This is a genomic window from Shewanella benthica KT99, assembly GCF_000172075.1.
GTDB classification, from domain to species: Bacteria; Pseudomonadota; Gammaproteobacteria; order Enterobacterales; family Shewanellaceae; genus Shewanella; species Shewanella benthica_A.
This window is the reverse complement of sequence record NZ_ABIC01000021.1, coordinates 1-57,671: the sequence shown is the minus strand read 5'-3', so window position 1 is coordinate 57,671 and position 57,671 is coordinate 1. Positions and strand designations below refer to the sequence as shown.

General features: G+C 45.9%; 40 protein-coding genes and 6 pseudogenes (1 of these 46 running past the window's edge). 25 read left to right on the top strand and 21 right to left on the bottom strand.

Going from position 1 to position 57,671, the window contains the following annotated elements:
- From recC to KT99_RS11260, 6 genes are all read left to right on the top strand, one after another.
- Positions 1-1,587: the final stretch of an exodeoxyribonuclease V subunit gamma gene (recC, locus tag KT99_RS11285; protein WP_040571891.1), read on the top strand. It extends 2,034 nt beyond the left edge of the window; only the last 1,587 of its 3,621 coding nucleotides appear in the window; the start codon falls outside the window, past its left edge; it ends in the stop codon at positions 1,585-1,587.
- A complete protein-coding gene (gene recB, locus KT99_RS11280) occupies positions 1,587-5,336 on the top strand; it encodes an exodeoxyribonuclease V subunit beta (protein WP_005500096.1) in 3,750 nt (1,249 codons plus the stop codon). Before recC ends, recB begins: the two co-directional genes overlap by 1 nt.
- Complete coding sequence (recD, locus tag KT99_RS11275; RefSeq protein WP_005500089.1) at positions 5,336-7,357, top strand: exodeoxyribonuclease V subunit alpha; 2,022 nt, start codon at positions 5,336-5,338, stop codon at positions 7,355-7,357. The genes recB and recD overlap by 1 nt, the downstream gene beginning before the upstream one ends.
- Positions 7,348-8,010: a DsbA family protein gene (locus tag KT99_RS11270; protein WP_005500088.1), complete on the top strand. Its 663-nt coding sequence runs from the start codon at positions 7,348-7,350 to the stop codon at positions 8,008-8,010. Before recD ends, KT99_RS11270 begins: the two co-directional genes overlap by 10 nt.
- A 668-nt stretch (positions 8,011-8,678) precedes the next feature.
- Entirely contained in the window at positions 8,679-9,689 is a 1,011-nt protein-coding gene (locus KT99_RS11265) for a D-alanine--D-alanine ligase (RefSeq protein ID WP_005500086.1), read from the top strand.
- 86 nt (positions 9,690-9,775) lie between these two features.
- Entirely contained in the window at positions 9,776-10,708 is a 933-nt protein-coding gene (locus KT99_RS11260) for a LysR family transcriptional regulator (protein ID WP_005500085.1), read from the top strand.
- A 209-nt stretch (positions 10,709-10,917) separates the two neighbouring features.
- Here the strand turns inward: KT99_RS11260 and KT99_RS20835 are convergent, their stop codons facing one another.
- The 6 genes from KT99_RS20835 to hrpA all read right to left on the bottom strand — a co-directional run bounded on the left by KT99_RS20835 (position 10,918) and on the right by hrpA (position 19,307).
- Entirely contained in the window at positions 10,918-11,046 is a 129-nt protein-coding gene (locus KT99_RS20835; RefSeq protein WP_005500083.1) for a TIGR02808 family protein, read from the bottom strand.
- 9 nt (positions 11,047-11,055) lie between these two features.
- Positions 11,056-11,646, bottom strand: coding sequence for a NapC/NirT family cytochrome c (locus tag KT99_RS11255; RefSeq protein WP_005500081.1), 591 nt, complete (start codon positions 11,644-11,646; stop codon positions 11,056-11,058).
- Positions 11,647-11,666: 20 nt separating this feature from the next.
- A complete protein-coding gene (locus tag KT99_RS11250) occupies positions 11,667-12,122 on the bottom strand; it encodes a nitrate reductase cytochrome c-type subunit (protein ID WP_005500079.1) in 456 nt (151 codons plus the stop codon).
- Positions 12,123-12,130: 8 nt separating this feature from the next.
- Positions 12,131-14,620: a nitrate reductase catalytic subunit NapA gene (gene napA, locus KT99_RS11245; protein WP_005500077.1), complete on the bottom strand. Its 2,490-nt coding sequence runs from the start codon at positions 14,618-14,620 to the stop codon at positions 12,131-12,133.
- On the bottom strand, positions 14,617-14,934 hold the full coding sequence (locus tag KT99_RS11240) for a chaperone NapD (RefSeq protein ID WP_005500075.1): 318 nt from the start codon (positions 14,932-14,934) through the stop codon (positions 14,617-14,619). The genes napA and KT99_RS11240 overlap by 4 nt, the downstream gene beginning before the upstream one ends.
- 485 nt (positions 14,935-15,419) lie before the next feature.
- Positions 15,420-19,307, bottom strand: coding sequence for an ATP-dependent RNA helicase HrpA (gene hrpA, locus KT99_RS11235; protein ID WP_005500073.1), 3,888 nt, complete (start codon positions 19,305-19,307; stop codon positions 15,420-15,422).
- 587 nt (positions 19,308-19,894) lie between these two features.
- On the opposite strand from hrpA, the gene codA reads away from it, so the two are divergent.
- A complete protein-coding gene (codA, locus tag KT99_RS11230; protein WP_005500072.1) occupies positions 19,895-20,902 on the top strand; it encodes a cytosine deaminase in 1,008 nt (335 codons plus the stop codon).
- A 312-nt stretch (positions 20,903-21,214) separates the two neighbouring features.
- On the opposite strand, the gene KT99_RS11225 is transcribed toward codA, so the two are convergent.
- The 7 genes and pseudogenes from KT99_RS11225 to KT99_RS11200 all read right to left on the bottom strand — a co-directional run bounded on the left by KT99_RS11225 (position 21,215) and on the right by KT99_RS11200 (position 27,728).
- On the bottom strand, positions 21,215-22,195 hold the full coding sequence (locus KT99_RS11225) for a hypothetical protein (protein ID WP_040571890.1): 981 nt from the start codon (positions 22,193-22,195) through the stop codon (positions 21,215-21,217).
- Between the two features lie 257 nt (positions 22,196-22,452).
- Complete coding sequence (locus KT99_RS11220; protein ID WP_269764048.1) at positions 22,453-23,271, bottom strand: diguanylate cyclase domain-containing protein; 819 nt, start codon at positions 23,269-23,271, stop codon at positions 22,453-22,455.
- Positions 23,251-23,598 (bottom strand): annotated as a pseudogene (locus KT99_RS23290) (PAS domain-containing protein); the annotation flags it as partial. The pseudogene KT99_RS23290 and the gene KT99_RS11220, both read right to left, overlap by 21 nt.
- 54 nt (positions 23,599-23,652) lie before the next feature.
- On the bottom strand, positions 23,653-24,021 hold the full coding sequence (locus tag KT99_RS22855; protein WP_005500061.1) for a DUF4118 domain-containing protein: 369 nt from the start codon (positions 24,019-24,021) through the stop codon (positions 23,653-23,655).
- A 473-nt stretch (positions 24,022-24,494) separates the two neighbouring features.
- Positions 24,495-24,761, bottom strand: a pseudogene (locus KT99_RS23705) (transposase); the annotation flags it as partial.
- A gap of 716 nt (positions 24,762-25,477) precedes the next feature.
- Complete coding sequence (locus KT99_RS11205; RefSeq protein ID WP_040571897.1) at positions 25,478-26,671, bottom strand: class I SAM-dependent rRNA methyltransferase; 1,194 nt, start codon at positions 26,669-26,671, stop codon at positions 25,478-25,480.
- A 640-nt stretch (positions 26,672-27,311) separates the two neighbouring features.
- Entirely contained in the window at positions 27,312-27,728 is a 417-nt protein-coding gene (locus KT99_RS11200) for a CBS domain-containing protein (RefSeq protein ID WP_005500057.1), read from the bottom strand.
- Between the two features lie 425 nt (positions 27,729-28,153).
- Between KT99_RS11200 and hyaA the strand changes: the two genes are divergently transcribed.
- The 12 genes and pseudogenes from hyaA to KT99_RS22310 all read left to right on the top strand — a co-directional run bounded on the left by hyaA (position 28,154) and on the right by KT99_RS22310 (position 40,298).
- The gene (gene hyaA / locus KT99_RS11195) at positions 28,154-29,290 is read left to right on the top strand and encodes a nickel-dependent hydrogenase small subunit (protein ID WP_005500056.1); all 1,137 of its coding nucleotides are present in this window, start codon (positions 28,154-28,156) and stop codon (positions 29,288-29,290) included.
- 3 nt (positions 29,291-29,293) lie between these two features.
- Positions 29,294-30,993, top strand: a pseudogene (gene hyaB / locus KT99_RS11190) (nickel-dependent hydrogenase large subunit).
- A gap of 22 nt (positions 30,994-31,015) precedes the next feature.
- A complete protein-coding gene (gene cybH, locus KT99_RS11185; protein WP_005500052.1) occupies positions 31,016-31,681 on the top strand; it encodes a Ni/Fe-hydrogenase, b-type cytochrome subunit in 666 nt (221 codons plus the stop codon).
- 38 nt (positions 31,682-31,719) lie between these two features.
- The gene (locus KT99_RS11180) at positions 31,720-32,277 is read left to right on the top strand and encodes a HyaD/HybD family hydrogenase maturation endopeptidase (protein ID WP_005500046.1); all 558 of its coding nucleotides are present in this window, start codon (positions 31,720-31,722) and stop codon (positions 32,275-32,277) included.
- Positions 32,264-33,991 (top strand): Kae1-like domain-containing protein, encoded by a 1,728-nt coding sequence (locus KT99_RS11175; protein WP_005500045.1) that lies wholly within the window; start codon positions 32,264-32,266, stop codon positions 33,989-33,991. The genes KT99_RS11180 and KT99_RS11175 overlap by 14 nt, the downstream gene beginning before the upstream one ends.
- Before the next feature lie 3 nt (positions 33,992-33,994).
- Positions 33,995-36,346, top strand: a complete 2,352-nt coding sequence (gene hypF / locus KT99_RS11170) for a carbamoyltransferase HypF (protein WP_050774348.1) — start codon at positions 33,995-33,997, stop codon at positions 36,344-36,346.
- A 101-nt stretch (positions 36,347-36,447) separates the two neighbouring features.
- On the top strand, positions 36,448-37,206 hold the full coding sequence (gene hypB, locus KT99_RS11165; protein WP_005500042.1) for a hydrogenase nickel incorporation protein HypB: 759 nt from the start codon (positions 36,448-36,450) through the stop codon (positions 37,204-37,206).
- A 2-nt stretch (positions 37,207-37,208) separates the two neighbouring features.
- Positions 37,209-37,448, top strand: a complete 240-nt coding sequence (locus KT99_RS11160) for a HypC/HybG/HupF family hydrogenase formation chaperone (protein ID WP_005500041.1) — start codon at positions 37,209-37,211, stop codon at positions 37,446-37,448.
- A gap of 4 nt (positions 37,449-37,452) precedes the next feature.
- Complete coding sequence (hypD, locus tag KT99_RS11155; RefSeq protein WP_005500040.1) at positions 37,453-38,568, top strand: hydrogenase formation protein HypD; 1,116 nt, start codon at positions 37,453-37,455, stop codon at positions 38,566-38,568.
- Between the two features lie 2 nt (positions 38,569-38,570).
- Positions 38,571-39,587, top strand: a complete 1,017-nt coding sequence (hypE, locus tag KT99_RS11150) for a hydrogenase expression/formation protein HypE (RefSeq protein WP_005500039.1) — start codon at positions 38,571-38,573, stop codon at positions 39,585-39,587.
- 129 nt (positions 39,588-39,716) lie between these two features.
- The gene (gene hypA, locus KT99_RS11145; protein ID WP_040571895.1) at positions 39,717-40,064 is read left to right on the top strand and encodes a hydrogenase/urease nickel incorporation protein HypA; all 348 of its coding nucleotides are present in this window, start codon (positions 39,717-39,719) and stop codon (positions 40,062-40,064) included.
- A gap of 66 nt (positions 40,065-40,130) precedes the next feature.
- Positions 40,131-40,298: a hypothetical protein gene (locus KT99_RS22310; RefSeq protein ID WP_198402018.1), complete on the top strand. Its 168-nt coding sequence runs from the start codon at positions 40,131-40,133 to the stop codon at positions 40,296-40,298.
- 76 nt (positions 40,299-40,374) lie between these two features.
- On the opposite strand, the gene KT99_RS11140 is transcribed toward KT99_RS22310, so the two are convergent.
- Positions 40,375-41,382: an isoaspartyl peptidase/L-asparaginase family protein gene (locus KT99_RS11140; protein ID WP_040571894.1), complete on the bottom strand. Its 1,008-nt coding sequence runs from the start codon at positions 41,380-41,382 to the stop codon at positions 40,375-40,377.
- A 151-nt stretch (positions 41,383-41,533) separates the two neighbouring features.
- Here KT99_RS11140 and KT99_RS11135 point away from each other — a divergent pair, with 151 nt between their 5' ends.
- Together KT99_RS11135 and tamB are read left to right on the top strand one after the other, a co-directional pair.
- Positions 41,534-43,396, top strand: coding sequence for an autotransporter assembly complex protein TamA (locus KT99_RS11135; RefSeq protein ID WP_040571889.1), 1,863 nt, complete (start codon positions 41,534-41,536; stop codon positions 43,394-43,396).
- Positions 43,393-47,235, top strand: coding sequence for an autotransporter assembly complex protein TamB (gene tamB / locus KT99_RS11130; protein WP_005500032.1), 3,843 nt, complete (start codon positions 43,393-43,395; stop codon positions 47,233-47,235). Before KT99_RS11135 ends, tamB begins: the two co-directional genes overlap by 4 nt.
- A 246-nt stretch (positions 47,236-47,481) precedes the next feature.
- On the opposite strand, the gene KT99_RS11125 is transcribed toward tamB, so the two are convergent.
- The 4 genes from KT99_RS11125 to KT99_RS11110 all read right to left on the bottom strand — a co-directional run bounded on the left by KT99_RS11125 (position 47,482) and on the right by KT99_RS11110 (position 51,072).
- Complete coding sequence (locus KT99_RS11125) at positions 47,482-48,234, bottom strand: phosphocholine cytidylyltransferase family protein (RefSeq protein WP_005500031.1); 753 nt, start codon at positions 48,232-48,234, stop codon at positions 47,482-47,484.
- 100 nt (positions 48,235-48,334) lie between these two features.
- On the bottom strand, positions 48,335-48,997 hold the full coding sequence (locus KT99_RS11120) for a CDP-alcohol phosphatidyltransferase family protein (RefSeq protein WP_040571887.1): 663 nt from the start codon (positions 48,995-48,997) through the stop codon (positions 48,335-48,337).
- Between the two features lie 129 nt (positions 48,998-49,126).
- Positions 49,127-49,888: a CDP-alcohol phosphatidyltransferase family protein gene (locus KT99_RS11115; protein ID WP_005500028.1), complete on the bottom strand. Its 762-nt coding sequence runs from the start codon at positions 49,886-49,888 to the stop codon at positions 49,127-49,129.
- A gap of 5 nt (positions 49,889-49,893) precedes the next feature.
- The gene (locus KT99_RS11110; protein ID WP_005500021.1) at positions 49,894-51,072 is read right to left on the bottom strand and encodes a pyridoxal-phosphate-dependent aminotransferase family protein; all 1,179 of its coding nucleotides are present in this window, start codon (positions 51,070-51,072) and stop codon (positions 49,894-49,896) included.
- Positions 51,073-51,449: 377 nt separating this feature from the next.
- On the opposite strand from KT99_RS11110, the pseudogene KT99_RS20820 reads away from it, so the two are divergent.
- A pseudogene (locus KT99_RS20820) lies at positions 51,450-52,476 on the top strand (ISAs1 family transposase).
- A 186-nt stretch (positions 52,477-52,662) separates the two neighbouring features.
- On the opposite strand, the gene fadR reads toward KT99_RS20820, so the two are convergent.
- Positions 52,663-53,418, bottom strand: a complete 756-nt coding sequence (fadR, locus tag KT99_RS11100; protein ID WP_005500018.1) for a fatty acid metabolism transcriptional regulator FadR — start codon at positions 53,416-53,418, stop codon at positions 52,663-52,665.
- A 309-nt stretch (positions 53,419-53,727) separates the two neighbouring features.
- Between fadR and nhaB the strand changes: the two genes are divergently transcribed.
- Positions 53,728-55,311, top strand: coding sequence for a sodium/proton antiporter NhaB (gene nhaB / locus KT99_RS11095; RefSeq protein ID WP_005500017.1), 1,584 nt, complete (start codon positions 53,728-53,730; stop codon positions 55,309-55,311).
- 149 nt (positions 55,312-55,460) lie between these two features.
- Complete coding sequence (dsbB, locus tag KT99_RS11090; RefSeq protein WP_100067653.1) at positions 55,461-56,000, top strand: disulfide bond formation protein DsbB; 540 nt, start codon at positions 55,461-55,463, stop codon at positions 55,998-56,000.
- A 64-nt stretch (positions 56,001-56,064) separates the two neighbouring features.
- Here the strand turns inward: dsbB and KT99_RS11085 are convergent, their stop codons facing one another.
- Together KT99_RS11085 and KT99_RS20815 are read right to left on the bottom strand one after the other, a co-directional pair.
- The gene (locus KT99_RS11085; RefSeq protein WP_005500013.1) at positions 56,065-56,505 is read right to left on the bottom strand and encodes a YcgN family cysteine cluster protein; all 441 of its coding nucleotides are present in this window, start codon (positions 56,503-56,505) and stop codon (positions 56,065-56,067) included.
- A gap of 118 nt (positions 56,506-56,623) precedes the next feature.
- A pseudogene (locus tag KT99_RS20815) lies at positions 56,624-57,157 on the bottom strand (lytic murein transglycosylase).
- A gap of 68 nt (positions 57,158-57,225) precedes the next feature.
- On the opposite strand from KT99_RS20815, the pseudogene KT99_RS11075 reads away from it, so the two are divergent.
- Positions 57,226-57,671 (top strand): annotated as a pseudogene (locus tag KT99_RS11075) (IS1595-like element ISSbe2 family transposase); the annotation flags it as partial.

The following is a 57,671-nucleotide window of genomic DNA, read 5'->3' as shown; positions in this document are numbered from 1 at the left end:
ATGCGCTCCATTCCTTTTAAGGTGGTGTGTCTGGTCGGCATGAATGATGGCGTCTACCCTAGGGTTCAACACCCGGTAGGCTTCGATCTTGTGGCTCAATTTGGACCGCGAAAAGGCGACCGCTCTCGCCGCTTGGATGACAGATACCTGTTTTTAGAGGCGATCCTCTCGGCCAGAGAGCAGCTCTACATCAGTTATATCGGCCACAGCGAACGGGATAATTCTGAACGCATTCCCTCTATGCTAGTGTCTGAGTTAGTAGAATATTGTCAGCTGTGTTATCTGCCAGAAAGCTTTAAATCAGAGCACTTTAAACCAAAAGATCTTGAGCCAGATGCGCTCACCCAAGAAAGTGCTGATGAGCCTGATATCCCCGCCATAGAGAAGGCCATCCACCAGCAATTGTTAATCGAGCAACCCTTGCAACCTTTCGATGAACGCCTCTATCTAAGCCAAGCGCCAGAAGACGCTGCAGATCATCGACTAAAGCAGAGTTACTCGGCGCAGTGGTGTCCGAGTCAAACAGGCGAAGATGATGGGGTTAAGCAGGCAAAGCGCTTTATCGATGCTGGGCTCAAGATAACCCAAGCCATAGATGTCAGCCAGCTAACCGATGTCTTAGATGATAATGAGCTTGAAGTCTCGGCCCTTATCCGTTTCTTCAGAAACCCGGCCCAGTACTTCTTCAATCGAACCCTCAAGGTGGATTTAAGCCTGAATATTCAGGCCGACGATAACGATGAGCCATTTAGCCTCAGTCCACTGGAGCGCTACAAACTCCAGGCAAGTCTACTGGATAACGCCATATCTCAGAAACTAGAGGCCCCGGATGAGGTGCTACTACAGCGATTAAAAGCCAGCGGTGAGCTGCCGCTTCAGCCCTTCGATGATCTCTTGCTCAATAAATACCTGCATGACATTCGACCCTTGATCGGTCGCGCCGTCTATCTTCAGGGCGATAACCAGCGTTCCATGGATATAGCACTTAACTTCACCCAAGCCGATGGCTTAAATGAACCGATGAACTTAGTCGGACGCATCGATGACCTCTGCGCCAAGGGCCTGGTGAACTACCGCCCCGGCACTGCCAATGGACGAGACCTGATCCGCCTCTACATCAGGCATCTGTGTATTTGCGCCATGGGCTCCAATAAAGTGACTAACACGCTGCCACACATCAGCTACCTGTTAGATATCGGTCATTTCCATGCTTTTCATCCCGTGGCACCTGAGCAAGCTAAGGCTCAACTGAGTCTGTGGTTAGCTTACTTCCAGTCGGGACAAGCCCACCCCTTGATGTTTATGCCTAGAACCGCCCTCGCCTATGTTGAAGCCGAGGGCGATCATAGTGACAAATTACTCGAAGCCCAGAGTCAGTGGCTCGATGAGCAGAGTCAGTTAGGTGAAGCCATGGAGCCTCACTATCAACGCTTGTTTAGTTTCCCTGATGATTTTTCAGAAGAAGAATTCGGACACATTGCCATGACGCTACTTAGCCCCATGCTTAGCTTGTATCACAAGGATAAACTCGGTGAGCTTGCCAGTTTCGTCGAAGGCGGAACCATGACAAGCCAAGGAGATAAATAATGTCCTCAACTCCTTCAGCAAGCAGTCCGACAATCCCGGTTATAGAGCCTAAGCAGTCTCAGCCCTTAGATACCCTCACCTTGCCTTTCGGGGGCAGTCGCCTTATCGAAGCCAGTGCGGGCACAGGCAAAACCTATACCATCGCCGGCCTGTATGTGCGCCTGTTACTCGGTCACGGCATCGTCAAGCCCCTCACCTGTCAGCAAATATTGGTGGTGACCTTCACCAATGCGGCCACCGGCGAGCTTAGGGATCGTATTCGCAACAAGATCCAACTGGCTTATCGCCACTTTATCGGCATAGATACGGGTGATGAACTGCTGGCGTCTCTGCACAGTGCCACGCCAGAGTCTGAGCGCCCCTTGGCCCTTAAACGTCTGGATCTGGCACTCAAGTCCCTGGATGAAGCCTCTATCTTTACCATTCATGGATTTTGTCAGCGAATTTTGGCCGACATGGCTTTCGAGTCATCTCTGCTATTCGAATCAGAATTCACGCTGGATGATAGCGAGTTTCTGCACCATGCGGTGCGCGATTTTTGGCGGGAACACTGTTATCCGTTACCCGGATGCCTGGCGGAAATTATTCAGAAAAAGTTTGCCGACCCCGATGCCCTGTCTAAACAACTCAAACCACTGCTCGGTGCGAGTCAGGCCAATGCCCATCCACAGCCCGAAGACTTTAACAAGCTCCAGGGCACGCTCACACAGAGCATGAGCCGACTCAAACTCATCTGGCCCAGAGAACGTGAAGCGATAGAGACCTTACTGCATTCACTGCCCCTCAATGGCGTGCGTTTCGGTAAGAAGCCTGACGCTTACCCCAAGTTGGCCATCATGCTCGATGCCATGGACAACTGGTGTAAGTACAGCATGAGTCTGCCACCGATGAAGGTGATGGAGAGTCTTTCTCTGGGCGGACTTAAGCTCAATAAAGGCGGCGAAGTCCCGACGCCGGAGCAAGCCCCGGTGCTGGATCATATCGAGCGACTCTGTCTACTCATCAAAGATTTCATTCCAAGCTTTCTCTATTGCGCCAGAGACGGCATATCCAAGCGTTTTGCCCAGCAAAAGTCTGAGCGTAACTTGATGACGCCGGACGATTTATTACTCACTCTGGAGCAAGCCCTGCGGCCGGATAGCACAGATGTGCATGAGGATAAGCTCAGCCTGGCTAACCTGATAGCCAAACGCTTTCCCGTGGCCCTTATCGATGAGTTTCAAGATACCGATCCCCTGCAGTTCGCTATTTTCAATCGTATCTATCAAGCAGAATTGACCTCAACGGCAGACCAAAACACCGATAACAGCGATAACAGCGATAACACCGATAATAACCAAAGCAAGCCAACATCCAAAGAGGTGAGCCTCTTGATGATTGGCGATCCCAAACAGGCCATTTATGCCTTCAGGGGTGCCGATATTCACACCTATATTCAGGCGCGCGAACAAACCAAACAGCACTATAGCCTAGGCACCAACTACCGCTCCAGCCGCAACATGGTCTTGTCGGTCAACGCCCTGTTTGAGAATCGAGACGATCCATTTATCAATAAGGCCATTGTGTTCGAGTCGGTGCAGCCGTCCCCCTTCGCCGATAAGAAAATATTCATAGAACAAAATGGAGACACCTCGGCGCTGAAGATAAAGCTGCTGAGTGAAGACCCGGATAAGGGACTCAACAAGGCCAGCGCCAGAAAACGTTTGGCCGAAGACGCCGCCGCAGAAATAACCCGCTTGCTGACGGAATCTCAACAGGGCCAATGTAGCATCAGTGGTAAGGCGCTCAAAGCCCAAGATATCGCCGTGCTGGTGCGCGACCGAAACGAAGCTGGGGTAATGCGTGAGTCATTATCTCAGCGTCAAATCGGCTCGGTATTCTTAAGCCGCGACAGCGTATTTAATACCTTAGAGGCCCGGGAATTGGCTTTGGTGTTGCACGCCTTAGCCACGCCTAAAGATGAGCGAGCACTGCGCTCTGCCCTGGCCACCTCTTTACTGGGTTATAACGCCGCATCAATTCATGGATTCAACCAAGATGAGATGGTGAGGCAAGACTTGCTGGAGCAATTTGATAGTCTGCATCACAACTGGCTAAGGCGCGGGATCATGCCCGCCCTGCTCAGTCTGGCCAATGAGACTCAGCTTATCTCGCGTCTGCTCCAAGGTGAAGATGGCGAGCGACGTCTGACCGATTTCAGGCACTTAGCCGAGCTTCTACAGCAAAAAGCCACCGAACTGGACGGCATTAGCGCCCTGGTCAACTGGTACGAGCAAGCCCTTATCGCCAACAATGGCAACGAAGAGGCCCAGCTCAGGCTCGCGAGTGAACAGAACCTAGTGCAAATCGTCACCATACATAAGAGTAAGGGACTCGAATATCCCGTGTGCTTTATCCCCTTTGTCAGTCTGGCCCGGGATAATCGCCGTAAGCCGGCCCCCATGCTTTACCATGATAATAACCGGCTCATATGGGACATAGAGCAGACAGATGAAGGCTGGGAGCGTCATAAACGGGAAAACTTAGCCGAAGATCTGCGCTTGTTATATGTCGCCATCACGCGCCCGGTTTATCAATGCTACCTCTATATCGCCAACCATAGCCGCTTCACTAAAAAAGCCGGGATCACCAGTCAACTCCATGAGACCGGCATTGGCTACCTGCTGGGAATAGAAGATAAGGCCTGTGATTTTGCTCGCATTCAAACCCAGGCTCAAGCGTTGATCTGTGATGCCATCAGTGTCAGCGAAGTGCAAGCTGATGTGTCGACACTAGCCTTAGAAAAAGTCACCGATGAAAAACGCACCTTAGCGCCGAAAACGCTTAAACGTAAACTTTATACCCCATGGCGTGTGGGCAGTTACTCGGGGTTAGTCAAAGACTTGCCCCATGAGCGTGTTGCCCCCGGTGCCGATGATGAAAGTTTCCCCGAGCTTGAGATAATCCAGGATGTGGTGGACCCAAGCCCTTCTCGATTTACCTTCGAGCGTGGTGCCAATGCCGGTAGCTTTATGCACTTAGTGCTGGAGCTGATTGATTTCACCTTGGCCGAGGCGCAGCTGCCAGAGCACTTGCCCGCCGCCATGGAGAAATACGGCATAGATGAGTCTTGGTTTAGCATACTCAATGCCTGGTATCTGGATATTCTCGCTGCGCCCCTGACTCAAGATGGCTCGCTGACATTAGCTCAGCTAACCCCGAGTCAAAAGTTAGTGGAGATGGAGTTTTATCTGCCCATTAACCAGCTTAAGGCAGATGAACTCAATGAGCTGCTCGAACGTTATGGTTACAGCGCCGGGCTCAATTTTGAATCCCTCAAGGGGATGCTTAAAGGATTTATCGATCTGACCTTCGAGCATAAAGGGCAATTTTATATCGCCGATTACAAATCGAACCATCTGGGTGATGATTTTGCTCATTATGGTGTCGACGCTATGGCTGGCGCCATTCGTAGCCACAGATACGACTTGCAGTACATCATCTATACCTTAGCCCTGCACAGATACCTAGGCTTGAGAATGCCAAATTACGATTACGACCAGCATATTGGTGGCAGTTATTACCTCTTCCTGCGGGGCATGTCGGTGGATTCTCCCATGTCAGGGATCTTCTATGATAAGCCGCCTAAAGCGCTTATCCAGGCACTAGACGCACTATTTGATAGTGAACAAACACCATCGGTGGATGATATGGCGCACAAATCCCCGGGGCAGCCGGCAATGGATAATAATCAGATGGAAGTTAAATAATGATCCAGTCAAAGCAACCGATAAAGACCCTGCTTAAATCATGGGAAAACGAGCGGCTCATCACACCACTGGATCGTCATTTTGCACTCGAGCTAGCCGAGTTTCATCGACAACAGCTTGACCAGCACAGTGAGTCTCACAATGAATTATTTCTACTCATATGTGCCCTACTCAGTCATCAGCTTTCCCAGCAACACACCTGTTTGCCCATAGCGCAGATCTTGCTGGATAACCCCATGAATGAGCAGACTGCCCAGTGTAAAATCACCTGCAGTCACGATGAGCTTATGGCCTTATTGAGTCAGTTCGGCGCGATTGGGGTGCCTCAAGATAGCGTGCCCCAAGACAGCTTACCGGAGAACAGTTCGACGCCTCTGGTATTAGATCAGGGCTCCCTCTATCTGCAGCGCTATTATCAATTTGAGACTCAGGTAGCAGACAAGCTTAGACACCTTGCCGAAGATGAGATCCAAGAACTACCCACTGCGACGCAGGAGACCTTGAACAAGCTGTTTCCCCACAATCCCCAAAAAAATGCGGCCACAGACTCACCTGTGTATGATTGGCAGAAGATAGCCACGGCGACCGCCTTCACCAAACGCCTGGCGGTGATCACCGGCGGGCCGGGCACGGGAAAAACCACCACAGTCACCAAACTCCTGTTTCTAATGACCCAAGAAGCCGACTTGACCATCAAACTGGTTGCGCCAACAGGTAAGGCGGCCGCCAGACTCAGTGAGTCAATCAAGGCCTCTAAGGTACGATTAAAGGCTGAACTGGCCCCCTTCGCCGACACAATCGATATGAATAGCTTAAGTCGGGTCCCCGAGGAAGCATCGACCCTGCACAGGTTACTCGGCGTGATCCCCAACTCGCCTCAATTTCGCCACCACAAGGATAATCCTCTCAGGCTGGATCTATTAGTGGTCGATGAAGCTTCTATGGTCGACCTGCCCATGATGCACAAGTTGCTGTCGGCCCTGCCTAGCCACGCCAGGCTTATCTTGCTGGGCGATCAGGATCAACTGGCCTCAGTCGAGGCCGGCGCCGTGCTCGCCGACATTTGCGCCGGACTCAAGGCAGACAAAAACCAATCGGCAAAATGGCAGATGCGTTACTCGGCTGCCTATGCCACACGTTTATCTCAGTTAACAGGCAATGATTTAAGTGGCTTTATCAGCGCATCCCCAGGCATAGGTGACAGTTTATGCATGTTGATGCACAGCCATAGATTTAAGGGGGATGCGGGGATCGGCCAGCTGGCGACTGCGGTGAATAACTCTGACAAGTCACGCATCATGGAGGTGTGGCAATCAGGATACGATGAGCTGCATTGGATTGAGCATCAGAAAACACCCACAGGAAATGCCGGACTCGAGCAGTTATTGACTCAGTCGGTGAGCCACTACAGGGCTTATCTGGAGATGGCTAAAGACCCGCAAAGCGATCCTCTGGATATCATAGAGTGTTACAACGAGTTCCGGATATTGTGCGCCATGCGCGCAGGCGAGTACGGCGTCGATGGCATCAATCAGGGAGTGAGAGATGCCTTGAAACAGGCCAAGTTAATCTCACCGGAACACGAGTTCTACCCGGGACGCCCCGTCATCATACAGAGTAATGATTATAACTTAGGCCTGTTTAACGGTGATATCGGCCTCATCTTACCCGATAGCGCCCACCAACAAGCGACGGGCGCAGCCCCTCGCTTGATGGCCCATTTTATCCAGGCCGATGGCAGCATCTTGAAGGTACTCCCGGCTCGATTGCCGAGCCACGATACTTGTTTTGCTATGACGGTGCATAAGAGTCAAGGCAGTGAGTTTAGCAAGGTGGCCATGGTGCTCCCCCTCTGGCCAAGCCAGGCGCAGAAACAACTACTCACCAAGGAGCTGGTGTATACGGCCATCACCCGAGCCAAGCATCAGTTTACCTGTCTGGGGAGTCAAACCGTCTTCGAGCAGGCTAGCCTACAGGCAACCAAGCGCTCATCTGGACTGGCGAGGCGACTATGGCAGTAGACAATATGCAAATAAACAATAACCGCAAACCAACACTCTATTACGTTTACGATCCTATGTGCAGTTGGTGCTGGGGCTATGCCCCAACCTGGAATAAGCTCAGGGCAGCACTAAAAGAGTCAGAAATAAGCGTCGAATATCGTCTCGGCGGTCTGGCCCCTGATTCAGATCTGCCTATGCCAGATGAGATGAAAGCCTTTCTCGAGCAGACCTGGCATAAGATAGCCCTTGAGCTTGGCACCGAGTTTAATTTCGACTTTTGGCGCCAATGCCAGCCCAGGCGCTCGACCTATCCGGCGTGCCGTGCCACCTTGATCGCACGGGAGCAAGGTCTGGAACAAGCCATGCTTGATGGCATTCAGCAGGCCTACTACCTGAAAGCCATGAACCCATCGGATCTCACCACCCTAATATCAATTGCCGCATCCATAAACTTAGACATAGACCCCAAAGAGTTTGCCCTGCAACTGAGTAGCGAGACGATAAACCATCACTTGATGACAGAAATCCACCAGGTTCGGGCACTGCCCATTCAAGGCTTTCCCTCTTTGGTGCTGGAACACAATGGCAGCCTTAGCCCTATCCCACTTGATTACCTGGATTATCAAACCAGCTATCGACACTTAATCAACGGCTTAAACAAAATGAAATAAGTTATCTCAGCGAGATTTAAGGTCTGACTGCTGTTTCTTTATCACCGTTTTAAGCTTGTGATAAAGAAACAGGGTCTCTGGCTTCAACTGAGCCAGCAGGTTACCTGTGATCACTAAGCTCAAACCTAAGGTCGAATACACTAATAACTAAGACACTAATAACTAAGACACCCATTGTTAAATCTTGAACAAAGGGGTCGAAGCAATAAGGTCAAATATTCTTGTAAACCACCAAGTGTAGATGCGACTGTGAGCTGCGATTTCAGGGTGAGGTTTCATGAAATGAAACTCTTTGAACGAGAGAAAGAATGTCGAACAGACATTTAACCATGGAGAAACGAGCTTCAAACCCACTCCCCAATATCAACTCAGCCAAACGCTAAATCAGAAAATATCATCAAGCTTCATTCGAAGAATCACCAAAGGGGCTGGATTCCCGCCCACAAGCATTGCGGGAAAGACGAGTATTAAGATGCTGGAATAGTGAGTATTGAATTGCCGCAATGACGAGTATAAAGTTGCGGGGGCTGATATTCGAGTGTAGATACATCGACTCAGCATAGAAAATCACCACTCAATGCCGAAGTTTGGTGTCAGTGGTTGCAATAAATAACCATAGCGTCATAGTGAGCCTGCAATCGATAAAACTGTTAGGATATGGAGAGACAATGAGCCAAACAAATCTACTGTTAATATGTGGTGGCGGTGGGGATGAACACGCGATCTCACTGATGTCAGCCAAGTTTTTTGAAACATCACTGGCCAAACTAGCCCATATAAACGTATTAAAAGTCGAGCTCGACGCTCAGGGCCATTATCGAACCAGTGACGGTGAACTCTGTGAGCTAACCAATCGTAAACAGATACGTTTCGATGATGACAATAAGGCGTGCTGGCCGGTGGATTACGTCATTCCCTGCATCCACGGTTATCCGGGAGAAACCGGTGACATTCAATCCTATTTCGAGCTGATCAACTTGCCCTATTTCGGTTGCGATTCAGAAGCGAGCCGTAATTGCTTCAACAAGATCACCGCCAAGATGTGGTTCTCGGCGCTTGGGATCCCCAATACCCCCTATATTTTCCTCAATGACTTTAACGATGACGCCATCAATCAAGCTCAGCAGGCTTTAGCCTCTTGGGGCTCGATATTCATCAAGGCCGCGTCACAAGGATCATCTGTTGGTTGTTACCGTGTAGACAGCCAAGAGGAATTAACCGAGTATTTGCAACAAGCTTTCACCTATTCGCCCTATGTCATTGTCGAGAAGACCATTGAGGCCAGGGAGCTGGAAGTGGCCGTATATGAGAAAGATGGCGAGATTATCGCGACTCAACCAGGTGAGATCATCTGTGCGACAAATACCTTTTATAGTTTCGATGAAAAGTACGCCGAGAACAGTCAAGCCGAAACCAAGGTGGTTGCCGATATCAGTGAGAGTGTCAGCCTGAGAATCCGTGAATATGCTGTCAAGGTATTCAAGGGAATGAAACTCAGTCACCTGTCTCGTATCGACTTCTTCCTTACCGAGAACAATGAAATTCTCCTCAATGAAATTAATACCTTCCCAGGGCTCACTCCCATCTCCATGTTCCCCAAGATGTTACAACACCATGGTGATGATTTCAGTGATTACCTCAGCCACAACATAACGCAGCAACTCAATAAAAAAACTTAATTATTCGCTCCGGCCACATCATACTAAGCCAAGCACAAGCATTTCGATGACTCGGAAACATTTATCCTCTTAATGGCGGTAGCCGATTGAAAAATTTTGATTTTAACTTACTCACGGTACTTGAAGTATTACTCGAAGAGCAAAGCGTCACCGCTGCGGCGACGCGTCTACACCTGAGTCAATCGGCGGTGAGCAAACAGCTTGCAAAGCTCAGAGAAACCTTCGACGATAGACTGTTTGAGCGCACCGCCTATGGCCTGAGGCCGACGCCTAAGGCCAAGCAACTGGCACCGGAATTGAGGCGAGTCCTCAATCAAGTCGAACAGCTAACCAGACCCAGCGAATTTGATCCCTCTATGAGCCGAAGAAAATTTCGTATCGAATTGGTTGAGACGGCTTACTCACTCACCTACCCCTACTTTATGCCGAAACTGCTCAAACAGGCACCGAAAGTCAGTATCGACAGTAAAACCTGGCACAGTCAGAGCATGGATAAACTTTTGCGCTGTGAAACCGACATGGGGATAACATGCCGAGAATGGGATGAACGCTCTCTTTTACACATAAAAAACCTGCCCGAAGAGCTTAACTATACCGAGCTGACTCGAGATCACTCGGTGTGTCTGGTAAGAAAAGACCACCCCTTACTAAAAGAAGAGTGGAATTTAGACACGTTTCTTAAGTATCGTCACCTGCAAGTGACCTTTGGCGGCATCGCCCAATGGCTATTAGACGATGTGCTGCAGATACAGCATCGGAAACGAGATATCGCCATTAATCTCACCGACTTTAATAGTGCCATGCAGCTCTGTGAAAAGAGCGATCTCATTCTTTGCTCCCCCGCCAAATATGCCAAAGAGATGTTGGGACATTATCAGTTAATCACACTGCCGGTGCCCACCAAGCTCGTGCCAGGGACCTACGTTTTGCTATGGCACAGGCATTTTGACTTAGATCCCAGTCATCGCTGGCTCAGAGAGATGATCATAGAGTCGGTGCAGAAAATTCATCCGATCTAGGCTCTGGGACTCTAGGAAACTAGGGCTCTAGAAACTAGGCATATTTTATGATCTGGCGGTAAGTCCATTTTTGTTCAAAGTAGAAGCACAACGCATAAAAAAGCCTGACTTTAATATTAAAGTCAGGCTTTTAGGTTTTATTGCATCATTATTGTTAAATGCCAATCGGTTTAAGTCGCCTTACTCTTGGCCGACTAGAACAAGCCTCTTTACTTATCTGCTGTTTTGGAGAGGATCCAAATAGAGGCAACAGCAACGACCGAAAAACCACCTAGTATAATAACAGGTATGGCGCTGTAGCCAAGGACATGCCATATAACATTCTCTAATGTACTCATAATGGCTCCTTAATTCCAACCTTCAACTTTGTGCATATCTGGCAATCTATGGGCGATACCTTTATGGCAGTCCACACAGGTCTTTTCACCACTCGCAAGCGCAGTAGAGTGCTGCCTGACACTCCGTGGGCTCTGCTCGGAGAAGTCCATAAATTCAAAGTTATGACAGTTACGACACTCTAAAGAGTCGTTCTTTTTCATCCTTGCCCACTCCCTTTCGGCTAAATGAGCTCGTCGTTCTTTGAACCTCTCTGGTGTATTAATGGTTTTAGTAATAAAAAACGCAAACAGCTCTTTAGAAGCCTGAACTTTACGTATGATTTTATCCGTCCAAGCATGAGGTACGTGACAATCTGAACAGATAGCACGAACACCAGAGCGGTTAGCGTAGTGAATAGTATCTCGAATTTCCGCCACAATCGGGGCGTGACATCCAGAGCAAAACTCTTCAGTGTTTGTCGCTTCCATACCTGTGTTAAATGCACCCCAGAACATGAGTCCACCGGCAAAGCCCATAAATAGAACGATACCTACGGCGGCTTTACTGGGCCGCCTCAATATGGTCCAGAAGCCTTTTAAGGCGTTAATAATCCATTTCATATTATTACCTGCCTATTTTGTTATTGCAGTGATTTAACACGTTCGAAGGAGTTACCCACTAACGGTTTAGCATCTGCTTGTGTCACGTGGCACTGCAGGCAAAAGTATCGTCTAGGAGAAACATCAGCCAACACTTCATCGTTTCGATTAGTAAAGTGAGTCACACTGATTTTAGTGGCGCCCATCTGCTTGGCTTTTGTCCAGCTATGGCATGATAAGCATTTGTTAGCATTGAGTGATATTTCATAGCTCCTAATGTGATGCGGGATCAGTGGTGGCTGAAAGACATAACTGCTTTCAATATCCAGCTGATCTCGCGGCACTTTCTTCAAAGGATCTGCCGCTCTGGTGACTTCTAACTCAACATTGCCGCGCAAAGATTCGACACCACCGATACCACGATCCTGACTGACGGCAAAACCACTGATCAGAGTAAAAGTCATGCTCAACGTTATTAAAATTAATTTTTTCATCATAACCTTGCCTATCCTATTTTAGTGATTTTAATAGGACACTTTTTATAGTCTGTCTGCTTAGATAGCGGATCGGTTGCATCTAAAATGAGTTTATTAATCAAAATACGTGCATCGAAGAAAGGCACAAACACCAAGCCTTTTGGTGGACGGTTACGCCCTCGAGTCTCGACACGCACACGAATTTCACCCCGTTTGTTACTCATTAACACTTCATCACCACGACGCACACCATGAGACTTAGCATCATCTGGATGCATGTAACAAAGCGCATCAGGAACGGCCTTATAAAGCTCAGGTACGCGACGTGTCATGGTTCCCGTATGCCAATGTTCAAGTACACGACCAGTACATAACCATAGAGGAAACTCTTCATCTGGAGACTCTGGTGGTGCCTCATAAGGGGCCGAGATTATCCATGCTTTGCCATCTGGCTTGCCATAGAATTCAAATCCTTTACCTTTGCCAACATAGGGATCTGAACCCTCTTTAAAGCGCCATTTTGTCTCTTTGCCATCGACGACAGGCCAGCGTAAACCGCGCTCTTTATGGTAGCGTTCGTATGGTGCTAAATCATGGCCATGTCCACGTCCAAAGCTTGCGTACTCTTCAAATAGACCTTTTTGGACATAGTAACCTTGGTCTTGGGCATCATCATTGAGCGCTTGCGCTTCTGATAATGGGAACTTGTTCACTTGGCCGTTTTCAAATAGCACTTCATACATATTCTTACCACGTACTTCTGGCATCTTAGCGATCAGCTCTTCGGTCCACACCTCTTCAATTTTGAAGCGTTTGGCAAATTCCATAATCTGCCATAGATCGGATTTCGATTCACCCGGCGCTTTAACCTGCTGATACCAAACCTGAGTACGACGCTCAGCATTACCGTAAGCACCCTCTTTTTCTACCCACATGGAAGTCGGTAAGATCAAGTCGGCAGCTTGTGCAGTTACCGTTGGATATGGGTCTGAACAGACAATAAAGTTTTTCGGATTACGGTAGCCTGGTAAGCGCTCTCCATTGATGTTAGGACCGGCCTGCATGTTGTTGTTACACATTGTCCAGTAAGCATTAAGCACACCATCATTTAATTTACGGTCTTGCTCTACTGCATGGAATCCCGGCTTAGGTGGAATAGTGCCTTCTGGAATTTTCCATAGCTGCTCAGCACGCTTTCGATGCTCGGGGTTGGTTACCACCATATCTGCGGGTAAACGATGAGAGAAAGTTCCCACCTCACGTGCTGTACCACACGCCGATGGTTGGCCTGTTAATGAAAATGGACCATTACCTGGTGTGGATATTTTTCCGACTAAGAGATGAATGTTATAAACCAAAGAGTTCATCCAAACACCACGGGTATGTTGGTTCATCCCCATAGTCCAAAGTGACATCACCTTAATCTTAGGATCGGCAAACTGCTTAGCGAGTGTGATCAGTTCATCTTCACTTAGACCAGTCATTTCAGCGGTTTTTTCAAGCGTATAGGGTGCTACTGATTTTTTATACTGTTCAAAATCAATCGAATGTATTTTACCTACATTGGGGTTAGCTGCCTTTTTCTGCAGGGGATGCTCATCCCTTAAACCATAACCAATATCGGTAGTGGCTTGCTTGAAATGGGTATGTTTATTAACAAAGTCCCAATTCACGGCATCGTTTTCAATGATGTAGTTAGCAATAAAGTTGGCTATTACCAGATCTGTTTGCGGCTTAAAGATATAGCCTTTATCAGCAAGTTCAAATGAACGATGGTAATAGGTTGATAATACGTGCACTTTCACATGAGGATAACTTAAGCGTCTATCAGTGATGCGAGACCATAAAACAGGATGCATCTCAGCCATGTTCGAGCCCCACAGAACAAAGGCATCGGCATGTTCAAAATCATCGTAACAACCCATTGGCTCATCGATACCAAAGCTACGCATAAAGCCACCAACGGCTGAAGCCATACAGTGACGCGCATTAGGATCTATGTTGTTAGAGCGGAAACCCGCTTTCATCATCTTAGAAGCGGCGTAACCTTCCATTATGGTCCACTGGCCAGAACCAAACATACCCACACTGGTAGGCCCTTTCTCTTTTAAAGCCGCTTTCCACTTTTCAGCCATGATATCGAAGGCTTGATCCCAACTTACCGGCGCAAAATCACCATTTTTATCAAATTTTCCATTAGTTTGACGTAACAGCGGCTGAGTTAGTCTGTCTGAGCCGTACATGATTTTAGAAAGGAAATAGCCTTTAATACAGTTAAGCCCTTTGTTTACAGGAGATTCTGGATCGCCTTGAGTCGCAACGACTTTACCATCTTGAGTCCCAACAAGTACCGAGCAACCTGTACCACAGAAACGACAAGGTGCTTTATCCCAATGAATTTTTGACTCTTCACTCGATGCAATTAAATTCGTTGCAGTGGCTGGAAGAGTGATCCCTGCAAGCGCTGCAGCTGATGCCGCAGCATTGGCTTTGATAAAATCACGTCTAGACATTTTCATACTTGTTCCTCGCTAACACTATAGCTATTATCAGGGGCTAGGTTATTATTATTGGTATCGCTATCGGTTCCACTATCAATTTGGTGATAAACCATACTGGCACCAAGCACGCCTGGCATATTATTTATTTTTTCAATAACATCGGTAATAAAGCCTTCTTTTTGAGTCTCTAGGACTACAACAATTTTTCCGACTTCACTAACGCCATAAATTTCGGCTTCATCAAACGCTTCAATTCTTTTTTTAGTTTCATCTAAATGTTCAGGGCTAACCTGGACAATTAGGCTTGAGATATGCACCTCAGGTAACAACATGTGGGCGTTCCTTATTTATATCTGGGGGAAAAACACTGAAATGGAACTCATAAGCACTCCAACTTAGGGTTGTGACCCTTCGCAAGGCGAGTCAATAACAATGACTCAAGATTTGGTGGTAATTAACGTTATGTTTTATCAAGTTCTTTCTTACTGTCGATCATAATCCCAATGTATGCCTAAACTGTATACCCACAATTTGGTAAAGACTAAATAGCTTGATCTAGATCATCATTTTTAACAAAATAAATGATGGATCAACTAAGTTAATTACCTTTACAGATTGGCAAACAGCAAGATCATCAGCTATGACTATTCAGCATAGTCTAAACAATGAGTTACAAGCGTATAAAGATCAGGCCGAGATGTTAATGAAATACGACAAGTATAACTTAAGGGGTAGATGGGCGACACAAAAAAAGCACCGACCATCTGGCCAGTGCTTGCAATAATTAATTTTTTGAAATACCGATTGGTATGAGAAGTTAACTTTGCTTTATTTGATTCAAGATACGTTTCTCAGAGATAGGATAAGCCGTACCCAATACCTGAGCAAAACAGGAGACACGATACTCCTCTATCATCCACCTTGCCTCAAGTAGCCTCTCTGGGATAGCCACAGATCTGGGCACTTTAACTAACTGACACTCCAGCTCCTGCTGCACATTAGCAATACTATGCATATGCAAGCGGTCACGATTGGGATCGACAGGCAACTTGTCTAAGCGATTATCGACGGCTTTAAGATACCTCACCATGTCGGGTAAACGTTTCCAACCACAAGCCTCGACAAAGCCTTTGAACACGAGTTTATCCAGCTGATTCTTGATATCACTCATGGCGAAGGCTATATCCAGGCTTATCTTGCCCTTCAATCGCTTCTTCACCTTTTGATAAAGCGTCAATATCTCTTCGACTCTGAGAGCTATCTTAACCGCCGTGGGATTAAGTTCTTGTCTCACCCAATCTTTAGCCTGTTCAAAATCGGACTCACAGCGTACATCCAGTTCCTTCTCATCGAGTAACTGCTGCACAGACGCCGATAAGATATCATCCAACAAGATATGTATTTGACCGAAGGGGTTAAAATACATGGCCAGCTTAGCCTTGTTAGGTAAGGTCTTCTGCAGATGCTTTACCGGTGAAGGAATGCTGATTAACAACAAGCGCTGCAGACCCAGTTGATGGGAACGAACGGCCTCATTTTCATCATCAAATAATTTGATAGATACGCTAGATTTATCGTCCACCAATGCGGGGAACGCCTTGACCTCGAAGTTGCCTTTCTTCTGTTTAAATGCTTTTGGCAGGTCGCCGAAGGACCACTGGGTCAACTCGGTTTTTTCGATACCAGAATCGGCTACCTGGCGAATGGCTTGAGTCACCTGGCCTTGAAGGCTGGCTTTGAGCTGCTCAATATCTCGAGCTTGAGCCACTAACTTGCCATTGTCATCCTCCACCTTGAAATTCATCAACAGATGCTTAGGCAGTTGGCTAAGATCGAAGTCATCGATGCTGACACGAACGCCACTCATGCGCAGCAACTGCTTACACATTGCATCGATGAAACTCATCTCGAAGGGCTTCATCGCCTGCATACAGGCATTAGCATAATCGGGCGCCGGGACGAAATTACGCCTGAGACTCTTAGGCAGAGCGCGGATCAGGGCGATGCACTTTTCCTCTCTCAGTCCGGGGACCTGCCAGTCGAAATCGACATCTTCTATCTGATTGAGCAGGGCCACAGGAATATGTACGGCCACGCCATCATCCTCGGCGGACGGCTCGAAATGATAGCTCAAGCAGAGTTTAAGATTAGCTTGATGCCAAAAATCGGGGAAATCCAACGCCGAGATGTGATCATCTCCTCGCTGCATCAATTGCTCACGTTCGAAATCTAATAGATCTGGGGTTTTACTACGCTCAACATTCCACCAGCTAAAGAACTTAGGCGCGTTATAGATCCCCTCGGGAATTCTGGGCTCATAGAAATCCACCAACACCTGCTCATCCACTAATATGTCGCGGCGGCGTGATTTATGTTCTAAGTTCTCGACCTCTTTGAGCAAGTTACGGTTCTTGATGAAGAAGGCTTCATTAGTTCTCAGCTCACCATCGGCCAAGGCGCTGCGAATAAAAATCTCACGCGCCTCCAGTGGATTAACCGGGCCGTATTGCGTCTTGCGGCGGTTAACTATCATCAGTCCATAGAGTATTTGATTTTCAAGGGCCACCACACTGCCCTGCTTCGCCTCAAAATGTGGCTCAAGATAGTTTTTCTTGATCAAGTGTCCGGCCAAAGGCTCTATCCACTCAGGTTGAATTTTGGCGCAGCAGCGGGCAAACAGACGTGAAGTCTCGGTGAGCTCAGCCGCCATGATCCACTTCGGCCCCTTACGCGCCAGAGGCGATCCTGGAAACACGAAGAATTTACGGTTACGGGCGCCTAAATATTCATTATCTTTGTCTTTAAAACCAACATGACTCAATAGACCCGTGAGCAGAGACTTGTGCAGTAACTCATAATCGGCAGGCTCGCTGTTGAGACGCCACTTTAAATCATGCACGGCTTGTCTCATCTGGGCATAGAGATCTTGCCACTCACGCACCCTCAGGTAGGCAAGGAACTCTTTCTTACACTGCTTTCTAAACTGACTACTGGAAAGGGATTTTTGTTGCTGCTTGAGGTGATCCCACAGATTCACGAAGGAGACAAAATCTGAGTCCTTATCGCTGTGCTTCTTATGTGCCTCATCGGCCGCCTGCTTCTTATCCATGGGACGTTCCCTTGGATCTTGAATCGACAATGCAGAGGTGATCACTAAGGCTTCGTGCAGGCAACCATTAGTGTTCGCCGCGATAACCATACGGGCCAGACGCGGATCCACGGGAATATGCGCAAGTTGCTTGCCCAGTGTCGTCAGGGTTAAGCGCCCTTGTGAATTTTTTACCGCTTCTAACTCTTCCAGTAACAGGAATCCATCTCGGATATATCGAGAGTCCGGCGGCTGCAGGAAAGGAAACGCTTCTATGTCGCCAAGCCCTACTGAGAGCATCTTGAGAATAACCGAGGCTAGGTTAGTCCTTAAAATCTCAGGATCGGTAAACTCGGGTCTGTTATTGAAATCATCCTCGTCGAATAAACGGATACAAATACCCGCGGCGACACGACCACAACGTCCCTGACGCTGATTAGCGCTGGCTTGTGAGATGGGCTCGATGGGCAGACGTTGCACCTTAGTGCGGTAACTATAACGACTGATCCTGGCAGTACCAGGATCGATGACGTAACGAATGCCGGGGACCGTCAGCGATGTCTCGGCAACGTTAGTCGCCAGCACTATTCTACGGCCAATATGGCTCTTAAACACCTTAGACTGCTCGCCGTATGACAGGCGCGCATAGAGGGGCAAGATCTCGGTATCTCGGTACTGACGGCGATTGAGTTGATCCGCCACATCACGGATCTCACGCTCACCGTTCATAAAGATCAGAATGTCACCGGGCCCTTCGGCAACCAGTTCATCCACGGCTTCGAATATACCTTCGGTGAGATCCAGATCCTCTCCCGCATCACGCACTAGGGGTCGATAGCGAGTCTCAACCTCATAGGTCCGCCCCGAGACTTGAATAACGGGGGCATCGTCGAAATGTTTGGAAAATTTATCCAGATCTATGGTCGCCGAGGTGATGATCACCTTCAAATCTGGGCGTTTTTTTAATACATTCTTGAGATAGCCTAAGATAAAATCGATATTCAGGCTTCGCTCATGGGCCTCATCTATGATGATGGTGTCATATTGATCGAGAAACTTATCATGAGTCAGCTCAGCCAACAAAATACCGTCGGTCATCAACTTGATGTAAGAATCTTGATTGATGGCATCGGCAAAGCGAACTTTAAAGCCGACAACCTCACCGAGTGGACTATTGAGTTCATCGGCGATACGACTGGCAACGCTCCGCGCCGCTAGACGCCTAGGCTGGGTATGGGCTATGAGGCCACGGCAACCTAAGCCTAACTCCAGACAGATTTTTGGCAGCTGAGTCGTCTTACCCGAGCCAGTTTCACCCGCGATGATGACCACTTGATTGCCGGCAATCGCCCTGGCTATCTCATCTCGCTTCTGAGAAATAGGCAGGTTTTCGGGATAGGTGATCTCGGGACGGGCCTGACGGCGTCGCTCAACCTTGTCGAATGCTGCAACGGCCTGAGCTTCGAGCTTGTCCAGATTTACCCGCTTCTGATCCGAATCAACTTCTTTATTGAGCCTGAAGAGACGACGCCTGATCCTCGAGGCATCGGCCTGATAACACAGTTTTAGATAATTGTTAGATAGCGGATGTAGTTGCGAACTCAAGTCAGATCCCATTACTCGAAGCAAAAAAACGATCCTAGCAAGTAACGATTCTTATTGGTACGGAAAATTAACCAAAAACGTCTATTAAACCAGCAAGAGTAAGGTTTAAATGCAGGTAAAATTATTGGAATGGAAATTTGCGGCTATATTAGCTGTTGCTATAGGCCTCGCGCCGTTCACTTTCTCTTAGGTACTGTCCCGATAAATGCCATATTTATCGGGACGATATGCTAGCTTGTTTTAGATTCGCCGCTAAAACGCTTAATGTAAAATTCTGATCCAACATGAGAGATCACCAATGAAAAACACCAATAACCTGCTGATTAACAATGTCACCCTCTAGGGGAGACAGAGTCTGCATCAGACGTCATTGAAAATGGTGAGTTTACCTGCTTCACTGCCATGTCAGAGGCCATCACGGCAAATGATCAGTTCGTTAAGGTGATTGATGGTGAAGGCGGAATGGCCATCGCCCTGCGAACCTCATGTTCATCTCGATACCACTCAAACTGCGGGAGAGCCGAGTTGGAATTCCTTGTTCAAAGTAAAAGGGCACCCTGTTTGAAGGCATCGAACGTTGGTCAGAACGCAAAAAAAACTTGTCTATCCAAGATGTAAAAACACGGGCTAAGCAGACATTAAAATGGCAGATAGCCAACGGTATACAGCATGTCCGCACCCATGTGGATGTATCGGATCCGACGCTTATTGCACTCAGGGCCATGCTCGAAGTGAAAGAGGAGATGAAAGCTTGGGTCGATATTCAAATTGTCGCCTTTCCTCAGGAAGGCATACTCTCCTACCCCAACGGTAAGGCGCTTATGGAAGAAGCCGTCAAACTTGGCGCCGATGTCATTGGCGCCATCCCCCATTTCGAGTTTACCCGGGACCGGGAATATGGCGTCGAGTCTCTGCACTTCGTGTTCGAGCTAGCACACAAATATGATCGCCTCATCGATGTGCATTGTGACGAGATAGACGATGAACAATCTCGTTTCGTGGAAACCCTTGCAGCCTTAGCCCACAAGTTTGATATGGGCCACAGAGTCACCGCCAGCCATACCACAGCCATGCACTCTTATAATGGTGCCTATGCATCGCGGCTTTTCAGGCTGCTGAAGATGTCTGGTATTAATTTCATCGCCAACCCTTTGGTGAATATTCATCTTCAGGGGCGCTTCGATGACTATCCGAAACGCCGTGGGATCACTCGGGTCAAGGAGATGTTGGCTGCCGACATCAATGTCTGCTTCGGTCACGACGATATCTTCGACCCTTGGTATCCGCTGGGTACGGCCAACATGTTGCAGGTGCTGCATATGGGATTGCATGTGTGTCAAATCATGGGCTATGAGCAGATAAACCAGTCTCTGGCTTTAATCAGTCATAATTCGGCCCGCACCATGAATATCATATCTCATTACGGGCTAGAGGAAGGTAAGCCAGGAAGTTTACTTATCTTACCCGCCGACAATGGATTCGATGCGGTTAGGCGTCAGGTGCCAGTGCAATATTCAATTCGTCACGGAAGATTATTGTCACAGACTCAATTAGCGACGACAGAGATCCATTTAGCGGAAACAGAGGCCGTGACCTTTAAGCGATAAGATCTTAGCCAAAAATAGAAAGTAGAAAATTCGCCTTGGTTGAATTTTATCAAAACAAAGCCCAAAACAAAGCCAGCCATTAACTAATCAAAACAAAGCCAGCCATTAACTAATTAGCAACTTAACGATACAGAATCAAGCTTTCAACTCGCGCTAGATATAAAAGTTAAATATTCCCGATAACATCAACATAAAACCTGTGTAACTCAACAAAATAGATGGATTTTAAACAAAGTAGCGATTTGTAGGCAGAGCTTGTCACCTCAAATTATTGAGGAGGAAAAACGGGGGGAGTAGGTTAATTGAGCTGAGTTATCGGCTAGTTTCTAGATACTGACAACACTTAGAAAAGTGCCGTCGCCGCTTCTCAAGGTGTTCACAATAACTCGTCAGCTCTTGCAAGGTACCTACTGGACCATGGAATAGCTTACCGAAATCAGAGGTGATTTTTATCCAGTTATCTGCTGACATATTGAGTCTAGTTAATATCTTAGATGCACTTGAAGAAATAGCCCCACGCTTGTCATCACGGATTATCCTGCCTGTTTCATCAACAAGTTCGAGATAGTCTTTCAGAGCAAAGTTGATACCTTTCGGTTGATTGAGCCGCTCATCCCCAATAAAGGGCAGTAGCTTTGCCGGCTGTTGGCCTTTTAAAGCAGCCTTTACTCTCATTTGAAGGCTGGTGTAATCTGAGGTTTCTGGTGTTTTAGCCATTTTTGCGCGTATGGGATTGAGTTCTACATAAGCCATACAGGCCAGTACAGCCGCTTCATCGAGTAAAGCTTGGCTTTTAAATCGCCCTTCCCAGAAATGTCCTGTGCAGTTATCCTCTTTATTCGCCATCCTCGCGATTGGCTCATTGAGACAGCGCATAAACCAACTTATGTCACTTAATCGGCTACGATATAAGGCTATTGAATGTTTGAGGGCGTTGATTTCATGGCTTTCAATTATCTCACATTTTACAAATTTCCGAGTTATATCAGTCCCTTTAAACAGTTGATGCCAATGCTCTACCACCTCTATATCGGTCCAACTATTTGCTTGAAAAATGTCAATGTTAAGCACCACATGCAGATGATTCGACATCACTGCATAGGCTGCGACATCTATTGAAAATATCCCACCCAGCTTAAGCAACTGATTTTCTACCCAGTTTCGTCTATGATTATAATTTTTCCCTGTGAGCTTATCATCTCCAAAGAGGAGGGCTCTCCGAGTTACCCGACTACAGCAATGGTACCAAGACGTGTCTTCGATACTAATTTGAGTTCTTCTTGGGCGTGGCATAGTTAACCCCTACTTTTAACCAATATCTAAAGCTTAGTAGGTGGTTAAACATTATGCCATTTACTATGGCTGTCTCTATTTTTGGTCTAGTAGGTGGTTAAACATTATGCCATTTACTATGGCTGTCTCTATTTTTGGTCTCTATTTTTGTTCTCACGTCTTTGTGAAATCATTTTCAGGCGAGAAAAAACTAATATTATTCCTACCCTAGCCTTTGGCGACATACATTGCCATGTCAGCATTCTTGATTAAATCAACTAATGTACGTCCGTCAGCGGGGAACATGGCATGCCAACGGATGTTCCTATCTGGAGCACTTCACCGAGAATATCCATAGGCTCATTAATCGAACTGACAACACGGTTAGCGACATACGTAATTTCGTCTTTTCCTTTCGGATTGTTGAGGATAAATATGAACTCGTCGCCGCCCACGCGGGCCACAGTATCTGACTTGCGCACCAGTGCCAGGAGCCTTTTCGCTACCTCCTTTAACAGCTCGTCCCCGACGTTGTGGCCAAACTGGTCGTTGACGAGCTTGAATCCGTCAAGGTCGAGAAACATCAGCGCCAGATTGCACTGTTCACGATTGGAATTGATAAGTTTTTGGTTTATCCGCTCCATCAGCAAGGTACGATTTGGCAAGTCGGTCAAGGCATCGTGAAAAGCCAAGTGCTTTATGTGTTCATCTTTACGCCAAAGAGCAGTAATGTCGCTGAATACTGATACATAGCGAACAGGTTCGCCGTCCGTGGCGCGAACCATGCTAATGGTCATGCGTTCCAGGTAAAGGTCCCCGTCTTTACGACGGTTCCATATCTCGCCATTCCACCGACCCTTAGTTTTTATTTCATTCCACATGGAGGCATAAAATGCCTGGTCGTGCCGGTTAGATTGAAGAATGCGAGGGGTTTGTCCGACGGCCTCCTCAGCCACATAGCCGGTTATCTCGGTGAAGGCCGGGTTAACCGATAAGATATTCCCATTGGCATCGGTGATCAGGACACCATCGAGCGTGTTCTCAAAGACGCATGCGGCCAGTTTGAGTTTCGCCTCCGTTTCCTTGAGAACCGTCACCTCGCTGGCCTGAATCGCAAATCCTTTGACAGTACCATCGGCATCGAAATCGGGGATATAGTGCCCGATGATATGACCTACGTTTCCATTGGCTTTGTTCAGAGTCTGCTCAAAGCGTTGCGGTTCACCGGCCAGGACTCGGCGAATATAGGGCTCATTCAAGGTAAACAGGTGCTCGCCCGCCAGATCCCGGAACGTGATACCGATAATGTCCTCAGGCGACTTCCCGAACCACTCACTGTAGGCATTGTTAGCATAGCGGCAGAGTAGGTCACTATCCCAATAGCCGATCATATTGGGCATGTCATCAATGATGGATCTGATGAATTGCTCACTTTTGGTGCTGGCCTTCGATACTGATTCGGCCTGTTTGAGTGCCTTTTAAAGACGATGTACGGCTTCGACAAGGTACGAGATAAAACTGCAGGTGACGGCGAAAATGGCCATATCCAGAAGGTCAAAGCGATTCTCAATAAAAGGGTGAGTAACAAATAGCGGCCACAGAAATGTGACCGCGAGACAGGCAAGCACGGTTGCCAGCAACCCGGCGTAAAGTCCCGCATAGAGCGCAACGGCAATCACCGCAGGATAGAATATCAGCCAGACGAGTTCTGACTCAAACGTTTGTAGCAGCCATACCCACAGGCCAGCGGCCAAGCTTACAAGTACGAATGCAGCGAGAAAATGTTTGAGGTGTTGTGAGGCAATTGCTTTATTTACCCCTGGGCCTTTTTCCGTTGTGACATTCATGTTTTATCTTTGGGCATAGGCTTTCAAGCTCCGATACTTGTCTATGGCTGCCATTTGGCTAGACATAACGACTCCCACGAGGTATTAGCCTCCAAGTCCGTGGGTTAGTCCAAAATAGTTAAATTGTGCACCAGAGCCATACTGTATTGCTAAGCATACAATATTGTAACCGGAGGCTAGCATGAGAAAACATAGCATAATTTTCATAGGTATTAGATACTCATAAAGAATTTATTATAACCGAGACATCCAAGATTATTTTCTGTTCGATGGCCTATACCTACTAGAGTCAGATTGCCTGATAAATTCATTGCTGTATCAATCCACCCACTTGCTACTCCAAACAATACTCAAATATTCTGTTATGAGTAAAATTTCGACTATTTCCTTGAAAATAAGACATCAGAAGAACCAAACAGCGGTTTGGTTATGCTTGGATATAATAATTTAAAATGGCTATCTCTGGGTCTTGATTAAGCGCTATCTAGCCATCGATGACAGTTGGCTGCACCTTGCCGGCGCTTGCGGTCAAGGTGTTCACAATAGGCCGTTAACTCTTGGGTGTTACCCACGGGCACTTTAAAAATCTTGGTAAACTCTGTGGTCATTTTTATCCTGTTTTCTTGCGGGATATTAAGTCTATTTAACATCTTAGCCGACTCTTGACCCATAGAGCCTAGCTTGTCGGCTCTGACTATTCGTCCAGTATCATCAACAAGTTGCAGATAATCTTTAACACTAGATGTAAATGATTACTCCCATCTTTGCGAATCAAGAGGACGTAAGCACAAATATCAATGGCAAACACGGGTGCCAGCTCCAGTAGTCGACTTTCAACCCAATCACATCTATGCTCATAAGATTGGCCAGTGTGATGATCGACTCCGCACAAAAATACCTTTCTAACACAACGAGATACGCAGTGATAATATAGGCTTCTTGTTAAATAAAAAGTACTAAACTGACTAACGTTTTTCTTGGTGTTGGCATAACAAACCCTCCTCAACAACTCTGACTTAAGCTTAGTCAAGGGATTTTCATCTGACAATCCTGGGTGTCTTGGTTATAGGTTATCGAATTGTTTGTGACACACTACCAATGTGTAGCCGTTGGCTGTACTACTTAGAGCATTAATACCGTCGGCAGATGAAAAGGTTATGAGTCAACAAGATTAGATCACCTATCAATTCAGTAAAGCAATTGTGGATCATTGGTTCAGAGTAAATTTAAGCTTTAGGTTGAAAAACTAACCGGCGTAAAGAAATGGAGGCAGAGTAAATTTAAGCTTGAGATTGAAAAACTAACCGGCGGTTCCATGGGACCTAAGCAACGTGGAAGGCCATGGGAACCTCAATACTATGACGTCCCCTTAAGCCCTCCACCAAGCAAGCACCAGAATGCTGGGTAGCCATGTTATTTCATTTCTGGCCACCAAATACTGATGCTCAAACTCTAACTACCAAACTCTGGCAACGAGTCCTTTAAGATAATAACCTTCGGGGAATGCACTACTGATGGGATGGTCGCTGGCTTGGTGCATACGTTCAATGAACTGCACTTCACGCTTGGCATCTAGCGCCGCATCGGCAACAACCTTCTGAAACAGATCCGATTGCATTAAGCCAGAACAGGAGAACGTCAGCAGTATCCCACCGGGATTAAGCAACTGCATAGCAATCATATTAATGTCTTTATAACCGCGACATGCGCCATTAAGCTGCGATTTATTGTCGGCAAACTTAGGCGGATCTAATATGATAACATCGAAGGTCTTGCCCTCTTCTCGATACAGGCGCAATAGCTTAAATACGTCAGCTTCGAGATAATTAACATGGTCATCGTTAAAGCCGTTAATGGACATATTATCACGGGCTGTTTGCAGCGCTCGTGCCGATACATCGACATTTTCAATGCTAGCAGCCCCAGCCTTAGCGGCATACAAGCCAAAGGTTCCGGTGTAACAGAAGCAGTTAAGTACGGATTTATCTTTGACGAAACGAGCCGCCATGGTGCGGTTATCGCGCTGATCCAGGTAGAACCCCGTCTTGTGTCCATTGACAACATCGACTGCGATCTTAATGCCGTTTTCTTCGATAATCACCGGCATAGGCGGTAACTCGCCATGTAGCAGTCCCACAACCGGAACTAAGCCCTCTTTCTTTCTCGAATTGACATCGGAACGCTCATAGATAGCGCAGTCAGGGTACTGAATGACGAGTTGCTCGACGAGAGTATCACGCCACTTTTCAGCCCCAGTACTCAATAGCTGACATACGAGTACATTGGCATAGCGGTCAACCGTTATCCCAGGCAAGCCGTCAGATTCGGCGGCGATCAAACGATAACCGGTAAGGCCTTGCTCGCGGATCAACGCATCACGACCCGCTTGCGCTCTTCGTATGCGTCTAGCAAAGAAATCGGCATCGATGGCTTCTTCTTTATCGAAGGTCCATATCCTCACCTGGATCTGAGATTCTGGCGACCAGGCACCGCGTCCGAGCCAATGCCCATCGTGTGCCACCACATCAACGGTATCACCCGGTGCAGGTTTCCCGCCATTGACGTTGTGAATACCGTTGGAAAATATCCAAGGATGGCGTCGCTCTAATGAACGTTCGCGGCCAGGTTTAAGTTTAATTCTGATAGCCATGGTACTGCCTAATTTAAATTGTAAAATGATTAATAACGAGCCGCGTCGCACCAGACAAAGACTGTGCATAAGGCGCAACGAAGCTAGATCATAGCCTGTTTTGAGTCTGCAAGAAATCAAGAAATGGGGTCAGAGTAAATTTAAGCTTGAGATTGAAAAAATAACCGGCGAATCCATAAGATAAAGGAGTCGTAGCGAATTAGGTAGGTCTCATGATTTCAAATTGTTTACAGGTAAGGTTAAATAAATAAATAGCCTTCTTTTGAATAACTCAGTGTAGATGCGGCGGCGAGCTTCGATTTCAGGGTAAGGTATCATGAAGTGATACGCTTCGAACGAGAGGCTGGGTGAATATGGCAAGCCATGAGCTCATGAACGAGAAGCATGGAAGCTGAACTGGCATTTGTATATGGACATATTTTGCCGAACTGGCGGTTAAACATGGAAGTTATGATCTTCAATGACCTATTACAACAGCAAAGATCACTGGATTCCAGCTAAAAAGATCTGCCGGAATGACAAAAAGTAACGACCAAAACCAAATGAACCAAAGCAAAATTTAACCTAGCTTCATTCGAAGCTAGGCAAATAAAACCATTGCTAACGAGTCAACTCATTAATGACATCTATTAATCAAAGCTTAGACCGGTGCCAGATAACACTGCTGCATATAGATGTTGATCGCATTGAGCACATTGGTTCGATTGATGGTGCCGATGACCTTGCCATTATCGACCACTGGGTAGACCTTAGGTTTAGAGCCCAGCATCTGCTCTGCAAGCTGCAACACGCTGTGTTCAGGTGTAACACTGAGCACCTCTGCACTCATGCAATCTTTTACCCTTGCGACTAAATCACAATGATAGCTGCTCTTGAGCATCACAGACATACAATCTTGTTGAGATAAAAATCCCACTAATTTGCCTTGCTCATCAACAACGGGGGCACCTAACTTCTTCCTCTCTAACAGTGCATCAACTGCTGTCACCAATGGCATATCTGGTGTCAGTAACACAGGTTGACGATCCATATGTTCACTCACTTTAATAGAATCCATATTGTTCCCCTATTTTTGTACCCATTGGCTTTATATGCACTTTTATCAATATACCTATAGATTAGTAAGTTGAGCAAGAATTAATCATTGATAAAGACAGTATTGTGAGAATATGCATCGTTAACATTCAAATTACCACCACATCGCCTAGCCTATTACGTCAATACATTCAATAGCCTACCTCAATAAAAATTGGCGGCATCAAAAATGTGATGTGACCATTCAAAACAGCAACACTACGACAAATTGACCCACTTTCGTCATAAATGACGATCAACTTCATGTTGATAAACATAGAAGTCACCACTTTTTGTTGAAGTTAATTAAAACTTGATGCATGTCAACTTTTTTTCATTTTTTTAGGCATAGACTCATTTGTGAAAAGTGAGCAAAAATAAACCACCCTACAATAATAAAGGTTTAACATGGACACACATGCAGCCCTATATCGACAGGGACAGGCGCGTTTGGATATGCTGCGCCAACTTAACTCCCGAGACGGACAGTCATTAACTAGCAAAATGAAACAGCATGACATCTCTCGCCGTGACTTCATAAAGTGGAGCGCATCTGTAACAGCGATGCTTGCACTTCCCCTGCCATTCAGCACGCTTGTCGCACAAGCCGCGGAACTTGCCGATAGAGTACCGTTAATCTGGCTACATATGGCCGAGTGCACAGGTTGTTCTGAGTCTTTAATAAGAACCGACACCCCTAATCTGGATTCTCTGATCTTCGATCATATTTCATTGGAATACCATGAAACCTTGATGGCAGCCTCTGGCTGGCAAGCTGAAGAGAACCTAGAACACGCAATGGAGGCCTACAAAGGCCAATATCTTCTTGCGGTGGAAGGCGCTGTTCCTACGGCAAACAACGGTGCTTATCTGACCATAGGTTGTAAGGGGCACACGGGGCTTGAAATCATCAAGCATGCAGCCGAAGGCGCTGCGGCCATTATTTCAGTGGGTACCTGTGCAGCTTTCGGTGGTGTTCAAGCCGCTTCGCCTAACCCAACCGGTGCAAAAGGCGTACATGAAGTTGTCGACAAGACAGTGATTAACTTGGGTGGTTGTCCTCCAAGTGAGAAGAACATTGTCGGAACCCTGATGTATTTCATCATGTTTGGCAAACTTCCCGCACTCGACATGTTCAACCGTCCTAAATGGGCTTACGGTGCTCGTGTACACGACAACTGTGAACGTCGCGGCCGTTTCGATGCCGGTGAGTTCGTCGAAGAGTTTGGTGATCAAGGTGCTAAAGACGGTTACTGCCTCTATAAGCTGGGTTGTAAGGGTCCTTATACCTACAACAACTGTCCTACCGAAAGATTTAACCACCATACCAGTTGGCCGGTACTGGCTGGACATGGTTGCATGGGCTGCTCAGAGCCTAATTTCTGGGATGACATGGCTGACTTTGAGAAGCCACTAGGCAGACAACTCCTCCATGGGTTTGATGCAACTGCGGACACCGTAGGTGCCGTTATTCTTGGAGCAACTGCTGTGGGTATTGGCGCCCATGCCGTTACCAGCATTTTCGCCAAGCCACTGGAGGACTAATCAATGAGTAAGCGTGTCGTTATCGATCCTATTACCCGTATTGAGGGTCACTTACGTGTCGAAGTCGAAGTCGACGAAAACAATGTCATTACCAAAGCTTGGTCATCTTCTACGCTATGGCGTGGCATCGAAGTCATTCTCAAGGGCCGGAGCCCTATGGATGTCGGCCTGATCGTACAGAGAATTTGTGGTGTTTGTACCTACTCTCATTATCGCTGTGGTATTGAAGCCGTGGAAAATGCGTTAGGGACTAAAATTCCACTTAACGCTAAATTCCTGCGTTCCTTGATGCAAACATCACTGTATATGCATGACCATATCGTTCACTTCTATCACCTCCATGGTCTGGACTGGGTAGATATCATCTCTGCGCTCAGTGCCGATCCGGCAGTGGCGGCGCAAGAAGCACTTCAATATACCGATAAGCCTATTGCTGCCGGTGAAGGTGATCTACGAGCCGTACAAGAGCGCATCAAAGGTTTCGTTGCAACCGGTAAGCTTGGCCCATTCGCTAACGCGTATTGGGGTAACAGCACTTACAAGTTTACCCCTGAGCAAAACCTGATCGTCCTATCTCACTACCTCAAGGCACTGGAAGTGCAACGTGTCGCGGCTGAGATGTTGGCTATCTTCGGTGGTAAGTCTCCTCATCCACAATCTTTGGTTGTTGGTGGTGTGACTTCGGTTCGAGATATGTTGAGCCCCGCACGTCTGCAGGAGTGGAAGCAGAAACACGCCATCGTGACTGACTTCATTCATCGTGCCTATAAAGCCGATATCATTATGGCTGCGGCAGCATTTGGTAATGAGCCAAGCGTACTCGGGGGCGTAAACGTGATGAACTTCATGGCAACCAATGACTTCGTGTTAGCCGATGGTGAGTACATGTTTGATCAGGGTGTGATCATGAATGGTGATCTTGCCGGTGTGACCGACATCGACCCAGATCTCATCAAGGAAGACGTGACCCACGCTTGGTACAAAGCCGACGGCGCACAGCATCCCTATGACGGCACAACGATCCCTGACTACACGGGGTTTGTTGAACGTGACACCGTCTACGGTAAGCTGCCGACGCTCGATGGCGACGGTAAATACTCTTGGGTTAAATCACCGCGCTACGACGGTGAACCGATGGAAGTGGGACCACTTGCATGTTTGCTCGTGAGTTACGCTAAAGCAAGGTTGTGGTTGACTCGGTCAATGGCCTGCTTGAAGCCACAGGTTTACCGATAGAAGCCCTGTTCACGACCTTAGGCCGCACTGCGGCGCGTATGTTACAGACGGTGATTGTTGCCGAAGAGGGTCTGAAGACGTTCGATGCCATGCTGGTTAACATGCAATCTGATGAGTCTACCTACGTTAAACCTGTCATGGATTCGAGTCAGGAGTACCTTGGACACTCGATGATAGAAGCGCCTCGAGGCGTGCTAAGTCACTGGATACGCATCAAAGGCGGTCTGGTAGAGAACTATCAAGCCGTCGTACCGACAACCTGGAACGCAGGTCCAGTCGATGCCAACGGCAAGATGGGTCCTTATGAAGCCGCTTTGATTGGTCTGAAGTTGGAAGATCCAACTAAACCACTGGAAGTCATACGAATCATTCACTCATTTGACCCTTGTATGGCTTGTTCTGTACACGTTATGGACTTTAAGGGACAAGAGTTGGGTGAGTTCCGTATCGATGCCAACGGCCAATAATCACTAAGGGAGGGAAAGCAAAATGAATCATTCTGCGACCCATACTAGAGACTTAATCTTCAGTCCTGCGATCCGGATTTTTCACTGGCTGCGTGCGCTATCGATACTCGTTCTGGTTATCACAGGATTTTATATATCTTGGCCATTTTTAGTGGCGCCTGAAACTAACGACATTCAGGTTCAGAGCTATATCCGCTTTGCTCACTTAGTGTTTGGCTTCGCGTTAACCGCCATCACCCTAGTGCGCTTTTACCTCTTTTTCTTCGGCAAGAGCGACATAGAACGTCGATCTTTTCGCGATGTATCGAGTGTAAGTAGCTGGGTTAAAAACTTAAAATCTTACCTGTGGATGGGACACCTTAATAAAGCGGGTGTCTATGGACCATTACAGTTTACGACCTACGTGGTCATATCCCTAATGGCCCTGCTCATCTGTATCACTGGCCTGGTACTGTACGCCAATGTCTATCACCTGGGAATGGCTGGCATGATGTGGGATGGTGCAGCCTGGATCACCGCACAAATGGGGGGTCTGGCACAGATCAGAATTTGGCACCACTATATGACTTGGGTGTTTATCATCTTTGTTCTTGTCCATGTTTATATGGCCATATGGTCGGGCATCAGGTTCAAGCATAACTCTGTAGATTCCATTATCTCTGGTTATGATTACCACAATAAACACTAAGCCATGATGATAGTCACTAACAACAAGGTGCGGTTTGAATGAAGGTATTACTCCTAGGCATTGGCAATGTCCTGTACGCGGATGAAGGTATCGGTGTACATTTCGTCAATTATATCGCTGAAAATTATACGTTCAGCCACGAAAAGGACCAGTTGGATATTACAGATGGTGGCACACTCGCTCAGGCGTTAATCCCGATTATCTGTCAATATGACTACTTGATTGTGGTCGATACAGTCAACGCAAAAGATGTCCAACCCGGGCAAGTCTATTTTTTCGATTTCGATAAGGCTCCGGCAGAAATCGACTGGCAAGGCAGTGCTCACGAAGTCGAAATGCTGCAAACATTGAACATGATGGATATGGTCGGCGATCGTCCTAAAACCTATATCTTAGGTGTCACCCCAACCGTACTCGAGCCTATGACCTTAGGCTTAACCCCCTTGGTAGAAGCTGCAGTTCCCTTGATGGAAAAAACACTTTTAGCGCATCTTAATCGGCTTGATTTCAGCTGCAAACGCATCAACGAAACAGATATCAACACCTTAATCCCCGAGTCATACAAACGCGGTGTTAATTATAATGAAGAATATTAGGTTTGAATTTACCTGCTCGAGGCAGGTTCCCCTCTATGCACACTTATGTAATCAATACCTTAATCATGACCAGCTAGACATTACGGTAGGTTATCAAAAGCAGGTCTATTTTATCGAGGCTAAGGGTGAGCTAAAGCAGCTTGAATCCCTCGCTGATGCGATTGCGCAAGATTTCCTTATCTCAGTGTGGTTAACAGATTCACGCATCTCTTTGATCGATTCTCGTATGGGGAGCCATCAACTATTACCCGATGCCAAGGTAGAGCAGGAATTCTGTCAGCAATGTCTGCCAAAATTCGGTGATAATCAATCCCCACTGTTTGGCGATATCTCCTTAAAGTGCGATTGCTGCCATGGGGCAAGCCGTCTTCATAAAGCGCACTTTGGTCTCTCCTATACCGATCTTGTATCAATTGCCGAGACTCTACTAAGAGATGGCGAAGCTCAACTTCCAAACAAAGATCCCATCACCTTGAGTCTTTCGCCTTTAAGTCATACGGGCCGGGATAAGCTGCTTATCTGTAACCCCAATACACTTAACGCCCAGTTTCACCTGAAAGATCATCACATCTTAGCCCTGTCGAGTATCGAAAAACCGTTAATCACCGCCCGCCCGGTTAACGCACACCCAAAACTTGATGCGCCACTTTACGATCTCTGCTTTGCCTATAACCGTGCCATGGTCGTTCTGTGTGAAATATTAAGGCAGAAAGGGATCGATTGGGTCTATTTTCATGGCGACCACCTCAGTAAACCCATGGTTTGGATCCAATCTGCATGGAGTACAATATCCAGTGAAACCGACAATAATGACCCCCTAGTCGTTTTAGATAATGCCCCGGAGCCTCTGCACGACGAAGCGAGTTTCAACGGCATAGTCGCGAGGTGGAAAAAGGGGCTGATTAGCTGTACTCAGTCGGATACCGATGGAACTGATGACAAAAGAAGTGACGCCGGGCTCTGCGCCCTTCACGCAGGAAATCTTGAGAGTGGTCAGGGTAAAAACAGCGCTGTGATCTACTTCAGTCAGCAGCAGACTGGCCAGATTGTGACTCTAGACCGAGCTCAAAACGCTGAGTTATTCTTCTCTCTGCCAACGCTTCCTAGCATAGGCTATGACATCTACCATCACCTGGAGCAGAGCCCTCAACGTGACGTGGTTAACAAGTTTAAACAGAAATATCCCGATGATTATCTCAGACTGCTGGATCTGAAATTAGCCACGCCAACGGATAATCTGCAGAGCCTTTGGGCTATTGCGGCGGTGATCCTCGGGCTTCCAACCAAGACCTTGACTAAAGATGCACTATCCGATGCCTTAATCGGTTGCGCCATGGCTCACAGAGGGTCTAATTCGCCTCGAATCGATTACCCCCTGACTAAAGGTGAAGCCCATAGAAGCCTTAACTGGTGCAAAACACTGGGGTCACTGATCAGTTTCCGCTTAGCCGATGATAGAGACTCATACAAATTGGCATTTGGTATGCAGGATTCTCTGGCCGACTTTCTGGCGAACTGGATTGAACATCTGGATCTCAATATTGGGATCAGTTCGGTCGTATTGGCAGGCAGTGAGTTTGCCAACGAAGTGCTGACTCAAAGGTTATCTCTACGACTGGGTAAAAATTTCCCTCTAAAAATCAATCATAAACTGGATCTCGATGGTAACAACCTCGCCGTCGGCGGGCTTTATCTTAAAAAGCGAAGACAATAGCCTATGATTGAAACCAGAGAAAACAAGCCTCTCTCTTCCTTACTGCCGGACTCGGCTGTAAGGGTCGAAATCCTTGTCACAGGTATCGTTCAGGGGGTCGGTTTCCGGCCTTTCGTCTATCGCCATGCCCGGGACGAAAACCTCAGCGGGTTCGTGCTCAACAACGGCCAGGGAGTCACCATTGAAGTTCAGGGGGAACGACGCAATATAGACCGTTTTATTGCGCATTTTGATGCCTCTCCCCCCCCGCTCGCTCGCATCGACACCCTAAGATCAACGCAAGTGCAACGGCTTCAGGATTGCCAGGATTTCATCATAGTGGCCAGCGATGACAACGTAACTGCGGTTGTAGCGATTTCCCCGGATAAGAGTTGTTGCAGCACCTGTTTGGATGAGATTAACGACCCCGTTAACCGTCATTACCGCTACCCGTTTACTAACTGCACTAATTGTGGGCCCAGATACACACTGATAAAAGCCTTACCCTATGACAGAAAACACACATCAATGGCAAGTTTTTCCATGTGTTCCAGTTGTGAGGCATCCTATCTCGATCCATTAGACAGGCGTTACCATGCTCAACCCGTCAGCTGCCCGCAGTGCGGGCCTCAGCTGTCCTTACTCTCTCGAGAGGGTGAACTCCTGGCAGAAAAAGACGCGGCATTAACAGAGACTGTCGAGCGATTGTCGAAGGGAGAGATCATTGCCATCAAAGGACTCGGCGGCTTCCACTTGGTCTGCGATGCGACTAATCATGATGCCGTCGAGCGGTTGAGGGAGCGAAAGAGACGCCCGAGTAAACCATTAGCCGTCATGGTGAGTGGCCTCGAGATGGCAAAATCTATCGTGACAGGTTCGCAATTTGAATGGGATCAGCTCTGTGCACTGGAAAGACCCATCACCATCATGAATAAGAACCGCTCCAATACGCTCAATTTAAGCCCGGCAGTCGCGCCCGGCATCGATAAATTGGGAGTTTTTTTACCCTACACGCCGCTGCATTCTCTGCTTCTCAAAGCGCTCGACACCCCCATAGTGGCTACCAGTGCTAATCGCAGTGGCGAACCGATAATTTGCGATGCTAATGAGATCATCGCTCAGCTTGCTGATGTGGTAGATTCAATTTTGGATCACAACCGCCCCATCATCAACGCCTGTGATGACAGTGTCATTCAATGCGTCGCAGATGAGGTTCAAGTGTTACGTCTGGCCCGTGGTTTCGCGCCATTGAGCATACACAATCCAGCAGGTTGTGCCTCGCATCACCTCGCGGTGGGGGCACAACAAAAAAATAGCATCGCCTTCGGGTTCGAAGGCAAGATGGTGCTAAGCCCTCATATCGGCGATCTGTTTAGTTTAGAAGCCCAAAGCTACTTCGAAGATACATTGGCCACCTTTCAACGCCTTTATCAATTTAACCCTAAAACCGTCATAACGGATAAACATCCTGACTATGCCCCCTCTAAATGGGCGCAGCTGTTTGCCTGTCAACACGAGGGGGTTAAACAGTTAACGGTACAGCATCATCATGCTCATATACTCAGTGTCATGGCCGTCAATCAGGTTAAGGATAAGGTACTCGGTTTTAGCTTCGATGGCACCGGCCTGGGTGACGATCAGTCTTTATGGGGGGGCGAGGCACTCATCGCCGATGTGAATGGTTTCGAGCGAGTCTGCCACATAAAACCCTTTATGCTCATAGGTGGAGAGCAGGCAATTAAGGATCCGAAGCGTTTGCTGCTGGCCATCCTGTTTCAGCAATATTCCCTGGATGAAATCCTCGCACTCCCCTTGGCCATCTTGACTAAAACCTCCCCCAGATTCATAGAGAACCTGCATAAGTTATGGCTCAGCAAGAGTTGCTGTATCGAAACCTCTTCCGTCGGTCGTATTTTCGATGCGGTCGCGGTGTTACTCGGTTTGATAGAGAAAACACAGTTTGAGGGCCAGGCCGGTATGTTACTCGAAGCGGCAGCAAACCGACTCGACGATTCGATAGCAACTGAAGCGTGTTGTTACACACTGCCTGTTATCGATGGCATGTGGCATCTCGATACCCTGTTCAGGCAGTTAGTATGCAGCGCAACTCGAGAGCCATTAACCGAACACAGAGTCGGTGCGATTGCGCGTGGATTTATGCATAGCCTCAGCGATGCCGTCACCACTCTTGCAAAACAACATACATATCTACCCGTGGTGTTATCTGGTGGTGTCTTTCAAAACCGCTATCTGTCTGAGCTATGTATATCAAAGCTTAAGCAGCAGGCGAGTCAACGTTTAATGCCCCAGCATGTTCCGATTAACGATGGCGGTATTGCACTCGGTCAGCTCTGGTATAGCTTGCATCAAAAATAACGCCCAAACAACAAGAATCAATAACTGACCTGATGGGAATTAAAGACAGTTTCACTTTTTCAGACAGTATTTATCATCAGGACTAAAAATGGAGTACAACAATGTGTAAAGATTGCGGCTGTTCACTGACTCGCCCCTCCCATGACGAGCACTCCCATAATCATGACCATCACACTCACGGCGATCTACATAGTAATCCCCAACTGAATGATAAGAAAACCTTAGCGGTTATCCACAAAATACTCGATAAAAATGATATTGAAGCCGCCCATAATAGAGAACATTTTGCAGCCAATGGCGTCACAGCCTTTAATTTAATGAGTAGCCCGGGCAGTGGTAAAACAAGCTTGCTTGAACATCTCCATGAATATACTGAGCTTAAATATGCCGTTATCGAAGGCGATTTGGAAACGTCGCGAGATGCAGACAGGCTAAAAGCCAAGGGGATAGACGCCTATCAGATCCAGACCGGCTCGGCTTGTCACCTCGATGCCTTTATGGTCCATGGTGCCCTGCATCATGTTGAACTGAAAGATCTCGATATCTGCTTCGTTGAAAACGTCGGAAACCTCGTCTGCCCGGCATCTTATGATGTGGGAGCTCACCTCAATGTCGTCATGATATCGGTTCCTGAAGGCGATGATAAAGTTGAGAAGTATCCGGTCATGTTCCGCCGCGCCGATCTTGTCTTGATCACCAAGTGCGACCTACTACCCCATTTTGATTTCAGTGTCGCCGAGATCCGCGCACAAGTTAACAAGCTCAATCCTAACGTTGAGGTTCTTGAGGTCTCAATTAAGGATGGCGAGTCGATGACTCAGCTTGCTCATTGGTTCAATACTCACCTAAAAGGAGCGTAACCATGTGTCTATCGATTCCTTCCCAGGTCGTTGAGCTTCACCAAGAGGAGCAAAGCGTCACCGTTGAAACCATGGGGGTGCGGAGAAAAGTCAGCTCACACCTGATGTCTGAGCCCCTAGAAATGGGTGATTATGTGTTGATCCACATCGGATTCGTCATGAATAAAATCGATAAATTCGATGCATTACAGAGCATCGAGCTTTACCAGGAAATAGTCGAAAAAATGGCGGCAGCGGAGTAATTGAATGTTAGCACTGAAATCACTTTATCAAGGATTTAGAGACCCTAAAACCATCGCTAAACTGGCTGAGATGATCGCCATAGAAGCGAGAAAATGTTCAGAGCCGATTAATATCATGGAAGTGTGCGGCGGTCACACTCACACCATCATGAAGTATGGCTTGAATCAGCTCTTACCTGAGAACATCAAATTCATTCATGGGCCCGGATGCCCTGTGTGTATTATGCCTAAAGAGCGTATCGATCATGCCACGACACTTGCCAGTCAAGCTAATGTCATTCTCGTCACATTAGGCGACATGATCAGGGTGCCGGGTTCGATGGGCAGCCTTGCCGAGTTCAGGGCGAAAGGGTGCGATATTCGTCCGATTTACGATCCCCTCGATACCCTGGCTATCGCCACCGAGAACCCGGATAAAACCGTTATCTTCTTCGCTATCGGCTTCGAAACATCTACCCCTATGACGGCGGTACTAGTCGAACAGGCAGAAAAGAGAAATATCAATAACCTGCTGTTCCACATCAACCATGTATTAGTGCCACCGGCAATCGATGCGGTCATGGCGGATCCAAGGGCGACGGTTAACGCATTTATCGGCCCGGCTCACGTTAGCGTGATAACGGGTGCTAAGGTCTACCGCCCTGTGGTTGAAAAATACCATACACCGGTCGTGATATCTGGGTTCGAACCTGTCGATGTCATGGAGTCCATCCTAAGAATTGCCAAACAAAAAGCCCAAGGCATTGCCGAGCTCGATGTGCAATATAGCCGAGCAGTGACCGAAGAGGGCAACCTTACCGCACAGGAGAAGAACAAGCATTTTTTCGACATAAGAGGTGATTTCCGCTGGCGTGGACTCGGCCCGCTGCCAAACTCCGCCCTGAAACTGAGAGCTCAATATGCCCACCGAGATGCTGAACTCATATACGCCGACAGGTTGCCGGTCAAAGAGATCGACGACCATAAGGCCTGTCAGTGTGGTGATATCCTGCGCGGACTCGCCAACCCTAAAGATTGCAGAGTGTTCGGACGAGGTTGCAGCCCTGAATCACCACTGGGCAGCTGTATGGTCAGCTCTGAAGGTGCCTGTAACGCTTATTACCGCTACAACGGAGTTTAACCATGTCGAATAAAATGAAGAGTAAATACGTGCAACTTAGTCATGGTGGCGGTGGTAAAGAGATGAATGCCCTGATCCAGGATGTTTTCTTCAGTGAATTTCATAATTCGATCTTAAACAGCGAAGAGGATGCGGCACTGCTCAACCTCTCCGGTGAGACGGCGTTTACCACAGATTCGTTTACCGTCTCCCCTATCTTCTTCGCCGGCGGCGATATCGGCAAACTGGCTATCGCAGGAACGGTTAACGATCTGGCAATGATGGGCGCAGAGCCGCAATACCTGAGTTGTAGCTTCATCATCGAGGAGGGTTTTGAGATAGCTAAACTGAAAACTATCGCCGCGAGTATGCGCCAGGAACTGGCCAAGAGTGGCACGCGCATCGTCTGCGGAGATACCAAGGTGGTGCCTAGAGGCTGCGCCGATGGTGTGTTCATTAATACTTCCGGTGTGGGACGTGTGTTGCTCAAGGGGATCTCGGTCAAGAACATTCAGCAAGGTGATGCCATCATAGTCTCACGAGACATAGGACGTCATGGCGCCGCTATCTTGATGGCCAGAGAGGCGCTTTCTCTCGAGTCTGAGCTCACCAGTGATTGCGCCAATTTATGGCCGGTGGTCGAGCAGCTAATCGCGGCAAATATCGACATCCATGCCATGCGCGATGCAACACGAGGTGGGTTAGCCGCAGTCCTCAATGAGTGGGCCCTCGCCTCGAATGTCGGCATTAAGGTTGAAGAATCAGCCATCCCTATCAGTGATGAAGTGACAGGTTTGTGTGAACTCTATGGGTTTGAGGCCCATGACCTAGCCAACGAAGGGACGTTTATCATCGCACTCCCCCAGGAGATCGCCGCGGGAGCGTTAGAGATAATGCAGCGCTACGGTCACTGCGAGAATGCCGTCATCATAGGCACTGTGACCGATGAGCACCTTGGGAAAGTCGTTATCGAAACGCCTTGGGGAAGTCATCGCTATCTCGATCTCCCTCAGGGTGAACTACTGCCAAGGATCTGTTAATCATGCATCAAATAGACACTTCTATCGTCACTGCCTTGCCAATCAAATACATGGGAGCTACCAGCCATGCATCAGATAGAGAGTTCTATCGTCACTGCCTTGCCAATCAAATACGCGGGGACTACCGCCATGCATGAGTATTCTATCGTCGGCGCCCTGATCGCACAGTGTGAACAACATGCCCTCGAAAACAAGGCTTACAGCATTGCTCGAGTGGTAATAAAGATTGGCGTCATGAGTGGTGTCGAACCAGAACTGCTCAAGACGGCATTTGAAACCTTTAAACTCGATGGCATTTGCAACAATGCCGAACTCGAGATGCAGATCCAGCCGCTGGTGATCCACTGCAGTGATTGCGACGCCTTGACTCAACTGGAAGAGAGAAATCTTATCTGTCCAGAGTGCAAGAGTTTCAACACCCGGCTTACCGAGGGTGAAGAGATGTTATTGATGCAATTGGAACTCGAGACAGAATAGTTTTATCAAAATATTGAGTCATCACAAAATAAAATTAAACCGACAATAAACAAAATGGAGTTACCTATGAAGACAGTATTATCTATGATGGCACTAGTCGCCATGCCATCAATGGCTTGGGCTCATTCTGGCCACAATGGAATAGGTTTATTCCATCATCTTCAAGACCTGCTCCCCATTGTCGCCGCAATATTCATTGTTGCAGCCTATATGTTATGGAAGAAACACCGTTAATTTCACACGCTAAAGTGACTAAGCCCCAGTGCAATCCATTGGGGCTTGAGGTGTGATCCATGGGGCTTGTGGTGTATTAATTATCTCGCCAGATCATCACTTGCGCCTCTTCACCACGCTTACGGGTCGCACGGTACATGCCTTCGGTATTAAATGGCGTAGCGATATTGCCACGTTGATCTATCGCAATGACTCCCCCCGTACCGCCTGCGGTAATAAGACGTTGATTGATGACCTCATCTGCCGCCTGGATGATTGATTTATGCTGATATTTAACTTTGGCGCAAATATCTCCCGCCACATGATAGCGAATAAAGTATTCACCATGGCCCGTCGCCGATACGGCGCACACGCCATTTTCGGCATAAGTGCCAGCCCCTATGATTGGCGAGTCGCCGATACGCCCATAACGCTTATTGGTCATGCCCCCAGTAGAAGTACCCGCGCTGATATTACCTTGCTTATCGAGGGCGACGGCACCTACAGTACCCACCTTATATTCAGTATCTAGCTCACTATGTGCAACAAGATAATCTTTGTTGTCGAGTTTGGCTTGCTCCATTTTTGCTTTTGCACGCTGCAATGACTCGTATCTATGGGGAGTATCGAATGTTTCATTTGCTACAAGTGTTACACCTTGAGTCAAGGCAAACTCCTCGGCCCCTTCACCATAGAGCATCACATGAACAGATTTATCCATGACCAGACGCGCCAAATCTATCGGGTTTTTGATATGTTTAACCCCAGCGACGGCGCCGGCATTCATGGTTTGACCGTCCATGATGGAAGCATCCATCTCATGTTGTTCATTATGAGTGTAGACGGCTCCTATACCCGCATTAAAAAATGGCGAGTTCTCCAACACATTAATGGCTGTCGTGACCGCATCCAGACTCGAGCCACCCTTGTCCAACACGGCATAACCAGCATCGACCGCTTGCGTTAACTTGTCGCGGTATGCCTGCTCTTTCTCTGGGGTGAAGTCGCTTGGCTTAATCGTCCCGGCTCCCCCATGAATCGCGATAGCAAATGGCTTATCATCAGCCCAGGCTGTTGAACTCGACACGCTTGAAATCGCCAGCATAATGGCGAGTATTTTGTTTATATTTTTCACTTTTAGGGCCTTTATTTTTTATTTGCACTCTTTGTAACCATTTTTAGTGCTAATTACAATCATAAGCTTGCTAGAAATTAATTATATAGTGACAATATACTCAGCCTTCTTTACTCACTGAATAGAGCCCGATTTTTTGCAATTATCTTCTTTCCGCTTATGGCCATTGAGCATCATTTTATTGAGCAGCCTGCTCAGCGCATTTCCTGTCATGGCAAATAGTTTTCTAATGTTAAAAATCACCGGTGCCAATGACTCCCTAAGCCGCAACATTGAAGCCCATTTAGGGACTTTACCAAGCTCAGAAGTTCAGCGACGGGCTTTTATCTTTAATGCCGAAGATAATGTGATCGCAGCATTGAATTCTCTGGGTTATTACCATGGAGAGATAGTACAAGATGTGCAAACCAGCCCTGATTCACCTTGGGTTCTATCATTAGATGTGACCCCTGGAGAGCCCACGCGCATCGAATGGATTGACTTACATTTTGACGGTGAGATCCTCGAAGACGCGTTTATCCTGCAATGGCTCGACAAGATTGCCATCAAACCTGGAGATATTCTCAATCACGGCAAGTACGAACTGATGAAATATCAGTTGATCACCCTCGCATTGGCCAGAGGCTATTTTGATGGGAATTATGTGCAGTCTTCCATCGAAGTTAACCGTGATGTCAACACTGCCAAGATCACCCTGCACTATGATTCAGGACCCAGGTACCATATGGGAGAGGTCAATTTTGCAGGCCATAGCTTACAAGATGGATTTCTAGACACCTTAATTCCATTTGAAAAAAAATCGCCCTACAGCACAGGAAGTTTATCTAGGTTAAACCGGGAGTTATTAGACACCAGTTATTTTTCTAATATCAAAGTATTGCCTCAGGTTGATAAAGCGATAGGGCTAGATGTGCCTATCAAGGTTGAGTTGAGCCCCAAGCCGAGTCACTCGATAGAGTTAGGTTTAGGTGTTGATATAGGCAATACCACAGACAGCGCCGTCGAGCCGAGAGTCAGCATAAACTGGCGAACACCACAGATAAACAGCTACGGCCATTCCCAAGAAACCAATTTAGAATGGTCCCCGGATAGACCCAAATATCTGACGACTTACACTATCCCATTGACCCATCCTCTGGATGATCAACTAAAAATCCGTTTCGGTATGCTCAGGGATAAATACGGTGTGACTCAGGTTTACCATCCCGATGATAACAAGTTCACCAATACCGGTGAACTCGAGGCGAGTAAAGGCTTAATAGCCGTGATACGCCAGCAAAGGCTCTCTAATAACTGGATATTAGGTTATTCGCTTGAAGCGATGAAAGAATTCTACACCCAGTCTGATATTGATTACTCACCTGAATTTTTGCTCTTTGGCACCAACATATCTAAGACAACCCGTGGCGACAACACCTTAGATCCCAAGTCTGGATTTTTTCAGTATTACAGCATCGAGTATGCAAACCCTAATTTAGGCTCAGCGATTCAGCTTACACGTATACAGACTAAGTATAAATGGATTGAAACCTTTTTCGATAAACATAGAATTGTGGCTCGGTTAGACCTAGGCGTTAACTTAGCCGATGATGCTGATTTAGCACTTATTCCGCCGTCATTGCGCTATTTTGCCGGTGGTGACCAGAGCATCAGGGGCTACAGCTATCAGGAGTTGGGACCTTACCTAGACTACACAAACAGTGATGGCGATGAAGCCAGAGAAGTTGTCGGTGGACGTTACCTGATGGTGGGAAGTCTCGAGTATCAGTATTACGTGACGCCAACTTGGCGTGTTGGCACCTTTATCGACGCGGGTAATGCATTCGATGTCAACCAAATAGAGCCCATAGTCTCTGTTGGCGGCGGATTACATTGGATATCGCCTATCGGACCCATCAAGCTGGATCTCGGTGTAGGCCTCAAAGAGACTGATACGGTAGACAGACCATGGCGCATCCATTTGACTATGGGGGCAGAGCTATGACCCAAGAATCAAATGACATGATCATCAATGAGCCAGTGCAGCCCAAAAAATCAATCCGTACAAAACCACAGAAAAAAACAGGGTATCAATACACGCTTTGGCGAAGTTTCAAGCTGGTTTCGCGCGCCTTAATCTATATCCCACTGGGTTTTCTGATCACATTTGCACTCTTAATTGGCACCCATATCGGTAGCCGGTTCACTGTTTTTTTGGCAGATACTCTAGTGCCCGATCTGCAGATCACCTATGTCGGCGGTGCCATCAATAACAGGCTGGAGGTCACAGATGTCCGTTGGCAGATGCCGGGAGTTGCGGTAGAGGTGGATGACTTAACCTTAGATTGGCACCCCTTGTGCCTGCTGCGCAAACAGCTTTGTGTTGATGAACTGTTAGCGTCGAGAGTCATTGTCGAAATAGATACTGATATAAAAGAGCACAAGGAACGGGATGAAATCAATGCAGAGTTCACCCTGGCTTTCGGCATCGATCTGACTAAGGCTGACTTGGCTAATGTCAGAGTCAGGGTCGATGATATGCATTTCAATGTATCGCGTCTACAAACAAGAGCGCAATGGCAGTCAACAGGTATCAGAGTGAATTATTTAACCTCTGAAGATCTGCTGGTCGACATTCCATTATCAAACGATTCAGATAAACATTCACAAATAGACATAGACCAAGATAACACTTGGGCCATGGCAGACTTACCTCAGGTCTTTATGCCTATTCCTGTATTTGCCGAACGCGTTTCCCTCACCAACAGTCATCTAAGGCTTGGGCAGAGAGACGACCTCTTCTCCCAGATTGACTTTGAAGCCAGTTATCACAGTTTCCTCATCCATATCGAGAAACTTAAGCTAGAACACACCTATGGTAAGGTCGAACTTGAGGGCGAGATATCCCTCATCGACGATTACCCGATGGATTTTATTGCAGTTATAGATGCCGGGCATGTCGATGAGATACCGGGACTAGGACAGCAGCATGCCACTTTAGCATTATCTGGAGGCTTTAATCGACTCAAGGTAGAATCGAGCGGCAATGGCCATATCGACTATTCACTGACTGGCGATATTGCACTGTCCGACCCTAAACTGGCTTATCATCTTTCTCTCACATCTAACCAAATTGGTTGGCCCTTAGACACAAATACCTATTCAGCCCAGTCCGTCGACCTTGAGAGTGAAGGTGATCTTGACCTGCAAAACCTGACGTTCTCAGCACACATTAACAGCCCTTACCACCCCATTTTGGCTGTCGATACTCAGCTGACACATAGCGGGTCTGAGGTCGAAGTCAATCATTTTAGAGCAAGAGGGAAACTCGGTGACATCGAAATTTCTGGCCATGTTAGTTACACAGACGGCATCAGCTGGGATGCGGCTATCGATGCCATAGATTTTGATATGGAGCAGCTGGCATTACCCCTTGAAAATCCGTTACCGGAAAGCTTCATCAGTGGCAGGTTTAACACCCGAGGTAAGCTTGAGAAAAAACAATGGCGAGTCGCTATCTCTCAAGCTGATTTAACCGGTGAAATTCAAGGATACCCTTTTCATCTCATTGGCGATCTCAGCTTGGATGATAAACTCCACCTCAGTGCCGACAGCTTAAAACTGAGCGCCTTACAATCCATTTTGACCATTTCAGGCACCGCCGACGAATACTGGTCAGTCAATGCCTTACTCGATATTCCCGATCTTAACCTCTGGCACCCAGATGCCTCTGGCAACATCAAGGCTAAGATGAATGTGTCGGGAGAGAGTGACCACCCTGAAGTCAGAATCTCAGCCAAGGCGTTGGATCTGCAATTTGAGCATTTCAAGCTAGAACAAGCTCAGGTTAAAGGTTTCTATCGTCCGCTGGATAATCAAGAGTTTGCCCTAAAAATCAGTACAGGAAAATTCAAATATAACACACAGAAACTAGACTCAATCACACTGAGTATTAAGGGAAACGAGCAGAATCAAAAACTGGAGCTACAGACATCGGGAGAGCATAGACTCGATACGCAAATATACTCGAAGTTCAACAGCAAAACCGAAAAGTTAGTCGCCGAGGTCAGAAGGTTAAGCCTGAGTTCTATCTTAGGTGACTGGGATCTGCAAGCGCCTTTTAATGTATCTTGGGACAACCTAAGCCAGACAGGTTTGCTCAGCACCTTTTGTTGGCTCAACATCGATGGCAAACTGTGTCTGGATGACCAAGCCGAGCTGGGCGCCAATGGTGATGCCAGTATCACATTCCAGGGAGACATAGGCGCCATATTAGCGCCGCTATTGCCCGACAACTTGATATGGCAAGCGCCGGCAAATTTATCTTCACATCTGATATGGGCCAAAGATACTAAACCTCAGGGATCCTTGAGTCTTGATTTCGAACCAGGCCATGTCAGCCTAAAGAATAACAAGCGCGATGTGGATATAGATTATAAAACACTCGCACTGCACGCATCACTAGATGAGAAGAGATTATCAACGCAATTACGCTTCGATTCACATAACATCGCTAGCTGGGAAGGACGGCTAGACATAGCGGTGACCCCAGACCGAACGCTATCGGGTTATACAAAATTACATAAGATAAACTTGAATGCCTTGGCAGAGTTTTTACCTCAACTGGAAGTTATACAGGGTAATATATCCAGTGAGTTGCAAATAACGGGCACATTAGATCACCCCGATGTTTCCGGTCAACTACTACTGGAAAATGGTGAGCTCCTAGCCACAGCGAACCCAACACTATTTGAAGATATTCAGTTTGCGGTGTCCCTATCGGGTCAACGTGCCCTACTCGATGGTACCTGGAAAATGGGACAGGGTCAGGCTAAGCTGATAGGCCATATAGACTGGAGCACAGGTGCGCTCAATGGCAATATCCAAATTAACGGTAATAACTTAGTTATCATTCAGCCTCCTCTGGCCATCATCAATGTCTCACCCGATCTTAACTTCACTTTCACTAAAGATAGTTTCAATATAAAAGGCATAATCGAGGTGCCATCAGGCCATATCAAAATAGTACAGTTACCCGCAGGAGGGGTAGAGGTTTCTAAAGATGTGGTTTTTAACGACAGTCTATCCACCGGGGAGATCAATCAAACTCCCCTGGCTCTCACATCTGACATAAAAATCAAGCTAGCAGATAAGCTAAAAATTGATGGCATGGGCCTCAGAGGTAAGCTGACAGGCGTGTTAGAGCTAAAACAACAAGCCTTTAAGCCGGCATTACTCTACGGTGATATACGCGTTGTAGACGGTAAATATAAATTCATGGGTCAAACCTTAGATATTAAAGCCGGTGAAGTCCAATTTATTGGCCCAATGGAGGTGCCCAATCTTAATATCGAGGCGGTAAGAGAGATCAAAGATGAAGATGTCTTGGCCGGAGTCAGAATAACAGGCACACCACTCAAGCCCATTGTCACCTTATTCTCTAGCCCTACCAAGGAACAAGCAGAAATACTCTCTTACATCATCAAGGGCACAGGATTTCATAGCAATGATAATGAACAGAACAGTGGTTTGATGTTGGGTGCGGCGCTAACCTTGAGTAAGCAGATCGGAGGGGGTGCAATGAATAACATCGGCGATTCGGCAACCGGATTAATTGAAAAACTTGGATTTTCAAATGTTCAACTCGATGCAAATGATGACGGCCGTATGGCTATCAGCGGTTTCATCGGCAAAGATCTGATGGTCAAATATGGTTACGGCGTCTTTAATCCTGGTTATGAGATGACTGTCAGGTATTACTTATTATCACAGCTCTATTTGGAGACAGTATCGGGCAGCATAGAGCAGTCATTAGATATCTATTATAATTTTGATATAGATTAGATTTATTTGTATTAAGGTGTTCATCCGAATAAAGACACTTGGACGTGTTCATTATCCTTGGAATCTAGGCCCAACTTACAAGTCTAGTGTCGCAGAATTAAGAGAAAAATCCCACTCAAAACGAAGAAAGTGGGATATATACAGAAAATCAGTTTCAAACTTGATACTTTTAGCTAGCTGTTTGGAAAATACTTCTAATTATTCATAGATTCATGACTACAATCTATTCACAATTTTAAGTTAAATTTAATTGCAAAAAATACTCTTTGCTAAAGAAAAATCAGCTTGTGTATCAATTTCAGTCCACTTTAGCCCAGTAATATCTAGGGTATTAAAAATAACATTTTTCTCAATCAATCGCTCATAAGCCGCTTCATAATATGCTTGATGATTGTCTGGATCATTCATCATTAACTTTAATTCAGTGAATAAAAGTTTTCCTGTTGCTTTGCTAATTTTTTCAATACCAATTGACTCACCGATGGCATCTTGAGGCGCGACTTCTTTACTGGCTTTTAGTACCTTATTCTGTTCATCAACAATCACCTTGATTTCTTCAGCATCAAGATTAATATCTTTATCAATGCAAAGGCAATTAGAATAATCGCTCACTATCAATTTACGCAGAATTTCTTGATCAAAGACAACATCGGCATCAAATTTTATAAAATCACAATCTTTAACGAAAGGTTCTGTCAGCATTAAAGAATAACCTGTGTTTGTTACCTCATATCGTTCATTAGTAACAAATTGTGCATTTAAGTCAGGAAAGTTGGACTTAACATAATTTTTTATTTGATCTTGCAAATAACCTAACACAAAAACCACGTCATTAATTCCACAAGATTGAAGATGTGAAACCATCATTTCCAAAATAGTATGGTCTCCTATTTTCAATAAACTCTTTGGACAATTATCAGTCAAAGGTCTAATCCTGGAACCGACGCCAGCGGCCAAGATGATGGCTTTAATTTTTGTTTTTTTAATTTGGTCTTTCATTTCAGCACTCAAAATTATTGATTTTCAACTAAAAGCGTTTATGACTTTTAATACTATGTATTTTTGTAAAAAAAGTTTAATCTAGATATAGAATAAATATTTAACCATTAATAGACATTATTTTACAACCGTAAAATAGCGATATTATAATGGCATAAGCGATAAGCACATAATACCAACCACCACTCAGTTTTGGTGTTCTAATCGGTGCTACATTAAGAAATGCTATTGTAACAATACTCCCATATAGCAGGTAGACAAATAGACCAGGTTCAAGTAAACCATCAAAGAGAAAAATAAAGACCAGAATGATAGCATTATTATCAATGGCCATACCTTGATAAGTTGACTCCCCATCTAAACCAAAAACATTGAAGTAACTCAAACGTAAAACACCTGCGGCAACAATAATAAAGGCACCGGGGAAAAACCACGGGCTAAAATCGCCATAACTCAATAATAATATTGCGGGGCAAATACCAAAACTAACAATATCAATTAAGGAATCGAGTTGACCGCCGAACTGGCTTTGCTCTTTGGTCCTCCCTTGCATTTTCCTGGCAATAATGCCATCACTCCAATCTAGAAAGACTGCAACAATCAAGGCAATCATTGCTGCTGGGTACAAAGATAAAAAGGCAAAATATATGGCTAATAGTGCCGAGAACAGACCCATTAACGAACAAATATTGGGTAAGTCTTTAGCAAAAGATAATATGCTTGGTCGTGGCTGTTGGTTATTCATGGTTTCTACTGGTGGCATGCTGAGTTCTCAAATAATATTTTAAATTAACAATAGCGATAAATTCAATTCTAAAAATAAGTGATGTTGAGGCTAAAACACTTTTAGCCTCTTTATCTTGATTAAAGGATTTACAGCATAGTCAGATCACTAATTATCAATTTTTTCAATTTCTCGGCATTTACGCCAAGCACGCCCAAGGGCAAGAAGAAATTGACTAAGAGCAAAGATCCATAACATAGGAATTAAGCTATCAAGTATTAAGGCTAACGATAGCATAAAAATGAATACACCCTCATTAACATAAATGATCTTGTACTGCTCGCCAATTAACCAGCGTAAGTTTGCCCGTAATCCAAAGCCAAGGCCAGCCACATCCTCTTTGTCAGTCTTAGACTCTTGTTGAGCTAGTCCTTTTAAATAGTGACTGTTTTGGCTCACTTGTGTGTAAAAAGCTACATATTTTACATATCCCCTAAAGGAGTATGACGCTACGCCGATAAAAGCCAGAACAAGGGGTAAGACTTGTTGAGATTGAACATAGGCTGCATAGCCGACAGCCCCAAACCAAAGTGCTACCTGAATTTCGTCGGTAAGTTTATCATAATAGCAACCGACCACAGAAGTCGTTTTTCGATAACGCGCCATCTGCCCGTCCATACAATCAAACACATGACTTAAGTGGATCAAAACAGCGGCAATAATAAAATTTTGATAGCCTCCAAGCACAATAAAAACAGTGGCAATAATCGCAGTAATAAAAGAAATAAGGGTAATTTTATTTGGCGTTAACCATTTAAAATCAATAACCATATAATTAAGAACAATTGCTAACGGCGAAGTGACAAATGATGACCACCATTCATCGTCTTTCGTTTTAGTTGCCCATAAACGGGAAAATTTAGACTTCATAAGACTTATGCAATAGAGAGCTGCGTCGGAGATAATTGTTCAACCAATGAGCTAACATGAGCAGCGGAAGTTAGTTGAATATCACTTTTCTCTGTCATATTAAAACTGGCTAATATATTGCTCAAAGACGATAGAAAATACTGAATATCATCATCTGACAACTCTCCAATATTACCAACTTGAAACACCTTATTCTTAAAGCAACCTTTACCTTCATAAATAATTATAGATTTTTCACGTAATTTTTGGCGGAAATTCCCAACATCTATATGTTCAGGTATGTGAACCGTGGTTAATACCGAACACATATCTTTTTCAGCAATTAAAAATTTCAAACCTAAATTAGACATGCCTTGTCTTAATCGTTTAGCTCTATTTTTTAATGTGGCATAACGATTAATAACACCTTCATCGAGAAAATTAATTAAAGCTTGCTCTAAGGCAAAAAACAGATGCACCGCAGGTGTATTGGGAGTTTGAGAGAGCGTCTTAATGAAATAATAAAACTTGTATAAATTAAGATACATAGTTTTAACTGGAAGTTCTTTTAATTTTTCAAACTCTTGTACTTTCCCCAAGATAAAGGAGAGGCCGGAATACGAACCAATAGCTTTGGAACTTGAACTTGAAAAGAAATCGATATGGCACTTTTCCATATCTATTCTTTCAGCCCCAGCAGAGCTAACCCCATCAACAATAAATAAGGCATTATGTTTCTTAGCCAAGGCCCCAATTTTTTCAATTGGATTTAACATACCTGAGCTCGTTTCATGATGAACCATAGCGATTACATCAATGTTATTACATTTAAGATAGTCCGATATTTTGTCCATATCGAACACTTCTCCCCAGGGAAAATCCAACCTGTAGGTGTTTTTATTATGGATAGTAGAAATATCGACTAAGCGTTCACCAAACTCACCGTTAGTGATAATGAGAATATTCTTATCACCCACTACGGATGAAAGCATTGATTCGTTTGCTGCTGTGCCTGAACCAGTAATAACCACAGCTCTATAATCAGCTTGTTTAAGCTCAAATATTTTGAGTAATTTAGTTTCAATACTTTGTAACAACTGGTCAAACTCAACTTCTCGATGACAAATATCTTCTTTAGCGACTGCCAATCTGACACTATTTGCCACATTAACAGGACCGGGTGTAAATAAAAGATAATTGTTCATTATTGATTTTTTCTCCACTACATTAAAATAAAGACAAGTATATAATATATCATGATTTTTATAAATTATTCGAAGGATCGCTTAAGGCAATGGATCACAGATCTCATCAACTAATTTAATGAATAGATAATTAATACAATATAGAAAACTGTTAAGCGAGGACTTTCATTGGTTTAGCTAGCCGTATCCCAATCTTTGAGAGTAAGTTATGAGAACGCAGCTTAGAAATTATGAGGATAGCTTCTCGTTGAAACAGAGGGGTATAATACCAGATATCACTTATTATAGCTATAAGTTTTTAACTTGATGCACTCAACATCACACGGCAAGATCATTATAAATTGAACTTTATGCTCAAGTAGCGATCAGATCACCAAATACTCTTTTTTGGTGATGTTAATGACTGCTACTTTTTAAAACATTTTGATTCGATTGCGGATCCCCGTATTGAGCGTTGTAAAAAACATAACTTATTAGATATTATTTTACTCGCTATAAGTGCGGTTATGTCAGGCTCTGAAGGATGGGAAGACATTGAAAACTTTGGACATCTAAAGCTTGATTGGCTTCGTCAGTATCGTCCTTTTAAAGCAGGTATTCCTCGGTATGACACTATTGCCCGTGTTATCTGCCGATTAAAAACGGATGAAATAGAGAAAGCTTTTCAAGCTTGGATTTCTTCTCTCCTAGAAGGTACTGGTTGCGATGTCATTGCCATTGACGGCAAAACTGCACTTCATACTGTGAGCGCCTGGAGTTGTCAGCATCATCACGCTCGATGCTATGGGATGTCAAAAAGAGATAGCAAAGCTAATCGTTAAGCAAAAGGCTGATTATATTCTAGCGCTTAAAGGTCATCATTCTGGTCTACAGGGTAAATTAGAAGCTTGGTGGCACAAGTGCCAGCGTGAAGGTTTTACAGCCGATAATTTTGATGAACATACGACCATAGACAGCGGTCACGGGCGAATTGAAACAAGACGTTGTCAGCAAGTGCTGGTTAGTAAAAGTTGGTTAAATAATAAATATCAGTGGGTTGGCTTAAAAAGCATTATCAAAGTGACATCAGACGGACATGAAAAAACGACAGGTAAAGAGACCACTGAAACACGTTGGTACATTAGCTCATTAGATTTAAATGCAGAGCAGGCGTTATCTTCTGTGCGAAATCACTGGCAAGTAGAAAGTATGCATTGGGTGTTAGATATGACATTCAGAGAAGATGAATCACGGATCCGTAAAGGCCGAGGTCCGCTTGCTTTTAATGTGATGAGAAAAATAGCAATGACCTTGTTCAAGCAAGACCAGACAAAACGCGCGAGTATAGTGGCTAAAAAGAAGATGGCAGGGTTGGACGACGAGTATCGCTCAACCCTGTTAGAGTCAGGGATTAAAATGCGCTAGCCGTGCACTCAACATCCTTGCTCAAATTAAAAATGATGTGGGTACTGTATACTCATTGCAAACGCAACACAGAGACCCATGGACATTCTTAAAATACAAGTAGGAGGTTAACACTGACACAGGTCCTAAGACCTGTCTACCGTCAGTTTAACGACATGAGCGATAATTCAACTAACAGAAGACCGACTATCCATTTTCCGTATTTTGACTTTGGTTATTTTTAAATTTCTGCCACACCTTACCACTATTGATACCATAACTGCGCATCAAAGCCGGTATCGCGCTGTGATTCTTCTCTGCGGCAAGTTGTCTGAGCCCTTCATAAAACTCAAACGCGAGTTCACGCGCTTTAGGGATGGTAAAATAATCTTTACCGACTCGACTATAAAGGCCCTTAAATCCATTAAGGATCAATACATAAAGTGGATTTCCAGAGTTGAACGCTAAGGTATGATGCAACTGATAATCAAAATCGACATAAGCCTGAGGATCATCATCTAAACTTGAGATCTGCTTCAATGCTTCCAGCACTTTATCGGGATTATGACGAACCGCGCCCTTGAAATAGATGGCACTGATATTAGTTCGAGCCGAGAGTAGTTGCTCTAATAGTACAGGTTCGCCGGCAGGATTAAGATCCGCAATGGTCTCAAGTACATTGAGGCCTGACGATTCCCAAATATCGTTGACTCGAGTCGGCTTACCATGTTGAATCGTCAGCCAGCCATCTCTGGCCAGTCGCTGCAGCACTTCTCTGAGTGTAGTTCGTGTAACGCCGATTAATTCAGAAAGCTCACGCTCTGCAGGCAAGATGGTACCTGGAGGGAACTTATCTTCCCAAATCGATCGGACAATGTATTTTTCAGCAAAGCTCGCCGGTCCTTTAGCCTCAATGATACCCGAATTTTTTGAAGTTAAAGGAGATTTTGGGGCAATTGTCATCAGGTTACTTTTCCCACTCTAGTTCGTGTTATGTTGAGTACTGATCATACCAGAGCGTGAAAAAATGGAAACCTTATATGAAATAATACTGGCCAAGATCAAAGTTTCCTCTCTCAAAAAGACACAAAATCCCCCTCCAGCTCACGACTTTGGGATATTTTTACCATTTAGATCTAATTTTTAAGCTATTTTTAAGCATTAGATGTAACTAAGGTATTAAATTAATGCTTTCTTTACGCTAAACTGAGGCGATTCAAATAAACTGTCGTTTTTTACTATCAATCATATATATCAATTTGAGAGGGTGCTATGCCTGTGACAATGCGTCAGGCGTTTATTGACAACTTCTTGGGGAATTCACCTAAGTGGTTCAAAATCGCGATTATATCTTTTTTAATAATAAATCCAATAATTTTCTATATTAACCCCTTTGTGGCTGGTTGGTTACTCGTTGTCGAGTTCATATTCACCTTAGCCATGGCGTTAAAATGTTATCCTCTACAGCCTGGTGGCTTATTAGCCATTCAGGCAGTCGCCATAGGCATGACCTCACCGAGCCAGGTAATGCATGAGATAGAAGCCAATTTAGAAGTGCTCTTGCTACTGATCTTCATGGTCGCCGGCATCTACTTTATGAAGCAGTTACTCCTATATGCCTTCACTAAGATGATCACTAAGGTACGCTCTAAAGTCGCCGTTTCCTTGATGTTCTGTTTAGCGTCCGCTTCCTTATCGGCCTTCCTCGATGCATTAACCGTCATCGCGGTAATCATTGCCGTTGCCATAGGTTTCTACTCCATCTACCACAAGGTAGCGTCGGGCAAATCCTTCGCAGATGATCATGATCATACCAATGAAAGCAATAACCAATTGTGTGAAGAGGAGTTAGAAAACTTCCGTGGTTTCCTACGTAATTTATTGATGCATGCCGGCGTGGGTACCGCGCTCGGTGGTGTCTGTACTATGGTTGGAGAGCCACAAAACTTAATCATAGCCGCACAAGCAAACTGGCAATTCGCCGAATTTGCCATACGTATGGCACCCGTCACTGTGCCCGTCTTTATTGCTGGCATAGCGACCTGTTACCTGGTAGAGAAATTTAAGGTCTTCAGCTACGGCGTGCAACTGCCAGAAGCGGTACATAAGATACTGTCCGATTACGATGCCTATCAAGATGAACATCGTACTAAACATGACAAGATGAAACTGATAATTCAGGCTCTCATCGGCGTCTGGTTGGTACTGGGCTTAGCCCTACACTTAGCCTCAGTGGGCTTAATAGGCCTATCTGTCATCATACTGGCAACGGCTTTCAATGGTATCACCAATGAACATGCGCTGGGTAAGGCATTCGAAGAAGCCCTGCCTTTTACCGCCCTATTGGCGGTATTCTTTGCCATCGTAGGTGTCATTATCGATCAACAGCTGTTCGCACCTGTAATTCAATGGGCACTGAGTTACGAAGGCAACACTCAGTTGGTGATTTTCTACATCGCCAACGGCTTACTCTCTATGGTTAGCGATAATGTCTTTGTCGGCACCGTCTATATTAACGAGCTCAAGACCGTTCTGCTCAGCGGACAGATAACCCGCGACCAATTCGACCTATTAGCCGTCGCCGTGAACACGGGGACTAACTTGCCATCAGTTGCGACACCGAACGGTCAGGCAGCCTTCCTATTCTTGTTGACCTCGGCAATCGCGCCACTTGTACGTCTCTCATACGGGCGCATGGTATGGATGGCTTTGCCATACACCATAGTGTTATCCATAGTGGGTGTGTTAGCCATTCAGTTCGGCGCACTCGAGTACATGACTCAGTACTTCTATGACTCAGGCATACTCATTCACCATTCGGCGAAAGAAGCTATGGGTGCAGTGACGGGCCATTAATACAAACACTGAACTTTTACCCGCTAATTCAGTCTTATAAACGCCCTACATGGGCGTTTTTCATTGGCTCATTTACCACTGTACGATATGGTTTATCCATCATTTGGCTAGGGCCTAGCCTGCAGTATAAATATTACGGAGAATATAATTTGAACTCTATGACTAGATTCGCTCAATCCCGTCTTGCCTGGGTTATTCTGGCAGGCACGGCGTTGGGGCTCGAGTTATGCGCCATCTTGTTTCAATATGTGATGAAATTAGATCCTTGTGTGATGTGCATCTACCAGAGACTCGCTATTTTTGGCATTTTGGCCGCGGGCTTAATTGGCATCGTCGGCCATAAGAATCGTTTTGCTCGGCTAATAGCTTTTTTTGGCTGGGGGGTCAGTGCCGCTTGGGGCTTAAAACTAGCACTTGAACTAGTCGATATGCAAACCAACCCATCTCCATTTGCGACTTGCTCTTTCTTACCTGAATTTCCTGCTTGGATGCCGCTCCATGAGTGGATGCCTGAAATCTTCCTTCCTACGGGTATGTGCAGTGATGTTCCTTGGGAAATGATGGGAGTCACTATGGGACAATATATGATTGGGGCTTTCGCTGCTTACCTGATGACCCTACTCCTCTTCGTTATCCCGGCTCTATCGGCCAACAAGCCAAGACAAGGATTCATCGCCGATTATAGATAATTATATCAAAACAACGCCCTATCCGGGCGTTGTTTTGTTTTCTATATCCGGTGAAATTAGTCGACTAATTCAGATCTCTCAACGGCCAGAGCACAATATAATCTTCCATATATTTAACTTTAGTCTCACAGATCACTTTATCTTGTGTCGACATGCCATGTTGATGCATCTCTGTTTTGGAGCCCGTGATGAGTGGATGCCAACTTGGTAATGACTGACCTAAATATAAACGCCGATAGGCACAGCTGTCCGGTAACCAGGTTAATTCGGCGACATTTTCCATGGTCACTTGAGTGCACGAAGGCACATAGTCGAATCGGGTTGAATAGTGACTACAATGGCTTTCATGGCTATCGAGTAACTTACACGCCACATTGGTGTAATAGAGCTCTTCGGTATCATCATCGATAATTTTATTCAAGCAACACTTACCACAGCCGTCACACAAAGACTCCCACTCTGAAGTATTCATCTGGGCTAAGGTTTTTTCTTTCCAAAATTCCATTATTCTATTCTATAAAAAAGACAACTTTCGCAGACTATTTTACACTAGTTAGTGAACTCATTGAAGCTCACGGGTCTCTGCAGGAGAGGTCTATCTTAGTAATACTTAAGGTTGAGAGTTATTTGAGAGGAGGATATTTCAATCTTTCAGATAGATAAGTCACAGAGATGGCGAAATAGTCTGAGCTATTCCACGCCAATAGTGAACGGTAGTTGTCATAAATCAGGTATTTTCGGCCCGAGGGACCGTCTGGCATGATGAGAGACACTGACATATCGTCCCGAGCCGGTAATGCACTGCCATCGAAGCGAGTGAGCCCCAGACTTGACCACTGTGAAAAGGTTTTCTTCACCGATAATGAAGCAAGTTCGGCATCAAATTCTTGGGGAACTCTCACTTGTCGGCCCCATGTCTGTTGACGATTTCAACCTGTTTTTTTGAGAAAACCTGCGGTAGAGGCCATAGCATCTAAGGTATCATTCCAGATGTCTTTGTCGCCATCCCCGTTACCATCTTGCGCATAGTCAAGGTACCTACTGGGTGTAAACTGAATCTGTCCCATGCCGCCGGTTCTCGACGCCCTCAAGTCATCGAAAGTTATTCGCTCTTGAGCAAGTATTCTCAAGGCGGCGAAGAACTCATTTTTATACATGCCTCTGCATATGAGTCAGTTTCAGTCTATTCTTATTGTATAAATCACGACTAGAAGTGAGATTGACGATGAAAACGCCTGAAGCTAGTTTTTTTGAATGGCAACGCCAGTTTGGTTCTGAAATTGATTGTTTAAACCACCTAAAGCACATCAGATGGCCTACTGGTTTTATTTGTCCTAGGTGCAGTTGTGAGCATAGTTATCAGCTCACTACTCGTGATGTCTATGAATGTAGTCAGTGTCATAAACAAACATCTGTCACCGCAGATACTGTATTCCATGGTAGCCGTATTCCCTTAGCGAAGTGGTTTTGGGCCATCTACTTTCTCGGCTCAGATAAAGGCAGCATTTCAGCATTGAGACTCAGTAAACTCATTGAGGTTAATTGGCGAACGGCACGCTTAATATTGAGCAAGTTGAGAACGGCAATGGGTCATAGAGACAGTCTATATAGGCTTTCAGGTCTCATTGAAATTGATGATGCCTTCGTTGGGGGAAAGAGAAAAGGTAAACG

Coding starts and splice junctions, on each gene's coding strand:
- recB (WP_005500096.1), top strand. CDS start 1,587: ATGTCCTCAACTCCTTCAGCAAGCAGTCCGACAATCCCGGTTATAGAG.
- recD (WP_005500089.1), top strand. CDS start 5,336: ATGATCCAGTCAAAGCAACCGATAAAGACCCTGCTTAAATCATGGGAA.
- KT99_RS11270 (WP_005500088.1), top strand. CDS start 7,348: ATGGCAGTAGACAATATGCAAATAAACAATAACCGCAAACCAACACTC.
- KT99_RS11265 (WP_005500086.1), top strand. CDS start 8,679: ATGAGCCAAACAAATCTACTGTTAATATGTGGTGGCGGTGGGGATGAA.
- KT99_RS20835 (WP_005500083.1), bottom strand. CDS start 11,046: ATGAGTACATTAGAGAATGTTATATGGCATGTCCTTGGCTACAGCGCC.
- KT99_RS11255 (WP_005500081.1), bottom strand. CDS start 11,646: ATGAAATGGATTATTAACGCCTTAAAAGGCTTCTGGACCATATTGAGG.
- KT99_RS11250 (WP_005500079.1), bottom strand. CDS start 12,122: ATGATGAAAAAATTAATTTTAATAACGTTGAGCATGACTTTTACTCTG.
- napA (WP_005500077.1), bottom strand. CDS start 14,620: ATGAAAATGTCTAGACGTGATTTTATCAAAGCCAATGCTGCGGCATCA.
- KT99_RS11240 (WP_005500075.1), bottom strand. CDS start 14,934: ATGTTGTTACCTGAGGTGCATATCTCAAGCCTAATTGTCCAGGTTAGC.
- hrpA (WP_005500073.1), bottom strand. CDS start 19,307: ATGGGATCTGACTTGAGTTCGCAACTACATCCGCTATCTAACAATTAT.
- KT99_RS11225 (WP_040571890.1), bottom strand. CDS start 22,195: ATGCCACGCCCAAGAAGAACTCAAATTAGTATCGAAGACACGTCTTGG.
- KT99_RS22855 (WP_005500061.1), bottom strand. CDS start 24,021: ATGAATGTCACAACGGAAAAAGGCCCAGGGGTAAATAAAGCAATTGCC.
- KT99_RS11205 (WP_040571897.1), bottom strand. CDS start 26,671: ATGGCTATCAGAATTAAACTTAAACCTGGCCGCGAACGTTCATTAGAG.
- KT99_RS11200 (WP_005500057.1), bottom strand. CDS start 27,728: ATGGATTCTATTAAAGTGAGTGAACATATGGATCGTCAACCTGTGTTA.
- hyaA (WP_005500056.1), top strand. CDS start 28,154: ATGGACACACATGCAGCCCTATATCGACAGGGACAGGCGCGTTTGGAT.
- cybH (WP_005500052.1), top strand. CDS start 31,016: ATGAATCATTCTGCGACCCATACTAGAGACTTAATCTTCAGTCCTGCG.
- KT99_RS11180 (WP_005500046.1), top strand. CDS start 31,720: ATGAAGGTATTACTCCTAGGCATTGGCAATGTCCTGTACGCGGATGAA.
- KT99_RS11175 (WP_005500045.1), top strand. CDS start 32,264: ATGAAGAATATTAGGTTTGAATTTACCTGCTCGAGGCAGGTTCCCCTC.
- hypF (WP_050774348.1), top strand. CDS start 33,995: ATGATTGAAACCAGAGAAAACAAGCCTCTCTCTTCCTTACTGCCGGAC.
- hypB (WP_005500042.1), top strand. CDS start 36,448: ATGTGTAAAGATTGCGGCTGTTCACTGACTCGCCCCTCCCATGACGAG.
- KT99_RS11160 (WP_005500041.1), top strand. CDS start 37,209: ATGTGTCTATCGATTCCTTCCCAGGTCGTTGAGCTTCACCAAGAGGAG.
- hypD (WP_005500040.1), top strand. CDS start 37,453: ATGTTAGCACTGAAATCACTTTATCAAGGATTTAGAGACCCTAAAACC.
- hypE (WP_005500039.1), top strand. CDS start 38,571: ATGTCGAATAAAATGAAGAGTAAATACGTGCAACTTAGTCATGGTGGC.
- hypA (WP_040571895.1), top strand. CDS start 39,717: ATGCATGAGTATTCTATCGTCGGCGCCCTGATCGCACAGTGTGAACAA.
- KT99_RS22310 (WP_198402018.1), top strand. CDS start 40,131: ATGAAGACAGTATTATCTATGATGGCACTAGTCGCCATGCCATCAATG.
- KT99_RS11140 (WP_040571894.1), bottom strand. CDS start 41,382: ATGCTGGCGATTTCAAGCGTGTCGAGTTCAACAGCCTGGGCTGATGAT.
- tamB (WP_005500032.1), top strand. CDS start 43,393: ATGACCCAAGAATCAAATGACATGATCATCAATGAGCCAGTGCAGCCC.
- KT99_RS11125 (WP_005500031.1), bottom strand. CDS start 48,234: ATGAAAGACCAAATTAAAAAAACAAAAATTAAAGCCATCATCTTGGCC.
- KT99_RS11120 (WP_040571887.1), bottom strand. CDS start 48,997: ATGCCACCAGTAGAAACCATGAATAACCAACAGCCACGACCAAGCATA.
- KT99_RS11115 (WP_005500028.1), bottom strand. CDS start 49,888: ATGAAGTCTAAATTTTCCCGTTTATGGGCAACTAAAACGAAAGACGAT.
- KT99_RS11110 (WP_005500021.1), bottom strand. CDS start 51,072: ATGAACAATTATCTTTTATTTACACCCGGTCCTGTTAATGTGGCAAAT.
- fadR (WP_005500018.1), bottom strand. CDS start 53,418: ATGACAATTGCCCCAAAATCTCCTTTAACTTCAAAAAATTCGGGTATC.
- nhaB (WP_005500017.1), top strand. CDS start 53,728: ATGCCTGTGACAATGCGTCAGGCGTTTATTGACAACTTCTTGGGGAAT.
- KT99_RS11085 (WP_005500013.1), bottom strand. CDS start 56,505: ATGGAATTTTGGAAAGAAAAAACCTTAGCCCAGATGAATACTTCAGAG.